Origin of the sequence: Rickettsia endosymbiont of Seladonia tumulorum (genome assembly GCF_964030815.1) — a bacterium.
Classification (GTDB): domain Bacteria; phylum Pseudomonadota; class Alphaproteobacteria; order Rickettsiales; family Rickettsiaceae; genus Rickettsia.
In genome coordinates this window covers 1-57,671 of sequence record NZ_OZ034963.1, presented here as the reverse complement: position 1 = coordinate 57,671, position 57,671 = coordinate 1, and the positions used below count along the sequence as shown (strand labels likewise).

The window sequence follows — 57,671 nt, the reverse complement described above, 5'->3', positions numbered from 1 at the left end:
TATAAAAAAACAAACAGCATGATTAACAATAAATGCCGTTGTTCGTTCTTCAAGGATATAATACTGCTTTTAATAACTTCAAAATATTGTTTCAGATTTATTAAATCTTTCGTTCTATGAGATTGTTGTTTCGGCTTTGGTTCTTTAATGCATAAAACAATCATAGGTCCAAGAAGAGTAATACAAATAGCCAATTTATAAACAGTACTCCAATCAAAAATAACCGATATATATAAAGCACCGACGCTACCGAGTAACATACCAAGTCGGAATCCAATGCTACCGAAGGTAAATGCTAAAGAAAGTTCTTTTTTTGAAGTAGGTCTTTCAATGCGGTATGCGTCAAGTACAATATCCTGAGTAGCTGCACAAAAAGAGATAATAAATAATATAGTGGCTGTAATATATATATTATCACAAGGGCTAAAGCTTAAAAATCCGGTCATCGCTAAAATTAGGCATAGCTGTGATGCTATTGCCCAGCCACGCCTTGCTCCAAATTTAGAACATAAAAAAGGAATAGAATATTTATCAATAAAGGGAGACCATACAACCTTTAAACAATAAGGAAAAGCAGCAAGCGATATTAAACCTATTATATCGGTTGTATATCTTGCTTCGGATAATTGGTACGGAACGGTAAAAAAAATTAAATTAAACGTGAAACCGGAAATTAGACCTAAGAGCAGAATCCCAAGTAAATATATTTTATCTGTACTTATTTTCTTTATCAAAAACATATTATTTATATTGTATTTTTAAAGAATAAGGTGCGACCTTAGAAAATATCTTACCTACTACCGGTATTTTAGTTACAATACTACTAATGAAGAAAAATGATGGGATAACGTTACCTTTAATTTGAATTAATTTTTGGTTGGTATCAATATTACCTTTCATAGTAAAGTCAAAAAATGGTCCGTGTGCTTCTGCACCGGATAATGTAATTACGTTTCCTTGATAACTAAAATTACCGTTCATATCTTCAAATGAAATATTCTTATTATTGGTTATCGAGCTAAGAAGACCAGGTATTGAAACAAAAGAAACTAATCTTGTTAAAAAAGGAGTATCGGTTAAGGCAAAACGTGTTATATAGAATTTACCATCTAATATTGGTATTATATCGCCTTTTTTAACTTTATATCTTCTAGTATTCAGGTTAATTTTAGCATAACCGTCTTGCATAGAACTATACATCCCGAGCCCTTTAAGTAATGCACCGGCATTATCTGACTCAATTAACCATTGTTCATAGCTTTCTTGTGCAGTAAGAGACATCCTCACTTTTCCATTATTAGAAATATTGCTATTTAGAAAACCAGAGAAGCAGCGTACTTTATCACATTTAATTGCTAAATCAAAGTTATCTAAAATTACATTATCCTTTAATAAAATTTTATATATGTTAGTTTTTAATATTACATTACGTGTGGAATCACCATCTTTTTGTAAAAACTCTATCATATTAGAGTTTGAAAGATCTAATACGCTTCCATAAATTTCAGTATTTAGATTATGACTATCTATAGTTATTTTTCCGCTTAATCTTGTATTTTTATGATTGATGGAGAGCAAAGATATATTATAAGTATCTTTCTTAGCTAAGATATTACCACTAATTTTTAAACTATCATCCCCTGATAGATTAAATTCGATATTCTTATCTGAACCCTTATCACTTAATTTAGTATGGATATTTAAATTAGCTTTTTTACGCAACTGTTTGTGGATAGCTACTTTATCTATATAAAACTCTAAATTATCAAGGTTAGAATTAAGATCAATAGTTGCATTGTTATTTTGTTTCTTATATTCAAAATCTAAAACAGCACTACCTGACATTAATTTTAATATGCCAAAACTTTTATTATTTGCTGTAATATTACTTTTTATTTTAAGCAGGCAATTATTATTTTCATCTACCATATCGTGGTCGTAAGTAAAATTACTTACATAATTATTGATTTTACCCTTACCAGTAATATTTAATTGATTGTCTTTAAAAACACCTTTTGCCTCACCATGTTGTAATAATATATTATTACTTAAAGTATTAAAATTTATATCAGTTAATGTTGAGGTAACATTATAGCTATTATCGATTTCAGAATTGATAGGAATTATTATCTCTATTATTGAATTGGCATTTCCTTTAATTCCTTTCAAATCAATATCTTCATTTTTAATATTTTGATATGCGTCATTTGGGATAAAATCAACTAAATCACTAATTTCACCTTTAGCAGTAGCATTAAAAACAAATTGTGACTTAAGAGGTCCTTCCCATTTAAAAGTCATAATACCATTAGATAGAACGCTATTACCACTATAAGCCTCGTTAATCAAAAATTTTACCTCTGCCCCTGAAATAACTACATTAGTATCAACTTTAGTTAAAGCAGGTAAATCCTTATGATATTTATATTCAAAATTTGATATATGCAAATTTGCTTTTAAATTATCGTCTTCTAAAATATTTTCTTTTAAAAATTTTCTATCTAGTTTAATGCTCAATTCGCCGTTTTGAATGTGACCTTGTTTTATATGCTCCCGCAAATACGATATCACAGGATTGTTAGGAATAATTTTTTCTACTGTTTGGTAAATTATCAGAGGAATATTTACTATATTGGCATTTGCATCTATGTTTTTATCAGTTATTTTACTGTTTAAAGATAAAGAAGCTTTGTTCCCAAAATTCAGCTTACAATCAGCTATTTTAGGGTTATTTTTTGTATTGCTAGTTTTATAAACACATACAGCTTTTCCAAGCGGCAGCCCTGCCCCTTTTTCATCTGTTAAAATATCACTTTTTATTGAAGTTAGGTTTATATTAGTTAAAATATTTCTTTGGAATATATTTAAGGAGTAATCACCATTTATTTGAGTATTTATAATTTCTTCCTTATTATTTGATATTACCGAAAATTGAGCTACATTAAAATATGCTTCTATTAATGAATTAGAAAATAGATTTTTGAAATTTAAAGTAATATCAAGGTCATTAATTTCCCCTTCAGCATTATCTATAAGATATAAAGAAATTTTATTAATTATTAAGTGATTTTCTTTAAAATTTAAGTCATCTATTACAGCTTTGATATCATTTTTACTTAAATAAAATTCAATTACTCTTTTTAAAGGCTTATTCATATGTCCATGATTTGCACTATAAAAAATTAAATATGCAATTAGAAACAATGCAGCAAAAGTTGTAAAAATACTAATAAAAGCTTTTTTGAGAAAATTCATTCGAGTTTATAAATCGATTAAAAGATAACGCAAGTTTTAGACTTGTAATATTTGTTAAATATAAAGTATAATCTAGAAAAAATCATCAAAAATTATGAATATTACATTTATTGGTAGCGGCTATGTGGGATTAGTTTCCGGTGTTATGATGAGCTATTTAGGTCATAATGTTACTTGTCTTGATAATGATGAAGCCAAAATCTCTAAGTTAAATAAGAAAATATTACCAATTTATGAAGCTAAACTTGATAAATATTTTACACAAGCTTTGGAACATGAAAGGTTAAAGTTTACTAGCTTTTATAGTGATGAACTTAAAAATACCGAAGCAGTATTTATAACAGTCGGTACACCCTCTAAAGAATCAGGCGAAGCCGATTTAAGTTATGTTTATGAGGCAATAGATAAAGTTTCTCTACATATAAACAAAGATTGTTTAATAGTTATCAAATCAACTGTACCACCAAATAGTTGTAATAATATCATTAATTATTTAAAAGCAAAAGGCTTCTCATTTAATGTTGCATCAAATCCAGAATTTTTACGTGAAGGGAATGCTGTAGAAGATTTTTTATATCCTGATCGTATCGTGATTGGTGTAAATAATAAAGAATCAGAGGATATATTACGAAAGATTTATTTGCCTTTAACGGATAATGGAGCAGAATTAGTAGTAACTGATTTAGTTACATCAGAACTTATTAAATATGGCTCAAATAGTTTTTTGGCTACTAAAATTGCTTTTGTTAATGAGATGGCTAATTTATGCGAGAAAATTGGTGCTGATATTAAAAATTTACCTAAAGGAATAGGGCTTGATAAAAGAATTGGAACAGCCTTTCTAAATGCTGGACCTGGCTTTGGAGGCTCATGTTTTCCAAAAGATATCTTGGCATTAAATAGTATCATTAAGAATAATCACATAGATTCTAAAATTCTTGAAGCAGTGATTAGAAGTAATAAAGAACGTCCGAGTCTTATGGTAGATAAGATAGCTACTTTATTAGATGAAAATTTGAAAAGTAAAAATATAGCAGTTTTAGGCTTAACCTACAAAGCAGGTACCGACGATGTTAGAGCAAGTCCTGCAATTGAGATCATTAAAAATTTATTAGATAAAGGTGCATACGTTAAGGCATTCGATCCTATGGGTCTTGAAAATTCCCAAAAAACTTTTCAAAATGAAAATTTGTTATATCTAGATTCCGCAATCAAAGCTTGTGATTCTGCTGATGCTATAGTTATTACCACTGAGTGGAATGAATTTCAAGCACTTGATTGGCAGAAAATTTATAGTTTGGTAAAAACACCTATAATAATTGATCTACGGAATATCTTAAAAGCTGATAAAATGAAGAGCATCGGCTTTAAATATTATACAGTAGGAAGTAAGATTTAGCCCCAATAACGTCATTGCGAGGAGTCGTAGACGACGCGGCAATCTCAGGAGTTGTTATCCCGTATTATTTCATGAGATTGCCACGCTCATTTCACTCGCTCGCAATGACGATTTATACACTTTAACACTAATTAAAAATGCAAACTGAATTTATACATTTAAGAACTCAAAGTTCCTATTCTTTCTTAGCAAGTGCATTAACTACTGAAAAAATAGTAGAGCTTGCCTCTTCTTATAAAATGCCTGCTATTTGCTTAACAGATAAAGAGAATTTATTTGGATCGCTAGAGTTTGCTTTATATGCAATAAAGAAAGGTTTGCAGCCTATTCACGGGGTTATTTTAAATATACAATATGAAGCAAACGTTTTTGCAGAAATATTATTGATAGCTAAAGATGAAACTGGCTATAAAAATTTGCTTAAACTATCCAGTATCACCTTTACTACAAATGATCGTAAAATATGCAACCATATTACTTTTGAGGATTTAAAAGAATATCAAGAGGGATTAATAGCATTATGTTGTTATACTGAGGGTATTACAGGGAAATGCTTGCTTGCTAATAAAGAAGAACAAGCTGAAATGTTTGTACGAAACTTGCAAGAAATTTTTGGAGATCGTTTTTACTTTGAAATCATGCGACACGATCTACCGAAAGAGCAGCTTATTGAAGATAATTATATTAAAATAGCATCAAAATTAAATATTCCGCTTGTTGCTACCAATAAAGTACTATTCAGCAAAAAAAGCATGCATGATGCACATGATGTATTATTATGTATTTCTGCCGGTGTTACTAAAGAATATCCTGATCGTAAAACAGTTAGTGAGAATTGTTATTTTAAATCAGCAAAAGAAATGATCGAGCTTTTTGCCGATCTACCTAGTGCTATCGAAAATACAGTAAATTTAACCCAGCGTTGTTATTTTGCTGCCCATACAAATCCTCCAATGCTTCCTAATTTTGCTACTAAAGATATTAGTGAAACTGATTTAATTAGAAAAGAAGCAAAAGATGGATTACTTGCAAGACTTGATACAAAATTCAAATCTGAACATATTTCCATAGAAAATCAAGAAAATATTAAAACTGAGTATTTTGCTCGTCTTGACTATGAGCTAAATATTATATGCAGTATGAATTTCGCTGGTTATTTTTTGATCGTATCTGACTTTATAAAATGGAGTAAAAATCAAGGTATTTTAGTAGGACCAGGCAGAGGCTCAGGAGCAGGATCAGTTGTTGCTTGGAGCTTGCTTATTACTGATCTTGACCCTATTAAATTTGGTCTATTATTTGAAAGATTTTTGAATCCAGATCGTATTTCAATGCCTGACTTTGATATTGATTTTTGTCAGGAAAGACGAGAAGAAGTTATTAATTATGTACGTTCTAAATATGGTAATAATAGAGTAGGACAAATTATAACTTTCGGTAAAATGCAGGCAAAGGCTGTAATTAAGGATGTTGCACGAGTACTAAGCCTGCCATATAAATTTGCAGATTATCTAACTGAATTAGTACCGTTTAGTGCAATAAACCCCGTTACGCTTGAACAGGCAATACGAGAAGTGCCAGAGCTTGCCAATGCTGCTAAAGGTAACGGATTATATAATTTAGAGGGTGAGCTAGAATTAATTAAGCTAGTACTTGATACATCATTAATTCTTGAAGGGCTGCATCGCCACTCCTCAACACATGCAGCAGGAATCATAATAGCTGGTACTGATTTAGTTGATATAGTACCTGTCTATAAAGATGCTAACTCCGATATGTTGGTAGTCGGCTACTCCATGAAATATTGCGAGCTTGCTGGTTTAATTAAGTTCGACTTTCTTGGGCTGCAAACTTTAACTGTTATTACCGATTGTAAGAAATTGTTAAAAGAGCAAAATATAGAAATAGATTTTAACGATATGACATTTGATGATGAAAAAACTTATCAAATGTTATGTAAAGGTAAAGGAGTCGGCGTATTCCAGTTTGAAAGTGTTGGGATGAAAGATGCCCTTAGACGCCTTAAACCTGATTCCATACATGACTTAATAGCTCTTGGTGCGTTATATCGCCCTGGACCTATGGAAAATATTCCAACCTATATAGCTTGTAAGCATAAATTACAGCAGCCTGATTATTTGCATGAGTTGTTAAAGCCTATCTTAGAGGAAACTTATGGAGTAGTGATATATCAAGAACAAGTCCAAAGAATTGCTCAAGTTTTAGCTGGTTATACGCTAGGAGCTGCTGATTTGCTTCGTAGAGCCATGGGTAAGAAAATTAAAGCTGAGATGGAACAACAAGAAGAAATTTTTGTTAAAGGTGCAATAGCTAATAATATTTCTGAGGCTCAAGCTAAATCGATTTTCGCAACTGTTGCTAAATTTGCTGGTTATGGTTTTAACAAGGCACATGCCGCAGCTTACGGGGTTATCTCATATCAAACAGCATATCTTAAAGCTAATTATCCAGCAGAATTCGTAGTTGCGTGCTTAAATCTTGAACTAAATAATCACGATAAAATTAATTTATTCCTGCAAGAAGCAAAAGATAATAATATAAAAATCATTGCACCGAATATTAATATTTCAGGTGGGTATTTTAGTGTAAAGTATGTCATACCGCGGCTTGACCGCGGTATCCATGGAGACCAATTAAAAGATACCGCGGTCAAGCCGCGGTATGACATTGATAGTTCTATAATCTTCGCACTTGGAGCTATAAAAGGAGTCACGCCGAATTTTGGTAAGCTAGTAACAGATGAAAGAAATGCAAGAGGTGCTTTTAAATCGATCGTTGATTTTATTGAGAGATTACCACCAAAAGCTATCAACAGTAAATTACTTGAAAATCTAATTAAAGCTGGCTGTTTTGATGAATTACATGATAATAGATTGCAATTATTTTCAAGCATTTCTAAGCTTCTTGCATATTCGGTTTCTTACCATGAAGAGCAGGCATCTAATCAATTTAGTTTAATTAAAGTTTCCAGCTTAAGTAAAGAAATCCTAGTCTCAAGTGATTACGCTGATAAGAATACTTTAACTTTTTATGAATTTGAGGCTATGGGGTTATTTATTTCAAATCACCCGCTAACAGAATACAAAGAAATATTCAATCGCTTAAATATCTTAAGCTCGGCTGACTTACATAATAATTTGCCTGATGGCCGTAATAGAGTAATGATTGCTGGTGTAATACAAAAGAAAGATTCTCGTATGTCAGCAAGAGGTAGATTTGTTACCCTAGTGCTTTCTGATCCTGAAAATATATTTGAGTTAAGTATTTTTAGCGAAGAAGTTTTAAAAGATTACGTACATCTACTTGACGTCAAAAGTCTAGTAGTTGTTAATTGCGATATCATTAAAGATGAGGGCGGTATTAAAATCACTGCTAAAAGCTTTTCATCAATTGAAAATGCAACTGGCAATCAGCAATTTGATTTACAGCTCTACCCTAAAAATGACGAAGAATTAGAACAAATAATTACTCTACTATCAGCACGTATAAATAACGACGAGCAGAGTAATACCACAGCTACAATATATTTATCAAGCAAATCAGTAAAAAATTTTGTAGCAAAAATTACGTTGCCAGAAAAGTTCTTTTTAAGAGGGCAAGATTTTGAGATTCTTAGTATTTATCAAAATACTTAAATATATAGTGATTTTATCTTTCTAAATCTGCTTTAGATAATTCTGTAATTTTTATAACAGCACCTAATGGTATGCCTTCTTTTAGCATTTTCTTTGCCATAGTAATTTTTTCTTCTTGCATTTTAATATTAACTAGCTTTACTGCTTCCGCTTTTGCTTCTTCTCTTGCTTCTTCCTTTCCTTGTTGCATCCAATGGTGAGCTATACTTTTCATAACGTTTTCTCTTTTTTTAGGATTTAATTTTGATTTAAGTAGTTTTTCTACTTCTATTATATCACCTTGTTTAATTCTGGTCAAAGTGTAGCATAAAATTAGTTCTATATGATCAATACCGATATCAACTTTAGCGAATTTAGGCAAAAGATCAGCTACTTCTTCCCACCTTTTCAATAAATCACGTTCATGAATATGCTTCATAAAAAATTGCAAAATCCCAGACCATGCTTTTTCTTTCAATTTTTCGTCCGGAATATCATGTACATTGATTAATTGATAGTCATTAGTCCATGTAGCCTTTACAAGTTCACTATTTTCAAATAATTCCCATAGATTTCGTGGAGCATTATATTTCTTTTGACCATTGTAAAATATCAAAGGATATATGAAAGGGAACTTTTTACTTTTTGTTGATTTCTTATGGTATTCAGCAATTTTAAACATATACCGAAATAACCTCAAAGCCATTTTATACTCAGGTGTGCTTTGGTGTTCTAAAAGTAGATATAAATAGCCCTTTTTCTCTCCAAACTTAGCAGAAAATAGAATATCTACTATAGATTTTTTGAGTCTTTTATCTACAAAGCTATCTTTTTCCATTTTTAGGTTTTCAAGAGAAATTAGATTCTGTATATAAGGGGGTAAATGCATTTGAAAAAACTCTTTAGAAACTAAAGGGTTTTCAAACGCACTTCTTATAATTTCGTCGTGTTTAGGTTTCTGGGACATAAGTAATAATGATATATTACACTATAAATATAGCATTATTACTGTCATTTCAATTAAAGATTGAATTTTTTATTACAACGAATTATAGTTCTCTGACTGGTTTTAGTACTAATTTTTTCTTGTTAAAAATATTTATTTTAGCTAATAAGCTAATTTTAGCTTTTTTCAAACTACGTTTATAGTTTTCACCTGTTACTGCATCATAGCTAGTGATTAACGATGGGATGACCTCATTATAATATATCTTATAAAGCTCATGCATAGTTTCCTTTGTTGTTAGATATCCCCATTTTATTGCTTGCTGAGGTACTCGTGCTAGTGCTTCAATGCAGGCTACTGCTTCTTCAATTTCAGGATTTTTATTTTTATATACATCAGCTGATGGTGATAAATTAGCTTGCATATCTTTAAACATAGCATCAATCATTAATGCCATATATTTATCTGATTTAAATTTCCTGACAAAAACCAAACCATGTTTATTGCTATATCTTAAAAGCTTAAATTTATATATAAAAATCATGAAGTTTATTGCTAGAATTTTTAAACCTCTTACTTTATTAGTATGATAAAATTTAAGCTTTGTCTCATAATCTAGCTGCTTTTTCATGCCTGCTATAAGCAGTTTATGCAGTAAATTACGGCAATGTTCTATATCTTTTTTACGAGCAATACGTGCATTATCCGTTGCTTTAGTGCCAGAAAAATTAGCCGAATGGCGGGTGATTTGCCTACCTCTATTATCCCTTTTTATATCAGCAAAATGCCCAAGTTCTTGAGCTGCTATAATCTGCAATCTTGCAACAGCAGCAAAGCCACCACCATACATAGGGTGATCCTTACTATTTTCAGCAAAAGGGTTACCACCACATGAGACAAAAATAGCCACATCTTTGCCGTTAGTGCTTTGCATTCCACTATTACCGCCTACTTTCTGCCAGTTAACCATATCCATCATATCACCAATATTATGAGAGTAGGTGATAAATATTTCTGTTTTATCAAGAAGTAGCCATCTTATGACAATCGGGTGAGCAGATTGTACAAAAATACGGGCTAACATTTCCATTACTTCTTTTTTGATTGGCTGTAGTTTATAGATTTGTTTTTTTAGATTATCAAAGACAGATTTTATTTTTTGATCGGTAGCAGAATTTCTATATAGATTTTGGAAAAGTTTTGTAGTTTCAGGGATTAAATGTGGATCTGTTAGCTCTTCTTTGCTAACCATCATACTAATATTAAAAGCAGGGTCACTAAATCTTGCAAAATTGCAACAATCATCGGTATCTATTCTTAGCTTCCCCGACTTAATTATCTGCATTGCTAAATTCTTATACTCTATTTCCATATCCTCTTTATAAATAGCAGGAACATGATCAAGAATATGGTATATAGTACTCATCCTTTCGCAACACCTAAATTTGAGACCTCATTATGCTCATCAGTATGCTTAAGTATCTCAAAAGTCATCAAATCCGCACCTATCGGTTCATATTTTATATTCAGTTTAGCTTTTTCAGCTTGAGCCTTTCTATACTCATCTAACTTAGGACATACTCTTTTTAAGCAACTTTCAACAAATTGGTCTGAAGATCTTAATTGTAATATCTCTTTTGCATCCTTTTTATGCTTTTCATCTTCAACACATAAATCAATATTACGCTCTGTAACAAATAATTGAGGAGCCTGAGTTCTTGCTAGTTCAATTATATCTTTATTCTTTTTTGCAAAATTACGAATATTTTTTTCATAAGGTCCCTGAACTCCAATCAATTCATCTATGACTATTTCCATACTTCCATGTTTCTCGTTATTATCATTAATTTCATCTTTTAAAGTACGGATATTTTCATCATTAAGCTTACACATTTTATATAATAGCAATAACATAAAATGATTAATTCCTCTTTGTTCACCTGACCAAGAAAGCTTTAAAAAATATAGAGACCAAGGGTTAATTGAAATATAAGATAATGGAATACTAGCCCATTGCCCTAGCTTCATTTTTTGAATTATAGTATTAAATTCAGATAAATTATTTTCTATTTGTGAAAATTTATATTCTACAATATTGGTAGGATTACTTTTTACTACTTCTTCCCATGTTTTTCCTAATTCGGTTTTTGCTCTGCTGCCAATTTGAGCTAAAAATGGTGCAGGTTCCTTTATCATCGTATCAGCATTATATTCTATATAATTTATCAAAGACACGATATCATTAAAGGCTAATTTTACTATATGGTCATCTCCTTTATCCTTATTTTTTTTTGCATGGGTAAGATTTTTTGTTTACAAAAATTCCAAAAATTATCCTTATTATTTTCTGATCCTATATTTAAAACCTCATCTTTTTTTAACTCAGTATAAAACAATGCTATTTGTTTCAAATGCCATTCAAAATCCATACTTTCATCATATTGCTTACTAACTATCATATAGAACTTTTTAAGCACCTCTGATACCTTACTTTCCACACGTGAGTTATAAATATTATCAGCAATATCATGAAAAACCGAAAGTCCTCCAGTTACAAAAGGTTTAAACCATCCCGCCGTAACCATATCTAACACAATACATATTCCTTTTTCAATAGAAGTTGTACGCTCCATATGCCCAACATTTACTACTACTGCATCACTACTAGTAATACAAGAAGCCAAATATATAGACCGCAACCCTGAAAGAAAATGCTTATAATACTTATATAAATCGGAATCTTTCTTCTCTAGCTCTTTTATTTGTGTATTAATGCCATCTATAGTATCAATATTTGCATTAGATAACATTTTCTTTATCTTATCAATTTCTTGTTCTAATGCACCAATTCTTTGTCCTTGTTCTTGTTGTACTATATTTTGTCTTTGCTGTTCTAAAAATAAATGACGAATTGCTTCTTGTATAATTTGAGGCGATATATTATCATTATCTTGGATTGGATTAGCTATAACTAATTCTTGTGAATTCTTTTGCCCTAATTCTTGTGCAAGTTTATATAATCTAGTCTTTTGTAAAAATTGTAATGCTTTTTCTTCATTACCAGCGTTATTATATGCTGTTGCTATAAGCTGGTTTAGATCTTGCCCCCTAAATATGTCGTTCCGAGAATTTGTCCGTGCTTCTTCAAAGCAATATGCTGCCATTTCATGATATCGCTTTTGTTGAATTGGCTCCACTTCTTTCTGAGCCAACTTATTATAGACTAAACCCGACTTATAGTCACAATGATGGACAAGTTTTTTCCGTTCAAATATATTTTCATGATTTGCGTCTAATTTTTTAGCATATTCAAATTGTTCAAGTGCTTCTTCATATTCCCCCCTTCTGTAAGATTCAACCCCTTTTGAAAGAAAAAAATTTATACCTTTTGTTGTATCAAAATCATGATACACCTCGTCATTATTATTCGGATCTACTCTTTCTTTGCTCATATTAAAATCCATTAAATTATTTATAACATATTATGACCACCATTGATTGAGATAGTTTCACCCGTGATAAATCCAGCATTTTCATCAACTAGAAATGCTACTGCTCTTGCGATTTCTTCAGGTTGCCCTAATCTTTTTTTCGGAATACTATTAACGATTTTTGCAAGCACGTCTTCAGGTACTGCCCCTACCATTTCCGTTGCAATATATCCAGGAGCTATACAATTAACCGTGATATTTTTAGAAGCAGTTTCACGTGCTAAAGCTTTAGTAAAACCTATAATTCCAGCTTTAGCAGCAGAGTAATTAGTCTGACCAATCTGCCCTGCCTGAGCATTGATTGAGCTGATATTTACTATACGACCGTAATTTTGATTTCGCATCGGCTCGATTACGTTACTTGACATATTAAAGCAAGAATTGAGATTAACGTTAATTACATCGTTCCAATCTTGATGACTCATTTTATGCAGCATTTTATCTTTGGTAATTCCGGCATTATTAACCAAAATGCTTACTGGCTGTTTATATTCCTCTTCAATTTCTTTTATCGCTCTTCTGCAATCTTCAAAATCTGCAACATTCCAACGTTTGGTTTTGATACCATATTGCTCTTCCATAGCTTTTGCAGCTTCATGATTACTAAAAAAATTAGCAATAACAGTAAAACCTTTATTTTTTAATTCTTTGGCAATAGACTCTCCTATTCCTCTAGTACCGCCTGTTACAACTGCTAAATGCGACATTATTACCTCCCTATATTATTATCTTTATTACGTTGATTTACTTTTTGTGCAGGTGTAACATTAGGAGTAATTCTTCCTCCATTATCTAATTCTACTGTAGGTTTATATATTATTTGTTGTTGGGCTTTATTTAAATCCGGTATTAGTTCAGTTAGTTCATTTTTTGGAGTAGTTACCACAACAGAAGGTGTTTGTATATTTGCAGCTATTTCATAATTTGTCGTTTGATACGGATTAGGCGTTTCTTTAGCTTTTTTATGCTCTGCTGGTTCATTAACTACCTGACCTTTTTCAAGTTTCTTAATCTTATTATTGGCTCCCGATGGCTCAATCATACTTTTTAATGATTCTTGTCTAGATTCAGGAAAACCTTGTGCCGTTACTTTTAATGTACCGTAACATCCGATTGTAGCACCGCCTGCATAAACTCCGCCAGCTTGACCGGCAGTATGACCTGCTTTTAAAAGCTGTTCATCAGCAGCTTTTACTTCTATTCTTAATCTATTAGCTATAGCAGTACTAGTTTGGTCATGTTCGGCAAGACCTGTACGATCCTTACCACTTGCACACATAGTAAGCGTTTCGTGCTTTGGAACATCTTTAAAAATAGAGTCATTAGAATTTGAGATTTGGTTGCTTAAATAATTTAATTTTCGTGAAATGCTACTACTTATATTTTCTTTATCTGCACCTCTATAAAAAATTGCGTCAGCTTTTTCTATATCTTGTTTTAAACTAGCTGCATTGGTTAATATTTCATGAGCTTGCTTAGATAACCTACCTGCATTAAATTCTGTATTCAGCATTGTTTTTAGATCACCTTTCGGTTTATTAATACCAAATAATCTTTCTAATTTACCACGTGGTTTTAAATGGGTCGCAATATCTTTGAAGTTAGTTTCTTTTGGTAAATTATTAGCCAAATCGTTAAGTTGTTCTTTTGTACCATCAAAATGATTAAAACCTGCGATTCTTCTAAATTTATTAAACGCTGTATTAGTATAACGACCTCCTACATGATCTATAGCTCTTTTAGTAAGAGTTACCAGTTTTGCATCAGGGTGCGGCACTACAAAATTTGCAGCTCCACTATTTAAAGTATTAGCATGCAATTTATGATCGCCCATCCATTCTTGAGCTTGCTTAGTATTTAAATCTGTGATTCTTTATCACGAGAAATAGAAGCAAGAGTTCCTGCATGTTTAGAGGCACGTATTATTTCAATAGGTTTATTTTCTTCAGCTATTGCTGTAATTTTCTCAAAAGTGTTTTTCATTCCTACTATTTGACGCAATTGAGTAGGGATAACATGCTCACCCTCTTTAATTGTTTCAGCATATTTATTAACTAACTGTCTTTCCCAACTAGGCATTTTCTTGAACCAATCTTTATCGGCTCTATTCTGATATTCTGCCTTTTGCTCATCGGTTATTCCCTTGAGTGCTACTTCTGCCTCAATAACAGTATGATCTTTACCATTTTTATCTTTAATATTTGAGAGCGTTACTATATTACAATGTTCATCATTAAAATTCTGAAAATCTTTTGCTACATTTAGCTTCTTATGCACTTCTTTAATGCCATTATTTTCTAGCAGTATGGCTATGTCATTAATCTTATCCTTTACATTAGGAGAGATTTGCATTTGAGAATTTTTTTCATTATCTTTATGAAAGTTATCAATAAAATCTACTGCTTGTTTTCTTAATTCTGTCTTAAGTGCTTCTGGTTTTCCTTCGATTTCAGCTATATCTATTGCTGCTCTTATGACATTTAAATATTGCATCTCAAAGCTTTCCGTTCCAAGCTCTCGAGGATCTTTAGCATTTCGTGCATCACGAATTATTATCGGTGTTGTACCTTCTATCAACGGATCAATTTTAGTAAGTGTTATACCGGTTCTTTCTTCACGTAAAATTTCAAGTTTTTGTAATGCTTCAGTAAAATTACCGTTTTTAACTGCTTCTCTAACTTCATCTCTGTTTGTATGTAGAGGATCTTGTTTGTTATTTGCTAAAAATTCATTTGTTTGTGTTGTAAGAAAATATTTATCTGCGTCGAATTGTTCTTTTAATGAGGACATAGTGAAAGCTTTATATATTAATATTTAGTTTAGTTAGATAGTAGACGAAGTTTTATTTGGAAAAGAGCAAGAAGTTTATAAGCACGAGGAACGGAGCATAGATAAACTACGTGAGTACCTCAGCACCTGTAGGACGTCGCCGCCAATTTTTCAAATAAAACGAGTATACCCTTGTATTATAATTTTAAAGTAATTATATAAACAATATCTATTAAAAAATTTTAATCTTATTAATTAAAATATATTATTTATATGAATATTGATAAATTTACTGCACATGCTAAATCAGTAATAACAAACTGTCAACCCATTGCGGCTAAAAATGATCATCAGCAAATATTACCTTTGCACTTATTATCTAGTCTTTTTAATGAAGATACAGGGATCGTTAAAACACTTATTAGTAATAGCGGAGGTAACTTAAATATTTTAGCTGATCAAGTACAGGTAGAATTAAATAAAATTCCAAAAGTGCAAGTTGATGGCGGAGGAACAATTTATTCTTCTGCTGAATTTCTTAAAGTTTTAGAAAAAGCTAATAGTCTTGCTAAAGATAATGGGGATAGCTTTGTTACAATCGAGCGTATTTTGGAAGCTTTAAGTTTTGATAATACTATAGCTGGTAAAATTTTAACCAATAATGGGGTTAATAGCAAAAAACTAGCAGCTAGTATTTTGCAGCTTCGCAAGGGTAAAAAAGCCGATACTGAATCAGCAGAAAATAGCTATGATGCTCTAAAAAAATATGGCAGAGATGTAACTGAACTTGCTGAAAGTGGTAAGCTTGACCCGATAATCGGACGTGATGAAGAAATCAGAAGAACAGTGCAAGTATTATCTCGTCGTATGAAAAATAATCCGGTATTGATCGGCGAACCTGGCGTTGGTAAAACTGCGATAATCGAAGGGTTAGCACAACGAATATTTAGCAAAGATGTGCCAGAAACTCTTATTAATTGCCGAATTATCGAGCTTGATATGGGAGCGTTGATTGCAGGAGCAAAATATCGTGGTGAGTTTGAAGAGAGGCTTAAAGCTGTTCTTGGTGAAATAAAAGAATCAAGTGGTGAGATTATTTTATTTATCGATGAATTACATTTATTAGTCGGTACTGGTAAGACTGATGGAGCTATGGATGCATCAAATTTACTAAAGCCGATGCTTGCACGCGGTGAACTACATTGTATCGGAGCTACCACTTTAGACGAGTACCGCAAATATATCGAGAAAGACGCTGCACTTGCTCGCCGCTTCCAGCCTGTTTATGTTAGCGAGCCGACAGTAGAGGATACGATATCCATACTTAGAGGTATTAAGGAAAAGTATGAACTGCACCATGCGGTACGGATTTCCGATAGTGCGATAGTTGCGGCAGCAACTCTATCAAACCGCTATATTACGGATCGTTTTCTACCTGATAAAGCGATTGATTTAATTGATGAAGCTTGTAGCCGTATGAAAATCGAGCTATCAAGTAAACCTGAAGAACTGGACGAACTAGATCGCCGTATTATTCAGATAAAGATAGAGCTTGCAGCTTTAAAGAAAGAGAATGATGAGCATTCTAAAAAGAAAATTGAGCATTTAACCGCAGAGTTAGAAAAGTTGGAATCTAAATCTTACGATATGAGTTCTAAATGGCAAGCCGAAAAATCCAAAATTCAAGGACAGCAGAAACTTAAAGAAGAGTTAGACCGTGCTAGGATTGATTTAGAGCGAGCAGAACGTGATGCTAATTTAGCCAAAGCTAGTGAGTTAAAATACGGAATCATTCCTGAGATTATGAAGAAAATTCAGGAATCCGAAAATGCTGACAGTAAAGGATTGTTAAAGGAAATTGTTTCAGAAAGTGATATAGCAAGTATTATCTCTCGTATCACCGGTATTCCGATCGATACAATGCTATCAAGTGAGCGTGAACGTTTGCTTGTGATGGAGCAGAAATTACGTGAGTCGGTAATAGGGCAGGATGAGGCGATAAAAAGCGTTAGTGATGCTGTTAGAAGATCACGTGCCGGTATTCAGGATGTTAACCGCCCGCTTGGTTCTTTCTTGTTTCTCGGTCCGACTGGAGTTGGTAAAACTGAACTGACTAAGGCTTTAGCGGGTTTTCTTTTTGATGATCGTAACGCCATCTTACGTATTGATATGTCCGAATATATGGAGAAGCATGCTATTTCTCGTTTGATAGGAGCACCTCCCGGGTATGTTGGATATGATCAGGGTGGAGTGCTTACCGAAGCGGTAAGACGCCGCCCGTATCAAGTCATATTATTTGATGAAGTGGAAAAAGCCCATCCCGATATTTTTAATATTATGCTGCAAATATTAGATGAGGGAAGACTTACCGATAGTCAGGGTATCACAGTTGATTTTAAGAATACTATTATTGTGCTAACATCTAATTTAGGTGCTGAAATACTCGTTAACCAAAAAGAGGGCGAAGATACTTATAAGGTAAAAGACCAAGTTATGGAATATGTGAAGATGGTATTTAAGCCTGAATTCTTGAATAGGTTAGATGAGATTATATTATTCCATAGATTAAACCAAAATAATATTCACGATATAGTAAAGATTCAGCTAGAGGGTTTAAAGAAAATCTTATCAGCACAAAATATCACTCTTGAATTTGATGAACCAGCTTTAAACTATTTAGCCTTAAAAGGTTATGATCCGAGCTTTGGAGCAAGACCATTGAAGCGACTTATCCAGCGTGAAATACAAAATAACTTAGCTAAGATGATTTTAGCAGGCGAGGTAAGTAGCGGAAAAATAGTAAAAATAACTGCAAAGAAAGAAGAGCTACAGATACAAATAATTGATTAGTTTTCCTGTCATTTAGAAGAGGCGTTGCCTACGTGGATCAGCTTCCCGTCATTGCGAGCGACTGCAAGGAGCGTGGCAATCCAAAAAAAATAATAAAAATGCTATGCATTTTACTAGATTGCTTCGTCAAAACTTATAGTTTTTCCTCGCAATGACGATATCTATACTTAGTTAGGAATGCTAGCCACCCTCAATTCACTTACCGATTGACTTTTTTAGGAAATAGAATATAAAATTGTGTTTGAAATAGTTAAAGCTATTTTGGGGCTTCGAAACCTCTTGTAGCATGGTTATACATTAACCATTATATAATGCAATCCTCAATACTTATGGTTGGGGGTGATAATAGACATGTCCAGAGCTTAGAATATTATTTTAAGCTTAAAATCTATTGTGAACTGTTGCTACGGTTTTTCGAACTCCCCAACCACCAAAGATTTTCTTCGGTGGTTAAAACTTGAGCAATTTAAGTTTATATTCAGCGGGGACACATGCTTGATACCAAAAAAATAATAATCTTCCTTACACCTATCTCAAATTCTAAAAATCGTAAACACCGCAAAGAACTTATAAATAATTACTGTCAGCAAAATAATTTCCAAACATCAAAGATTATAGAGCAAAATTCATTCCATCATACTAATATACGTAAATTAATTGATGAAATAAGAAATGAGCCTAAAGGGACTTTTACTATTTTAATTGAGGATATAATACTAAACGATCCAAATAGTATAATTTTTACCTCAAGCCTTGGAACTTTATATTTGCTTGGGTTTATTCATACAGAAATATATAAAAAATCTTTCCAAGAGATAAAATTATATGATGGAATAAACATAAAAAATGATTTTTTAAGTATAGCAGATTTTTGCCTATACTATAATTTGGCATGTTATGGAAATAACTCGTTGGAGGATAAATATACAAATGAGTAATAAGCTTATAAACTTTAAGGAACGTCATATTACCGATGAGGAATTATATCTTGAGGGAATTGCTAAAAATGAGGAATATTTCCCTGAAGAACTAGTTCAGAAAATTCTAAGTGGTGAAAATCCTATTAAGGTTTATCGTGAACATAGAGGACTTTCCCAAGAACAGCTAGCTACTAAGATTGGTAAAACTAAACAATATATTTCTGCTATCGAGAAAGGATCACGTACCGGTACAATAGATACACTAAAAAAACTAAGCAACGTTTTAAATATAGATTTGGACATGCTGTAATTAGACCTAGTATATAATTATCTATATAAAGTATTTATTATTTACTTCCCCTCTTCTCTTTCTTCAATTTAAAAATTTTTTTTAATGTTATTTGTAACAATTTTATTTTTTAAGTTAAACTGGAATTCACGCCGTTGTTTTGTAATCTCATATAGTATAATACCAGATGAAGTACCTAAATTAAGGTTCTCAATAATGCCATACATTGGAATGTTAATACAAATATTGCTCCTTTCAACTGCAGTCTTACTAATGCCTATTCCTTCATTTCCAAACCAAATTGCAAGCTTTTTATACTTAGTATAATCGTGTTCATGAAGTACTACATTTTTGTATCCTTTCAAATGAGGAGAAGTAACAAGCGAAACAAAGCCTTGCTTATCTAAGTGATCCATACAACTATTTGTATCCTTAAAAATCTTTACAAAGCTCCATTTTATAGCCGAGACGGATATAGCATTAAGTTTTTGCTCCGCACGCATTTCTTCCCATGTATCAGGAAGCAATTTTTGATTAGTAACAATGTTTTTTATATTATCAGGATTCTCAATTACAGCAATTAAGTTTTTGCATTTAAAATCTTTAATTTTATTAGCTCTGGCACGAAGCGTTGGTTTAGACTTTTGCTTTTCTTCCATATATTTAGACTATTTTGCTAAGATTATTATGGGATATGTGTGGCACGACCTAGTGTACGATTTGCTAACCTTAGGCACAAAAAGACAGTATATAAATGATGCTTTTTTTATGCAACAAAATTCACAAGCAGCATAAAAATTTTATGGTAGGGTGGCAAGAGATAGTATTTTACTTCCTTTCAAACTTCATTGGAATTTTGAAGAAGCTTATGAGTTTGAAGTGAAAAACATTATTGCTAAATTGTCATGAAGCAGGCTATATAATGAGTTAATTTCTAGCTTTTATATAGTCAGTAATAAATGATGTTGATTAATTTTTAAGTTCATCTTTATTAATTCCTCACTATTAAAAAAAACTTGCAGCTTCTCTCGAAGTTGTAGAGATTCTTCTTTAGTTATTAAGCGAGCTAAAACAACTCTGTCTTTAAATTCGTCATATCTAGCCAAGAGCAAGTCTTTATATTCATTAAAATCATAACTAGAAATATAATGTTCTACTTTTGAAAAAATATTTAAACTTTGACATATATTAGCTAACTTATTGCCTATGTCATAATGAACTCCGTTAATTTGCCCATAAGTCGTGACAAGCTTATAATAACGTTTGAAACTTTCATTAGTTTCCTGATTGTTTAGTTTTTGAAGAGTTGAATTTAGATCAGATTCTTGTAATGAAATTATCCCTTCTTTTTTTAATAAAGAACTCATCAGCTTTATAGCTTCAATAGGATTTTTCAGATGCATTAATAGTAATCTAGAATAGACAATATCGGCTTTGGGATAATCATTATTTGATAGTGAGTAAAGATCACTAACTATAAATGTAACATTTTTGAGTCCTGCATTCTTAATTCTTTGCTGGGCTATTTGGATTTGTTGCTCGCTAATATCAACTGCATATACTTGCCCATTATCACCTACTCTAGATGCCATGATCTCAGTCATTGTACCATTTCCACAACCAATATCCCAGATAATGGCGCTTTCTTTTAGACCAGCTTTTTCAAGTTGCTCTATAGAATGCCGCTTTAACATCTGGTGCTGAAAATCTAAATTTTTAGCTCCTGCTTTTCCTACACCTAATATGTAAGAATTCTTTTGTTTTAAATTGTTATCATGATTCATAGTTCAAGACGTTCGTACAAATAGCAAAAACTGAAGAGTGGCGCGCCCTAAAGGATTCGAACCTCTGACCTACGGATTAGAAATCCGTTGCTCTATCCAGCTGAGCTAAGGGCGCTGAAATGGGTGGATATGGTTTATGTGTTTCAAGCACAGTGTTTTTATGGCTCTGAAACCGTTATTATTAGTATCATCCCGTGGGGTCAAGCCGGCATTGCCCGCATAAATATCAAAAAACGTCCTATATGTCATTCCCGCTTAAAGCTTGCCCCGCGTGGATCAATTTTCTCGTCATTGCGAGGAAATTACGAAGTAATTGACGAAGCAAGGAAGTATAAAAAATGCTAATTTATAGCATTTTTTATTATTTTTCTAGATTGCCGCACTCACTTCGTTCGTTCGCAATGACGACTTAGCATCCACACAGGCAAGCCTCCACAATAATAACATCGGAGTCATGCAACAATGCCGGAAATTCTCAACTCGGCAATCTAATATTTTTACAATTTTTCACCTATAAAGGTGGTGCCGGATATCGGATTTGAACTGATGACCTACCGCTTACAAGGCGGTTGCTCTACCACTGAGCTAATCCGGCTTATTTTTTTAGATATTCAGCTAAGTAAATTTAAAGCTTTTAATTTTATACTGTAGCCTGACTAGTGTTGTTATATAGCTTAGTTTTACCCTCTGTCATCCCGTGGCTCGTCCACGGGATCCAGTAAAATCCAAGCATAGTAACTTAAAATTAAAAGCTCGATTTCTCTCGCTTTATGCTGGATTCCAGCCGTTGCTAAGAATGACATCGGAGGCGTTTCTAGAGCTATGCAACAACACAGGTACAAGCGACAATGCTAGATTTGACAACACTCTAAACTTTTTTACTGGATCCCGTGGATGAGCCACGGGATGACAGTGGTATAACTATGCTTCTTTAGCTTCTTTTTTGCTTGGTTTAGCTTTACGGTTTTTTAGCTTAACTTCCATCTCTTTTTTGACTTTTTCAGGAAGAGCTATACCAGCTTGCTCGATAAATTTTGCAACTCTATCTGTTGGTTTAGCACCAGATTTAAGCCAATATTCTACACGATCCGCCTTTAGAACTACACGCTCATTACTATCTTTAGCAAGCATTGGATTATAAGTTCCAACTTTTTCTAAAAAATCACCATCACGTGGTGCGGTTGCGTTAGCTACTACTACACGGTAAAAAGGACGCTTTTTAGCACCGCCTCTAGCTAAACGAATTTTTACTGCCATATATTACTTCGATTATTTTATTTTTTCTTCTTTAAAAAGAACATGTTTTCTTACTTTTGGATCGTATTTACGAAAAGAAAGCTTTTCGGTTTGCGTTTTTGGATTACGCTTTTTCACTAAAAAAAAGCCTGTACCTGCTGTACTTACTAACCTTACCAAAATGTTTTTATTTTTCTTTGCCATTAGCTTATCGCCTAATCAAGATATTATAATATTCTAAATAGAGCAGAATAAAACGAAATTAAAAAATAGTCAAGGAAAAAACCAGCCAAGGTGGTTTTTTGTTACGACCATTTTACTTCGGGTGGTAGAGACATCAATATTGCCTCAACATTGCCGTCAGTCATTAAGCCAAACTTTGTGCCTCTATCATATAGCAAATTAAATTCTACGTACCTACCTCGTCTTATGAGCTGATATTCTTTCTGCTCATCCGTCCACGGTAAAAATAGCTTATTTCTAACGATTTCAGGATATACTGATAATAACGCTTTGCCTACATCTTGCGTAAAAGAAAAATCTTGCTCAAAATTACCACTATTTAGATAATCGTAAAATATTCCGCCGACTCCTCTCGGTTCTTTTCTATGCTTCAAATAAAAATATTCGTCACATTGCTTTTTAAATTTAGGATAATAGCCAGAATCATATTTGTCGCATGCTTCTTTGAAAGCTACATGAAATTTTGCTGTCTCGTCTTCTTCTGGATAAAAAGGCGTTAAATCACCACCGCCACCAAACCAGTTTTTTGAGGTTTCAATATAACGAGTATTGAAGTGCATTGCAGGGATTAACGGAGATTTAAGGTGAGCAACTAATGAAATACCAGTAGCAAAAAACTTGCCGTCTAGCTCTGCTCCCGGGATTTCGGCACGAAACGCCTTTGAGAATTCACCGAATACAGTCGATATATTAACGCCAACTTTTTCAAACACTTCCCCTTTCATGACAGACATAACACCGCCATCACCGCCATCACGTTCCCAGGTTGAGCGGACAAACTTACCTGGCTTTAAACCTTTTGCCTTTGCGTATTCTTCTTCGATTTTCTCAAATTCCGTGCATAATAAATCACGTAAATTAGTAAACCAGCTACTTGTTACTTCTCTATTTTTTTTGTTCATAACTATTTAACAACTGTTTGATTACTCTTCTCATCATATACATAATAATTAAAAATATAGCTGCAATAATCATGATATAGAAAGCTGGAGCGTAAAATAATTTAGTATGCTCAACAAGCCAACGTGAAATAATCGGGGACGTACCGCCAAATATTGCTATCGCAAAGTTGTAGCTGAAAGCAACGCCGGTAAATTTTTGCTCTGCAGTAAATAGAGAAATAACGAATATATATGCCGTACCTGCTATACTTCCTGCAAGCATGCCAAGAATAGTAAGTGCTAGAATTTGCTGCCAAGTTTCTTCTGCCGACATAAGTAACATAGTCGGTAAGATCAATAACAAAATTGCAGTACCGACTAACATACTCATCTTAAACTTTCCGATAATATCGGCAGCACCGCCAGCAAGCGGCATCGCAACCATTGCAATAAACAAGCTATAAGCTGAATAGGATAAAGCAATAGCATTATCAAAATGCATAACATTGTAATAAAACACATTTATATATGTTTTTACTAAATACATAATACTGCTAGCTATGGCACCTATACATATGGTCAAAAACATAGATTTCCAAGCTGTTTTTATTACGTTGGAAAAAGGAGCTTTAAGAACTTTTTTCTTTTTCTCAAGCATTTTAAAAATCGGCGTTTCTGAAACACGCAGTCGCAAGTAAAATCCGGCAAGCCCTATAAATCCGCCGAGAAGAAAAGCAAACCGCCATGCAAAATCAATATGGGAAAAATAACGCTCGATTATAATACCAATAAAAATTGCTACTAATGTGCCAACAATATTGGAACCATGTACTAAACCTGCTGTAAAACCAGGTCTTAAATTTTGACGATGTTCTAAAATGAAAATAGCAGCTCCTGTTCCCTCACCGCTAATACAAAGTCCCTGAATAAGCCGCATTATGATTAGAGTTATAGGTGCATAAACCCCAATATCTGCATATGAGGGGATCAAACCCATGATAAAGGTCGGGATAGTCATACCAAGCATAGATATTATCAAGGCAATACGCCTACCATATCTATCACCGATATAACCAAATAATATACCACCGATAGGTCTTGTCAAAAACCCAACCGCAAATACGGCTAAGCTTAAAAGAATCTGGATAAATTCTGACTCCCCAGGAAAGAAAATTCGCCCTATAATCGGCGAGAAAACTGAATATACAGTAAAGTCATAATATTCAAGTATATTCCCTGAAATGGCAGATAGAAAAATGAATTTAGATTTATTCATCGAACTCTAAATAACTTAATTACTAATTAGTTATTATAAACAAGTTCTATCATTTATAAAGTATAAATTTTTATCCAATAAAATTTGCCCTTTTTGCACGTCGTGCATTTGTAGCTAAATCTCCAGTAGCCTTTTCATTATCTTGCTTTCTTTTTAATAATGTATCTTTTAAATCTTTACCTATTGTTGCTGCTTGTGTTACTGCAGTTTTCTTAGAAACATTTTTTAACTTAGCTTGATATTCTTTAATTTTTGATATTCGGTTTTCACGCAATTGTTCATAATGAGTTTTGCCACCCGTTCCTTGAACCTTTTCTTCCATTTTTGCTACAAAATTCTTAAGAGGCTCAGGGTCTTTGTTCTGAATAAGAATTAAACAATTTTTGTCTAAAGCTCCTGGCATTTTTTCTTGTATCTTTTTTATCCCACGGTACATATCTAAAGGTTCTGGAGCATAATGCCCACTATTATCAGATATTAATTTTATTTTTCCAGCATCGATAGATATCATTCCAGCCATTTCAGCTGGTATCCCACCTAAAAATGAAGCATGAGACAAGCTGGGATTTTCTGGATCAACAGGTTGTCCTTCATGACTTCCAATATATAAATTACCTTTCTTATCCATAATAAAAGCTTGTTGATCTTCTACTCCTTTACTTGTCTTACCAACAGTGCTAGCGTGTTTTCCCTCATGATCTAATAATGCTTCTAAAGATTTACTGTATGTGATCTGGTGATTGCGTAGTATCTCTTCCGACATTACTAGCATAGGAAATTCAAATGTATAACGACCTATACTTTTCACTAACTTACCAGTAGCTATCTCTTCCAGATAATCTGAATGATCTGATTTTTCAGATATTCTTACCCTTACTGAATCAACTGGATCTCCTAACGCATGTCTAAATTTATCAACAGCTTTTTTCCAACGATTTTCATTGCCACTACCATTATTTTTCATAATACATTCTCTATTTATTGACTATTATTAAAGATATTCATGTTTTTATTATTGTCAAATTATATCGTGACTAGTAAAACCTGAGTCGTCTGAATCATAATCTGGAAGCGGTTCATTTAGTTTTAAAATATCTTTAATAGATAGATTTTTAATCCCTTTGCTAGTATCAACATGCATATCTCTATGAATTTTTGTTTCCTTTCTTCAGTATTATGATACTTCTTAATATGATCAGCAGCATTAGTTTTTAGTTTAGGGCTCTTTTTAAATAATTCAGCCCTAAAATTACCTTTAAATCTTAATTTGTTTGTATAAAAATCAAAATTATCTAGTAGGAACTTTTGGGGTTTCTACTTTTTTAAGTGCGGCAGCTTTCGGTTTTTTATTAATTCCTGCAAAATTCTTTTCTTGCTCTTTACGTAATTCTTCACCTATTTTTTTTGCAACTTCTCTACTACCTTTTAAAGCACTTCTAGCTGGTTTTTTATCAAGACTTTTCTTGCCTTTTGAAGTATCAACCTTTTCATTTTTATGAAAAGTTTTAGTTGCTGCTTTTTCTGATATTTTTACAGTTCGTTTATCGCTTTTTAAAGTATTTTTAGTAGCTTGCCTTTCATTTCTAACACTTCCTAAATAATAAATTTTATTACTTTCTTGTTTAAACTGATTTTGATTTGGTATCGGTTTGCCTTTTAAATCTAAAAACTGATTATCTTTTTCTGCAGAAGCAGAAAATGATTTTAAAAACTCATTATTTTTCTTAATGGCAAATACTTTTCCATTTTTTTCAAGGATAGTTTCATCAAACTTAACACCCTCATCTAATATTATTTTTGCAAAATCACCTACCTCTCCAACTTTTTTACCATTAAGATCATAAGCATAAAGTTTTGTTTCATGAAAATCTAAATCGTCCAAAAAATTTTCTATTGATTTTTTATCTTTAGTAAAAGCACCTATAATTTGTTCTTCTTTTCGGACTGATTCTACTGGAAATATTTCATTCACAGTAATTTTTTCTGTACGTTTAATTATACCTAAAAAGGCTAGAATCTTTTTAAATTTACCTAAATCACGCTTTACTTCAATTTCTCGTTTTCTTTCTAGGTTTATTTTTTCTTTATGTTCTACTTCTCCTACGATTAAATGCCCATCTACAACTTTGCCGTGTTCATCTTTAAAATGTAGTATTTTAGCGTTTTTTATTTGATTTAGTTCGGTTGTTTGTGGATGCTCTTTTTGTGTCATAACTCCCTCTTAAAAATAAAAATTAATTTATTTTAGTGTAATAAGTTAAATAAGCACTTTTCAAGAAATTTCTAGCATTAGTTATTTCTTAATAGTTAATGTTTATTAAGAAATTTGGGTTATTGTGCTGTCCAGCCCCCATCTATCAAGAGTCCAGCTCCTGTTATAGATGATGCTTTTTCGTCACATAGAAATATTACTAAATCAGCTATTTCGCTTGCCTCCACGAATTTCTTTGTGGCTTGTGACTTTAATATTACGTCTTTTAAGGCTGATTCTTCGCTAATATGGCGAGCTTTTGCAGTATCTGCTATTTGGTTTTTTACAAGAGGAGTATTTACATAACCAGGACAAACAGCATTAACAGTGATATTATTCTCAGCTACTTCTAAAGCAACAGTTTTAGTTAATCCAAGGATTCCGTGCTTTGCTGCCACATATGCCGATTTAAAAGGGGATGCAACGTATGCGTGAGCTGAAGCGATATTGACGATACGCCCAAAGCCGTTCTTTTTCATTATAGGAATAGCGTATTTTGTAGTATAAAAAGAGGCTATTAAATCTATACGCAAAATCTGTTCCCATTTATCTTCTGGAAACTCATCGATAGGGGCAACATGTTGAATGCCTGCGTTATTCACTAATATATCTATTTTTCCGAATTCTTTTACTATATTTTCAAACATAGATTTTATTTCACTCGGCTTTTCAAGATTTACTCCTTGATAAAATATGTCAGCTGCACCAAGATTTTTTAATTCCGTAGAAATTTTTTGCACTTCATCATCTTTTGCAAAACCATTAATAACTACTACTTTATCTTTCATTTTTACCTCCTGTTATGTTACTTCTAAAAAGACTTGTATGCAGTGTTCGATGTCATTCCCGTGCGGCATTGCCCGCGTGGATCGAAAAGCACTTTCAATGTCATCTAGTTGCTTGACCACGGCATCCAAAAAATAATAAAAAATACTAATTTTATTAGTATTTTTAACTGGATCCCGCTACAAGCTCGCGGGATGACAACTGGAAAACTGATCCACGCAACAATGCCTTTAGCTAGGAATGACATAGGAATCATACAATAATGCCGCTGCGGAATGACACCAGAAATTAATTTGTCTTTTATTTAAAAGTAACTTATGTTAGATGTTACTAAAAGAAAAATGTGTAAATCTATGGAAATTGTTAATAGTGTTGATGCATCTGTATCTTGCTGCGGTAAAGAGCCGCCTTATGATCATCCGAAAGTTTATTTAGAAATTGATAAAGAAAAAAAGGAAGTTAGCTGCCCTTATTGTAGTAAAAAATTTAGATTAATAGAAACAAAATGACTATAAAGCTTCTTTCAGAAAGTACTATCAACCGCATTGCTGCTGGCGAAGTTATAGAGCGTCCCGCATCGGTTGTAAAGGAATTGGTTGAAAATGCCGTTGATGCAGGTAGTACCAAAATTGACATTATCTTAGAGCGTGCCGGCAAAAATCTAATCATCATTTCCGATGATGGCGTCGGTATGACGGATAAGGAGCTAGAGATTGCCGTTGAGCGTCATACTACTTCTAAACTTGATGAGACCGATTTCCTAAATATACATACTTTCGGTTTTAGGGGCGAGGCATTACCATCTATTGCCGCCATTAGTAAAATGCTGATTACTTCTAAAAAACGTGATAATCAAAAAGCTTTTCAAATTAAATTAATTGGTGGTGACGAAAAACAAATTGCTCCAGCTATTCATAATGAAGGTACTAAAATTGAGATAAGAGATTTATTTTTTGCTACGCCCGCACGTCTGAAATTTTTAAGAACTGATAAAACCGAGCTTGCAGCTACTGTAGATGTAGTTAAAAAGATTGCACTCGCACATCCTGAAATATCATTTAGCCTAACACATGATGGTAAAACCTTACTAAAGCTTAAAGGACAAAATAAGGACGCCGAAAACAACTTGAAACAAAGAATAATTGACGTAATAGGTGAGGATTTTATAAAAAATGCCTCTTATATAGATTTTAAATCTCCTGATTTTTCTATTTATGGCTATACGAACATCCCAACATATAATAGAGCCTCCAGCGAAGATCAGTTTTTATTCATCAATAACAGACCGGTAAAAGATAAATTATTGCAAGTAGCTCTAAGGGTAGCATATCAAGATTATATGCCGCGTGATCGCTACCCTTTATGTGCCATATTCCTGCAAATCGATCCTCAACTTGTTGACGTAAATGTGCATCCGGCAAAAGCTGAAGTTAGGTTTCATGATCCGAATTATGTACGGAATTTACTTATAGATTCAATCAAAAATGCCTTGTCAAATAAAAGTCATATCGCATCCACCACCATTGCATCTAGTGCTATTGAATTATTTAAAAACCCATTCGTTAATAAAGAACCAGCTATAAGTAAATCCTTAAACGTGAATAGTAAACCTAGCGAATATCGACCTGCTATATCACCTACTGTGCCTAAATATAAGCCAAATAATAGCTGCCAAAAATTGATAGATACACTACCACATGCTAGGATCGAGCAGGAAGTAGAGCAGCGTATACAGAACGAGCCGCAAAAATCTTCACAATATAGGCTTGGAGCAGCTAAAGCCCAGCTTCACACTACTTATGTTATTTCACAGACGGAAGATAGTATAGTAATCACTGACCAGCATGCGGCACATGAACGCCTTGGATATGAAAAAATCAAAAATTATATTAAGAATGAAGAGTTAATAAAACAGCGTTTACTCATTCCTGAAATAGTCGAATTACCGGACGAGAAAAGAGCCGATATTTTATATGAGAACAAAGATAAATTATCTAAATTAGGCTTAAGCTTAGAAAAATTCGGCGAAAAATCTATTATAGTAACCGAAATTCCTAATATTCTTGGTGATATAAACGTACAAAAGCTAATTCAAGATTTGGCTGATCATTTAGCAGAATGCGGGGAAAATATAGCCTTAACCGAATTAATTGAGCATGTTACCGAGACTTACGCTTGTCACTATTCTATCAGAGCAGGACGAAAATTATCAGGAGAGGAAATGAACGCACTACTCCGCCAAATGGAAAATACACCATTTTCAGGACAGTGCAACCACGGCAGACCTACCTACATTGAACTTAAGCTTAAAGATATCGAACGTTTATTTGGTAGAAAATAGATAGCCTTATTGCGTGGACTGAAAACGCTTTCAAGGTAAAACCGGCGTCGTTGCATGACTCGGAAAGTGTATTCATTGTCATACCGTGGCTTGACCACGGTATCCAGTACTTAAAAAGCCTAAATACAGCAAATTTTAAAATTAAAAGCTCGATCTTTCTCGCTTTTTTCTGGATCCCGTGGTCAAGCCACGGTATGACATTCTTACTATAAGCTAATTCGTAGTTTATTCAAATCGCCATGCAATAAAATTATACTTATAATTGATAAGCAACTTTTAAAATCTTTCTTAGGTTTATTCCGCTCTATTATCTTTGGTACTTTATCATATCTCAAGTTAATTAAAATTTTCATCTATGATGAGAATGACTTTGCTCTAGATATAAAAGCCTTAAAAAGCAATGAAAATTACTTCTGGTCTTATAAAATTAATTACTTTAAAAAGCTGATTAATGGAGAGTGATTAGTTTTGCCTGCATGGATCGAGAGGCGTCATAAGCTATGCGACTGTAAGGAGCGTGGCAATCCAGAAAAAATAATAAAAAATGCTATAAATTAGCATTTTTTATACTTCCTTACTTCGTAATTTCCTCGCAATGACGTTCCAAACGAAAATCACACTCCGTGCCGTTCAGCAATTAGACCTTTTATCTCAGAAATAGCCTTAGCAGGATTTAGACCTTTCGGACAGGTTTTAGTACAGTTCATAATTGTATGACATCTATAGAGCTTGAACGGATCTTCTAAAGCCTCTAGACGCTCGCCTGTATGATCATCCCGTGAGTCGGCAATCCATCTATATGCCTGAAGTAAAATTGCAGGACCTAAATATTTATCCCCATTCCACCAATAGCTAGGACAAGAAGTAGAACAGCATGCACATAATATACATTCATATAATCCGTCAAGCTTCTCTCGATCTTTAATCGACTGTAATCTTTCAGCATTGGATGGAGCTGAACTATCGGTTTTAAGCCATGGTTCTATAGATTCATATTGTGCGTAAAAATGAGACATATCCAGCACTAAATCTTTTACCACTTTCATATGAGGAAGTGGATAGATTTTAATATCGCCTGAAATTTCTTCTATAGGCTTAATACATGCTAAAGTATTTGTGCCATCAATATTCATTGCACAACTACCACAAATTCCCTCACGACAAGAACGTCTAAAAGTTACAGTAGAATCAATTTCGTTTTTGATTTTAATTAAAGCGTCTAAAACCATCGGACCGGTTTTGCTTAAATCTATCTCGAAACTATCAATAGTAGGATTCTCATCAAGGTCAGGATCATATCTATAAATTTTTATTTTTCTAAGATTAGATACATCTCCTTTTGCTTTATGTTCCTTACCTTTTTTTACAACTGAATTTGGCGGTAACCTTAACTCTGCCATACTATATACTCTTTAATATTATGATTTAGCTTTTATCTTCCTTTTTAGCTTTAATTGGTTTTGCTTTCTTAAGGTCTTTTTCTTCGGCTATTTTTATGGTAGATGATGCCGCACCAAAAGGAAAGTTATTTTCTTCTTCAGAGTCTAGCTGTCTGCTGCTAAGTAAATTTTTAATTTGCTGACCTGATAATGTTTCATATTCTATTAAGGCTTTAGCAAGTATATGAAGTTGATCTAAGTGCTTAGTTAAAATGTCTTTTGCTAAATCATAGCCGGTAGTAACAATTTTCTTTACTTCTTCATCTATTAACTCTGAAGTACTTTCCGATCTATCACTAGAACTATTTCTATTAGTATACATATCTTCACTAGCACTTCCGTGATATACAGGACCGACCTTATCGCTAAGCCCCCAATCGGTAACCATTGCCTTTGCCATTCTGGTTGCCATCTTTATATCTGATGATGCTCCTGAGGTTACCTTTTCTTTACCAAATATAATTTCTTCAGCTACTCTACCAGCCATGGCTACCGCAATATCTGCTTCCATCTTATCACGTGGCATTGAAAAACGATCATTTTCCGGTAATCTCATAACCATACCAAGAGCTCTACCACGTGGAATAATCGTAGCTTTATGAATAGGATCAGAAGCGGGACAATATAAACCAACTAAAGCATGACCACCCTCATGATATGCTGTTAGTTTTTTCTGCTCATCGGACATAATCATTGAGCGACGCTCAACCCCCATCATGACCTTATCTTTGGCCTCTTCCAAATCATGCATTTCTACTTCTTTCTTATTGCGTCTTGCTGCAATAAGAGCAGCTTCATTAACTAAATTAGCGAGTTCAGCACCAGAAAATCCAGGTGTTCCTCTGGCAATAATTCTTGGTACGATTTTAGTGCTATATTTTACTTTCTTTAAATGCACTTGTAGTATTTTTTCTCGTCCATCAATATCAGGATTTGAGACAGTAATTTGCCTATCGAACCTACCTGGTCTTAATAAAGCGTTATCAAGAACGTCGGGACGGTTGGTAGCTGCAATAATCACAACTCCCTCATTTGCTTCAAATCCGTCCATCTCGACTAACATTTGATTTAATGTTTGCTCACGCTCATCATTGCCGCCGCCCATACCAATACCTCTATGGCGACCTACCGCATCAATCTCATCAATAAAGATAATACAAGGAGCGTTACGCTTGCCCTGCTCAAACATATCACGCACACGGCTAGCACCCACGCCTACAAACATCTCAACGAAATCAGAACCAGAGATGCTAAAAAATGGTACGTTAGCCTCACCTGCAATTGCTTTAGCAAGCAGCGTCTTACCAGTTCCTGGAGGACCTATGAGCAAACAACCTTTAGGTATTTTACCGCCAAGCTTTTGGAACTTGCTTGGATCTCTTAAAAAGTCCACTATTTCGGTTAATTCGTCTTTTGCTTCATCAATACCAGCTACATCTTTGAAAGTTATTTTTGGACCCTTATCCGACAAAAGTTTGGCTTTAGATTTACCAAACCCCATAGCTTTACCGCCGCCATGCATTTGTCGCATAAAGAAAACCCAAACACCGATTAATAAAAGCATCGGAAACCAAGAAATTAAGAAGCTTAAAAATGTGTTCATTCTTGTTTCAGGCGGCACGACTTCTATATTAACGTCATTATTATTTAGACGATTTACTAAATCAGGATAATCAGGAGCGTAAGTACTAAAACTAGAACCATCATTTGAAGTTCCTTCTATTATTCTTCCTTGAATTTTAACCGAGTTAACAGTTTTCTCATCGACTTTTGTTAAAAATTCTGAGAAAGATATATTATTTTTACTGCTGAGTAACCCATCAGACTGAAAAACATTAAAAAGCAGTATTACAAAAACAAAAATTACTGCCCAAACTATAATATTTTTACCTTGATTATTCATTGATACAAAACCTAACAAAAATCATTAATTATAAACAAAAACATTTTTACCAGTTTAATTAACTGACTCAGTAAAAATGTGTAAAACGAGATGTAAAATCCGGAGCAAAAGAGACGTTAAAACTCTTTATGTCGTTATCATAGTATGATATATGTGGTATTGCTACAACTTTTTCAAGTATTTTAATAATAGGTAAGGTAAATAAAATCGCATTGTGGTTTCCACAAGATAGGTTTTTTAAAACTTCTAGATCTAGTTCTTTCTTGATTATTTTATAATCTTCTAGCGATAAATATGTTGCTACACAATTTTCTATGTCATGGTTTTTTGTAATACGAAAACGATTATCCCAAACAACCTGCTTATCTAATAATAACTTACTTTCTGGTAGCTTTTTACCAAATTCCCGATATATTAATAATTTATTTTGCATACGCTTAATTACGCAACCATGCAGAGTATTTTTAAAATCCAAACTTTGCATAATTAATTTTAAAATAGGCTCTACCGAATAGAAACGAGCCGAGCGTTGCTGTCCGCTAATTATTATCAGTAAAAAGTTAATTAGCTGCACTCGTACTTCTTGTGAAAATCCGCTAAATTTAATTAAATCAAGAAAAGCAAAGCCATATTCAGATATCTTTACCGATTCGGCTATTGCGGATATTAATTCCGGTTTAAACTTATTTTCTACTAATTCATTAACTTTAATTTGCTGAGTAATTATATCATCTTTAATATAAACTTCCTCTTTAGCTAATTTCTGCCTAACTGCATTACGTCTATATTTAGTCGATAAATTTGATTGATCTTCAAACCATTTAATATTATTTGTAACTAAATAATTTACTAATTCGCTTTTAGGAATATTAAACAGAGGTCTAATTACTTGTGTATTATTATGCCAGTTTATGCTGCTGCTGCTAAGTCCGAATACGCCGCTTTTACGCTCTAATCTAAGGCAAAAATTTTCTATATAATCATCTTCATGGTGAGCGGTTAATAGAACTAATACATCAAGCTTTTGGCACAATGAAGTCATTAAATCATAACGCCCTTTTCTTGCTCGCTCCTGTAAATTAGAAAAATTATTTTGATGATCGAAAGAAAGGCTATAAAACTTAAGCCCTAAATCGTTGGCAGTATTTTGGATATACTCAATTTCCTGCTTTGATTGCTCTCTTAAATTATGGTCAACCGATAAAACAAATAACTCTATATTATTTTTTTTAGCCCAGATACTTGCAAGGTAAAGTAATGTTACTGAATCACTACCGCCAGAAACCGCAATAGCTATTTTAGATAAGCCAAAACCACCTATTAAATTATTGATGTTGTGTTCAAATTTTTCGTATAGCATAAAATCACTTATTATATGGGATTGTTAACATGAGTATACTGCTAATAAATGAAGAGTTGGGTATACGAAGTTTTATTTGGAAAAGAGCAAGGCGGCTTGAAGCTGATAACCGCAGCGTACAAAAAGTACGTGAGGATTATCAGCAAAAGACTTTGTCGCCAATTTTTCAAATAAAACGAGTATATACTTTTTGAACACCAAGAAAGGCTAACAGAAGTAACAAAAGAAAACAAGGCATTTATTGGAATAGATTTGATGTAAATGTTTTTCAATTAAATTGTATTATTTGGCACTTTATAGCTTTTATGTTATAATAATTATTATTTCAGACAGATTACGTTTATGTCAATTACACGCTTCCTTGACCCAAAGAATAATTTTGCATTCATACAAATATTTGGAAGAGAAAAGAATAAGGATATACTCATCCATTTTTTAAATGATATTTTAGGTTATACAGGGGAAGAAAAAATTAAAGAAGTTACTTTTTTAAAAACCAATCAAGACCCTGATATTGCAGTTTATAGACAATCTATTGTTGACGTATTGTGCAAAGATGAAAACGGCACGCAATTTATTGTAGAGATGCAGATAAGTAAACATCCAGGTTTTGAAAAAAGAGCCCAACTTTATGCTGCAAAAGTCTATTCAAGGCAAATAATCAAAGAGGATGAACATCACAAAAAAATGGCAGTATATGCCAAGCTAAAAGGCGTCATATTCCTAGCCATTGCCGATTTTATCCTATTCCCAAATAAAGAGGACTGGAGATCAAACCATAGGCTACTTGATACTAAAACCTATGAGAATGATTTACAGGATTTTTATTTTATTTTTTTAGAATTAGAGAAATTTAACAAAGAACTAAATCAATTAGAGAATCTTCAAGAAAAATGGGCATATTTCTTTAAACATGCACATGAAAGTACATTAGAAGAAATGGAGCATTTAATAGGTCAGGATCTTATTATGAAGAAAGCTTTTTACGCTTTAGATCAAGCTAGTTGGTCTGAAGAAGATCTCAACACCTATGAAAAAATGGTTAAAACTGAAATGGATAATTTAGCTGTAGAAGAGCAGAAAATTGAAGATGCTAAAAATAAAGTAAAAATGTCTATGGCAAAAAAAATGTTAGCTAATAATGAACCTACTGAAAGAATTACAGAGTATACAGGTTTAACTAGCGAAGAGATAGAGAAATTAAAATAATAGATTTTTTAATTTCATCATTTTAAAGTAACTTATTATTTTGATCAAATAAGAAAAAATTACCCACTTTCGGGATGATAAATTTATCGTCTTGGATGTTATGCTTTTTAATTGCTTGCTGTAACTCTAAAGGAGCTGCGTTAAAGGCTTCGTCAGCTAATTGAAAGACATCGAAATGACTTGCTATAGAAAATTTAGATCGTAAATCTAGATGAGCAAGTACTGCTTCCTCAGGGTTCATATGTACCGGTTGCATGAACCATCTTGGTTCATAAGCTCCTATTGGAATAAGGCTAAGTAAAATATTATATTTTTCGCCGATCTCTTTAAAAATATTTGCATTATAACCTGAATCGCCTATAAAACAAATATCACCTTTCTTGGTTTTAATAATAAAAGTTCCCCATAACGCTTCGTTCTTATCAAATATTCCTCTAGCTGACCAATGTTGTGCTGACTCTAAGCAATATTCTATATTTTTATCTTTGTAAGATTCACTCCACCCTAAAGTAATAATTTCAGCATCTTTAATATGTTTTTTTATTATTATATCATTCTTAAGAGGAGTAATAATTTTAGGCTTATCCCGCAGCCATAAATCGTTAATCGTTTTAATATCTAGATGATCATAATGATTATGGCTTATTAATATAAAATCGATTTTAGGTAAATCAGCAAAATCGATACCGGGCTTTACTATTCTTTTCGGTCCTGCAAAGGTAAAAGGACTTGCTCTCTCCGACCATACCGGATCAGTTAAAATATTTAGACCTTGCACCTGAATTAAGAAAGTAACGTGACCTACATAGCTTACTCTTATATTCTTATCATGAGTTATTGGAGGAATATCGGTTGTGATAGATGCCGATAATGGTAACCTTTCTGACTTTTTTGAAGTCATTTTCCACTTTAAGATATCAAGCAAATTTTTAGGCTTAATATTAGGATCAAGGTTATAAAACATATTTTTATTTTAACGTGATCTTTCTGTTTGCTTATTAGATCGTTTAACTTGCTCTTTTTCTATAAAAGATTTTTTTGGCTCATTTGGCTTTTGTACTGATTTATGTGCAAACCCTGCTGCTTTTCCTCTTACTTCCATGACAGATTGCAGAGCTTCTTTTGGTAGTTGAGTTAAAAATGCTGGTATATTTGATTCTACTTCTTTCTTATTAATATTTATTTCTTTTGATTTCTTTAACTCTATTTCTTTAGCAAGATCTCTGCCAATAACATCATCTAATGCAGCTCCTATATAATCGGCAAACCGAACAATTGCTTCTGAGCTAGGTAATATTGTTTGTTCCTTTGTTATAAAATTTTTCCATAAAGTTTCATTGGTATTTGTTTCTGCAGCAAGTTTATATGCTGAAATATCTCTTTCTTTTAATTCTTCTTTTACCTTTTCTTTTAAATGATAACTTATATTATCTCTTAAATTTTCTTTATCGCTCATTATTTTTTCCCGTAAATATTCACTCCTAAAAGGCTTAAGAGTTATAACAATTTATTTCTAAATGATAAGAATTTATAGTTTATATAGATTATTTATTAATATATAACTAATAAATGACAAATAGAAGATATTTCACGATATAAGTAATAAGTTTTAAGATATTTTAATTAATTATACCGAAAATACTTCAAAATTTGGAAAGTTAAATAAGTGTTAATCCAAGATACATGTATTTAAGTGTTAACAGTGTTCTGTTTCAGATATTTTAAGAAGATCATATAAATCGAGAACTGTTTTCTCTACTTGTTTATCATTTATTAATATAATAATCTTAATTTCCGATATTTGTACCATTTGAACATTGATATTATCTTTTGCTAATTTTGATAATATCACTTCAAGCAATTTCAAATCATTTTTAATCCCATGACCAATAATTGAAACTGTAGCAATTTCAGTATCAAAGGTAAAATTACTTATTTGATTATTATTTTTCAAATTAGTAAGTAGTATATGTAAACTATTTTTATCTGTTAAATCAGTAATAAAACTATATCTTTTGTTATGCTCTATTTCTTGCATCAACTCAATATGATTATTATTTTGTGCAATAACACTCGCAACTTGAATAAAGTTTAACGAACAGCTTTCTATAGTTATATATAATAAATTTTTATTAGAAGTAATGCCGCTAATTATTCTTTTTTCCATAATTTTATCTTTTGAAGTGATTAACGTGCAACCTGCTTCAGGTGCAAAAGTTGAAAGAATACGCATATCTATTTGATATCGCATTACTATTTCTGCTGCCCTTGTATGTAATACTTTTGCTCCACTTAATGCTAACTCTAACATTTCTGAAAAGTCTATCTCGTCTATCTTTTTTGCTTTTGGAATAATTCTTGGATCAGCAGCAAATACACCCTCTACATCCGTATAAATATCGCACCTATCTGCTTTCATGGCTGCAGCAATTAAAGCAGCGGTAGTATCAGACCCACCTCTACCTAATGTAGCTAATCTATTATGTTTATTGATTCCTTGAAAACCAGCAATTATAGGAATAATATTTTGTTGTAAACATTCGTTCAATAAGTTTGTATCAACTGATTCTACTAAAGCTTTACTGTGATTATCATCAGTCAAAATTGGTAATTGCCACGCCAAAAATGATCTGGCATTTATATTTTCTTCTTGAAGAGCAAGTGCAAGCAATGAAGCCGTAACTATCTCACCGCTAGAAAGTGCTACATCATATTCTGCAAGTTGAGATGATTTATTAAGACTTGATACTTCATTACATAATGTAACAAGTTGATTAGTGACCCCTGCCATAGCAGAAACTACTATAATTACTTGATTATTTTTAGCTATTTCAGCTTTTATAATAGGGATGATTTTTTTTATTCTGTCAATAGTTGCAACGGAAGTGCCACCGAATTTTTGAATTATTAAGGCCATATATAGAAGCCTATTACTGCTGTTTTTGTGGGGTATTAATATCGTTTAGTTTTTCGTCATTGCGAGGAGATGCATAGCTAAAGGTACGGTAGTCTAGTTAACTATAATGTCATTCTCGCTTAAGATTTACTTGCATGGATCAAAAGCACCCTAAGGGTAGTCATCCCCCCTCGTGGCTTGTCCACGGAATCCAGCTTAAAATACTAAAATTGTTGGTATTTTTTACTGTTTCCTGGATCTAGTTCCCAAGCCACAGGAGGCATTATTGCACGGATCGAAAAGCACTTTCGATGTCATGCCGTGGCTTGACCACGGCATCCAAAAAATAATAATTTTATTAGTATTTTTAACTGGATCCCGCGATCAAGTCGCGGGATGACAACTGGAAAACTGATTCACTCAACAAAGCCGCCACAGCATGACGAGAGAAAAAACGATTCACGCAGGCTATTATAAAATCTTAATTATGCACTAGCGATTTCTGTAACGTTTACTATTTTATGATCACGCTTAGTTAAAAACTCTACTCTTCCTGATGTTAAAGCAAAAATAGTATGATCCTTACCAATCCCAACATTTACTCCAGGGTGGATTTTTGTACCACGTTGTCTAACTATAATATTGCCAGGTATTACATATTGCCCATCAGCTTTTTTAACGCCAAGTCTTCGACCGGCTGAATCTCTTCCGTTCCTAGAACTACCACCAGCTTTTTTGGTTGCCATCTTATGATTCCTTTATTATTAACTTTTACAAAAAGTCTATTATTGTTTTGTAATATCTAATATTTTTAGCTCTGTCAATTCTTGACGATGACCGGCTTTACGACGATAATTTTTTCTACGTTTTTTCTTAAAAACTATAATTTTATTATCTCTAAGCTGGTTAGTAATTTCAGCTGTAACAACAGCTCCTTTTACTAATGGAGTACCGATAAAAGAAGGCTTTGAATATTCACCCATCATTAAAACCTGATTAAGCTGAATTTTAGAGCCAAGCTCACCTTCAATTTTTTCGACTTTAATAACGCTGTTTTGGTCTACTTTATATTGTTTTCCACCTGCTTTTATAACTGCGAACATGAAAAATATCTCTTTAAAAATTTATAAATATTTGTCGTATCATATTATTATATTGGCAATTAGTCAATGATAATTTGAAAGAGATCATCAGTATTTTTAACTTGAAAGGCATTGTGGTGCGGAATGAAAAATTGTCATTGCGAGGAGATGCGAAGCATCGACGCGGCAATCTCAGGAATCCTATTTCTTGAGATTGCCACGCTCCTTTCAGTCGCGTAGCTCATGACTACTGCCACCAATTTTTCAAATTAAACGAGTATACCCTCTATCTTTGCAGCTAAAATAAAATCGCTTTCAGTAAGACCATCAATTTTATGAGTCCATATTTCTACACTGCATGCTCCCCAAGATATAGTTAAATCTGGGTGATGTACTTCCTGCTCAGCAATTTCAGCTATTTTATTAGCAAATTCTATAGGTTGCATAAAATTAGGAAACTTATACTTTTTGTATAGATGTCCTGACTTATTCACTATCCATCCATTTTGTAATTCAGATAGTAATTTATCGATTTCTTTTTTCTCAAGAGGTGGAACACCTCCCTCGCATGGAATACATTTTTTATCACTTAGTGAACATGTTATTGTCATAATAAACCTCTTTTTTAATTATTATTGTTTTATCTTTTTCCAGTCTAGATTATTTAGCATATCAAATAGCTGTTGAAAACTTTTAATTACAAAATATGTTTTCTGGAAAGAATCTGTTTCATACTCTGTTTTTATCACCTTATTTAAATCAAACTCCAAACGCATAGGAATTTCTGATTCTAAAGAGTAAATAGATTCACCTTTAGAGGAAATAATACCAGCTCCGTATATTCGCAAGTTATCATTTGACTGGATGAGTCCGAATTCAACCGTAAACCAGTATAGAGCTGAGGCGAATTTAAGCATACCCGCTTCAATGGCTTCTAAACCTTTTAGCCCAAATTGCTGCATAAAGTCAGCAAATACGGGATTTACAAGTAACGGCACATGACCGAAAACGTCATGGAATATATCGGGTTCTTCCAAATAATCAAGCTGATGAGGCTGACGAATAAAGCAGGTAGAAGGAAATTTACGCTGTGCTAGAAATTTAAAAAATAAATCTTCAGGTATAAAGCCTTTTACCGGTATTATAGAAAAATTGGTTTCTTTCATTAATATTCTATTAAGCTCCGAAAATTTAGGAATTCGATCATTACAAATTTTTAGTTTTTCTATTCCTTCTACTATTTCGTTTGTAGCTCTGTTTTTTAATAATTCGGTATGTCTGTTAAATAATGTTTTCCAAATTTCATGATCTATTTCAGTAAATTTTTCCCATTGCTCAGAACACACCATTGGGTGGTCTAATAAAGATGACATAGTTTCCTCGTAAGAATAATATTGTTTGATTTAATTTATTCTCTTTTGTAAGTATTAAAACGTCATAATTGTCATCCCGTGGCAGTATTGCCCGCGTGGATGTCAAGTCGTCATTGCGAGCGGTCATAGACCGCGTGGCAATCTCATTAAGCATCCTGAGATTGCTTCGTCGCTATGTTCCTCGCAATGACGTTTTTTAGTACTTAAAAGAGAATTTAGTTAATTGGTAATAATTTAGAATTCGATATTAATATCGATAATAAGAAACTTTAGTGTAGTAATATGAGAATGGGGTGGTGAAAGATATTAAATTAGCCGCAACACAACTAAATGTGAGGGATGGAATTTTTATAAGCTGGCTAATTGGTGAGATAGACATTGTTTAAACCTGTTTGTTAAATTACATAATCGAGATATTTTTAAATTTTGATAATAGTAATACATGATTTACTCCTTAATTAATCATAAATTAATTATAACATACTTAACATAAAGCTTCAATAGGTTTTATCAATTAACACAAATACAATCGCATATTGTGTTACTGCGGCGAAGATTGCAGCAGCTAGATCATCAACCATAACCCCAAGGCTACCTTTAATATTTTTATCAAGCCAATTAATAGGCCAAGGCTTTAATATATCAAAAAGACGAAATAGAGAGAAAGGTAATATAAAAAGTAATATTATACTAACTTTTAAAGTACTTAAATGTTTTATCACGTTTGATTCGTTAACAAAAACTGCTGAGAAAAATACTAAAATAACAGTTAATAACTGCCCTACTACCTCGTCGATTACTACCTCTTTTGGGTCTTTGGAATCCGTATAGTTTAAGTATATTTTAGTAAAATATGTACCAAGTATTAGGAGTAATAGACATATAACAGAGGCTATAATGACCACGCTGACAAGCTGAGCTTCATTAAGCGTAAGATTTGCAAAAGGAATAATTATTTTATTATCAACAACAAAATACATTATAGCGTAACATAAAGGAAAAGCAGCAAGAGAGCCGAAAGTACCAGGGCAATATTTTATTTTTCCGATATAAAAGAAAGTAACAAAGAATTCTGAGAATTGTTTTTTGGTAAACATTTTTGCTCTGGATTAGATTTATAATATATAATATAATAAAATTTTAACTTATATAGCAAGAAATACTATGGGAATGAGCTTCAGCCATTTATTAATAGTTCTATTAATTATTTTTGTATTATTTGGTGCTGGTAAATTACCACAAGTTATGTCCGACCTTGCCAAAGGTTTAAAAGCTTTCAAAGACGGCATGAAAGAGGATGACAGCACTAAAAAAGATTAGATGTTGCAATTAAATATAGAATTTGATATGACAAATTTATCTATTACTATACCTGATGATATAGCTAAAGCAAGTAATGAAGTTGCTAAAAAACTAGGGCTATCTAGAACAGCTTTTATCCGTCAAGCAATTATACATGAACTTGATAATCTTCAATCTAAATTTGAGCAGGAAGGTATTATAAAGAGTTTTAATGCAATGAAAAAATCCCCTCAATATTTAGAAGAAGCGGAAGAAATAATGAATGGCTTAAACTCTGAATTATTAGAGGAAGAAAGTTAAATCGAAAAACGTTTTCGGTGTTATTTAGTTGCTTGACCTAGGTTGCTGTATGACTTCGGTGTCATTCCCGCGTATGTGCAGTAGTGTCTGGAAAAAAATAAACGTTATTATTAGTTTTTTCGTCATTGCGAGAAGAATTACAAAGTAATTCGACGAAGCAATCCAGTAAAAAATGCCAAAATTAGTTATTTTTTACTATTTTTCTGGATTGCCACGCGGTCTACGACCGCTCGCAATGACGGTTTTAATAATACTCCAATTTTCTCTGGACACTACTGCACCTACGCGGGAATGACACCGAGAACACTTTTCGATCCATGCGGGCAGAACTAATCACTCCCAATTAATCAGTTTTTTTACATAATTGATTTTATAGGACCAAAAGTAATTCTCATTGCTTTTTAAGGCTTTTATATCTAGAACAAAATCTTTCTCATCATAGATGAAAATTTTAATTAACTTGAGATATGATAAAGTACCAAAGATAATAGAACGAAATAAACCCAAATAGGATTTTGGCAATTGCTTATCAATTATAAGTATAATTTTATTGCATGGCGATTTGAATAAACTACGAATTAGAGTATAATAAGCATAGGATTTATAGGGTTTCTTAGCTAAAATAAACTCTATCATTAAATCCCTATCTATGCCATTTGGATAGATTTCCCGCAATAATTCTTCGTTTTTAATAATAAAATCTAAATATGGCTCGATAAGGGCTATTCTTTTTTCTACAATATTGTTCATAACGGTTTAATCTCTTTTGAATTAATTTTGATCACCAAGAAGCAAAGCTTTTTTGGTGACCGGGGAGTTAGAAACACCGTAAGAACAACAGCTATAATAGGCTTTAGGCTTAAAGCAAATGCTATAAGCCCTGAACATACCCTATTATCCCCCCGATCAAAAAAATCGAGGATTACATTTTTACGATAAAATGATAAATCGGTTCTTAAGAGGTTTCTACACTCCAGAACAGCATTTAGCTGCCCCAAAAAGATTCTAAGCAAAACTTTAAATAAGTCAATCTGATTTTGTAAGTCTTATTTAATGTATTAGTATAATAAACTCGGTTGAATTTTGTGGATTCCGTGGTGGGGTCACAGAATGACAGGGAAAAATGACCCATGCAACAAAGTCGACTTGTCCATGGGATGACAGAAGCCAATTTCATGAGGTAGTATAAAATTCCTGAGATTGCCTCCGCCCTATGCTATGCATTTCCTCGCAATGACGAAAAAATAAGCCATGCAACAAGGCTATACCATCAATGGAATATTATCTATTTAACTTCCAGAAACAGTAGAGTAATCCCCGTTCTCTTTCCTGATAATATCATATTGTCTTTGGGCTATTGAATCGATAAAATGGATATTACCAGATAGTCCTATATAATTTTGTCTACTATTTATTCTATTTAAAAATCTACTTAAATCGAATTCATTTCCTATGAAACTGGCAGTCATACGTCCTAAATCATAGGAAAGTAGATGCATAAAACCCATATGATTGATTCCGAGAGCTTTTGCTCGCTCAGGAACATTACTGTTAAGAGTATTCAACGAGCCAGTAAAGCTAATATCAATATTTTCTGGATAATCTACATCAATGCGGTTATCACCAATTAATATAGCTTTTTTATCTAAATTATATTTATTAATACTACCAGCAAGTAGGCTTAAATTTTTTGGATCATCCGATATATAAATAATAGGCTTTGTTGTATCGCTGCGTTCATTTATAATATCGGTATTATCCGAAACATTTTTTACAGCCTTTGCAATAGATTCAGGATTATCTTCATAAAATTCAGTAAGTGCTAAGGTGGCATTTTTCTGAATCAAAATATTTTGCATAACTTGGCTAACAGTTTGAGAGTGTTTGCCTGTAGGCAGTAATGCCATAAAATCCTTATGACTACTTCCATAATAATTAACGATCCGGATTAGCTGCTTTAAAGGTGCATGACCAAATACGAATAATTTATCATCTGCAAGAGCAGGGTTATTTGACATAGTTATTATAACAATATTATTGGCTTTGGCTTTTTCGGCTATTAAAGAAGTAAAGTTAGAATATAAAGGACCTAGAATAATTTTAGTTTTGCGTGCTACTATTTTATCCATAGCAGCTAATACATTTTTCTCATCTGAACCATCATATGACGTAACATGGATATAAGATTTTACTCCATCATTAAGACCCATTTTAATCAAATCTTTATATTGCTTACCAACAATACCATCAGGACCTTGGTTAGGCATTAAAATTGCAATCTCAATTTCTTTTTGTGCTTTTTTTATAGGTACAATAGTTTCTTCTTTGGAAGTTTGACAGGATGATAGATATAAGGAACAAAAAAACATTAAAATGATTTTTGCAAAGTTTCGTGTTATACTAGCCATAATATTACTACAAAATTAAAAAATTATGTTTTTAAAAGCGGGATTATATATTGTTTCGACACCGATTGGCAATTTTGAAGATATCACACTTCGTGCTATATCAACCCTAAAAAACTCGGATATTATCTTATGCGAGGATACTAGAATATCACAAAAATTGCTAGCAAAACATGACATTCGTACTAAATTACAAGTTTATAATGATCATAGTGACGAGAAAGACAGAGAAAATATTATAAATCTAATAAAAGCAAATAAGATAGTAAGTTTAATTTCTGATGCCGGCACTCCTTTAATTTCTGACCCTGGATATAAATTAGTACGAGATTTAAGATCCCTAAATTTCCACATAGATATAGTGCCTGGTGTCTCTTCACCAATCACAGCATTAACATTATCTGCCTTACCTACTGATCGCTTTCTATTTTGCGGATTCTTACCTAAAACTATCGAAAGCAAGAAAAAGCTCTTTACTGAATTTGCAAACATTCGTGCTACGCTAATTTTCTTTGAGGCTGCACCCCGCTTAATAAATACTTTATTAATAGCTAAGGAAATACTCGGAAATCGTGAAATATGTGTAGCACGTGAGCTTACTAAGCTTTATCAAGAAATTAAAACTGCAAATATTGATGAAGTAATAGCATTTTATCAAAATAATACTCTAAAAGGCGAGATAGTATTACTAATTTCAGGGATTTTACAAGAACAAGAAGAAAAGCTGGAGCTTGATTTAATAGGATTTATAGAATCATGTTTAAGTAAAGATTTAAGTGCTAAAACTACTACTGACCTTGCTTATGAAAAATTTAAAAATACATATAGCAAAAAAGAAATATACAGATTGGTAAATAAGCAAAAGATCTAACATAAATTTACTAATGCTAAAGAACAGCTAACAGATATAGTAAAAAAGGTAGAGCTGAAAAAAGCTGCTGAAATCGCAAAGAAAATGCTAATTGAGGGTATAGATCTAAGCATAATTTTAAAAGTAACGGATTTATCTACAAAAGAAATTGAAGAGCTAAAAGAAGAAGTCGAAAAGCTGAAATTAGAGATAAGAAAATGAATGGTCGTTATGTTAAATGTAACGACCATTTAGTAACTATTATTAACTACAGCTACAACTTTTTTTAGGTTTGTTGTTTTCTGCTGATTGTTCAAGTTTTTTACCCGCAGCTTGCATATCCTGCCCTGCTCCCTGCATTGTGTTACAAGCACTAGTTAAGAAAGCTACAGAGACTAATATAGAAGTTAGAATTATTGAACGCATATTTTACCTTTATCAAATTGAATCTAGATTTTATGAAGCAAATAAAAACTTGTCAATTTAAAATATAGGAAAAAGCATTATATTATTTACTTTTTGTACAATATCTCATTACTAATATACCGAACAACGCAGAAAGTAGTGAGCCGATAATTACCGCTACTCTCATAGAGTTTGAAGGGCAACCGCTTTCAAACGTAATACCGCCTATAAATAAGCTTAAAGTAAAACCGATTCCTCCAAGAATTGCTATAGAATAAAATTTTAACCATGAAGTATTACTTGGTAGGCTACAAAAATTAAACTTTACGCATGGATAGGAAAATAGCATAACCCCAAGTTGTTTACCTATAAATAAACCTAATATTACTCCAAAAGTTAAACTAGAGCAAACACTTCCAAAAGAGAAATCTTTTAGAAGAACTCCAGATACAAATAAAGGTAAAATAAAATAATTTACAAAAGGCTGTATTAACTTTTCAAGCTTATGAAAAGAACTATTAATTTCCCCTTTAATATTAACTGGTATAAAAAGTGCTATTATAGCTCCACATAAAGTTCCGTGAATACCTGCCTCAACCATACTTATCCATAAAAACATACCAATAATTGTATAATATAATAGATGCTTTACTTGCTTGTAGTTTAAGATAAATAAGATGATTATGATTACAAAAGAAATAAATAAAGCCAGTATATTTATTGCTTTAGTATAAAATAAAGCGATAATAATTAAGGCAACAGCATCATCAATTAATGAGAAACCAATAATAAAAGCACGTAATTCTAAAGAAATATATCGTCTAAAAAAAGATAAAATACCAAGAACAAAAGCAGTATCTGTTGCTATTGGAATTGCCCATCCTTTTATCAATTCAGGTTTATTATAATTGAAAAACACATATATTAACGTAGGAACTACTACACCTCCAAGTGCTGCCGCCATAGGTAATACTAATTTTCTTTTATTTTTGTATTCACCTTCTACTAAATGAAATTTCATTTCTAAACCTATTAATAGGAAGAAGAAAGTCATAAGAACATCATTAACTAACTCTATAAAAGTCGTTTCTAAACTTATATTTCCTATTGTTAAGGCGATTTTGCTGTAAATAAGAAAAATATAATGACCTCTTAGACTAGTATTACTGACGGTAATTGCTGAAGCGAATGCAATAATTAATATTATGCCAACGAAAGTTCCTGATTTAATTAATTCTTTTAGTTTATTATCTATACTCATGCTATTTAATATTATATCGAGATTATTAATATAAATTATTGAAACTTTTTAATAGTAATTTATTCTTATAAATAGGATAAAAGTTGTTTTTATGCTTAAGTAACATTATAGTCTTGTACGAATATATATAGGAATATATAATTATTAATTAAGATATTTTAGTATTAAATTTTATGCTAGCAGAACAACAAACTGAGTGGATTATCAGTAACAACCTAGTAAATAAAGGTTGGCATATAGATAATGATGTTAAAAAAAATGTTTATTTTCAAAAGCCTAAATTAAAAACAGAACAAACTAAGTTAAAAGGAAAGCGACCAGATTATATTTTATATGAAAGTAACACTGATAGACCTATCGCAATAATAGAAGCAAAGAAAGCAGGTAAGGGTTTAACTCAAGCTTTAGAGCAAGCAGCAGAATATGCAAAATTGCTTGATATCCCTATAGTATTCGCAATGAACGGAGCTTATTGTGAAGCTCGTTTTGTCGCTAACAATAAAGAGCTTATATTAAACGGCGATGAAGTAAAAGAATTACTGCGTGAAAAAGAATTATTAGCTTTTATAGACGTAAATAGCCACGAAGCTTGGACTATACCTAAAGAGGTCAAAGTCTCACGTGAGGAGTTAATATCCGTATTTAAAAACTTAAATAACCTTTTAAGAAGCGAGGGGCTTCGAGCAGGGATAGAAAGATTTAGCGAATTTGCAAATATATTATTCTTGAAATTACTAAGTGAGAATAATGAAAAATCTTGGTGGAATAGCATCAAGGCTCAATCAGATGACGATATTATCGGTTACATTAACGGACATGTTATAGAACAAATTAAGAATAAATATGGTGGCGATGTTTTTACCCCTATTTCTCTAAGTAATTCTAGTACTCTACGCCATATTATCAACATAATTGATCCTCTTATTTTATCTTCAACAAATATAAAAGATAATGCGTTTGAGTATTTTTTAGAAAAAACTAGATCAACCTGTGATTATTTGGGTGAATATTTCACTCCTAAAAATATAATAAAGCTTACGATCAATTATGTAGACCCTAAATTTGGTGAAACAGTATATGATCCTTTTTGTGGCAGTGGAGGGTTTTTAACAGAAGCTTTTAAATATATCAAAGAAAATAATATATTGTCAAAAGCAAGATTACAAGCCGTTATTCTACTACCATATTTTTTACCTTATACAAGAGTAAAACCTTCCATACTTTATTTCACTGACGCACATAAACCTAATTACCAAAGATACTATTGGTTTTATGAAAAAAAAATACTAGTACCACCTCAAACAACAAAAAAAAGAAAAAATAATTCTTCCAATTTCAAAAAAGTCGTTGAAAATTCAAAAATTGATATGTTTGAATTTAGTTTTGAGAGGATAGACTTAAAAGAAGTAAAGAATAATAATTATAATTTAGTTGGCTCTGCATATAGAGATACTAAAAATATTATTCCTACTAACCAAAAAGATTGTTATAGAAAAAATCACACTACTTGGTAAAAAGATTTTAGCAACAACTAGATAGTCAAAAATAACTCTAATGCACACTACCTACCTAAAAAACTTAATTAGTTTTGAATCTCTAACTCCCCAAAGTAACGGAGCTATTGAATATATTGACAATTTGCTTAAAGAACATGGCTTTAAGACCGAGGTGAAAATTTTTGGTGAGACCGAGCAAGTTACTAATCTTTATGCTGTTTATGGCAATAGTAAACCTAATATTTGCTTTGTTGGGCATGTTGATGTAGTTCCTGCTGGTGATCCTAACCTTTGGTATAATTCTAATCCTTTCAAAGCTCATAAGCAGGACGGAAAAATATACGGCAGAGGGGCAGTTGATATGAAAGGGTCAATTGCATGTTTTCTAGCAGCTAGCTTAGACTTCATAAAAAATAATACCGATTTTGTAGGTTCGATTAGCTTTTTACTTACTAGCGATGAGGAAGGGAAAGCAAAGCACGGCACTAAGGAGATGCTACAATATATATATAATCAAGGACACGAAATTGATTTTGCTATTGTCGGCGAACCTACTTGTGAAAAAGAGATAGGGGATACGATTAAAATTGGCAGAAGAGGAAGTATTAATTTTAAGTTGGCTGTAAAAGGCTTAGGTGGGCATGTAGCTTATCCGCAAAAAGCAAATAATCCATTACCTTGCTTAATAAAAGTATTAAACGAGCTAACAAATATTAAGCTTGATAAAGGTACTGAATTTTTTCAAAGTTCAAACCTCGAAGTAACAAATATTGACGTTGGTAATAATACTACAAATGTGATTCCCGAAACAGCAATTGCACATTTTAATATACGTTTTAATAACTTGCATAGTGCAGAAACTCTAGCAAAACAGGTAGAAGAAATTATTAAACAACACTGCCAAAAGTATAAATTAGATTATACGCTAGAATATAATAGCTCTGCCGATAGTTTTATTCAAAATCCTAATGATAAGATAAAAGAATTTGCTACAATAGTAGAAAAAACTCTTAATATAAAACCAAATTTTTCTACAAGCGGCGGTACATCCGATGCAAGATTTGTTAAAAATTATTGCCCCTTAGTAGAATTCGGTTTATTATCAGACGCTGCACATAAAATAAACGAATATACCAAAATTAGCGATTTACAAAAATTATACGATGTGTATTATAATTTTTTAATGGAAACATTAAATGTTACTGGATCCCCGCCTATGCGGGAATGACATTAAAGTAAAATTGAACGATACAGCCAATTTTTCAAATAAAACAAGTATATGCGGATGTGATGGAACTGGTAGACATGCAAGATTTAGGTTCTTGTGCCGCAAGGCGTGGGGGTTCAAGTCCCTTCATCCGTACCACTTAAATTTTTTCTCATAAGAATAGTATTAAGGTTTTTATGCAGCAATTTAGTATTTATCAAACAAGTGATGAATTACTGCTGAAAGCAATTTTTCTTTTGATAGAGAAGTGTTATTATTCTGATCTTAAGAGCGTTGTACTTACTGTTGATACAGAGCAGCAAGAAATGCTAAATAAAAATCTTTGGACTTATTCCCGCAAACAATTTATCCCTCACGGCAGTAAAGTTGACCCGCAACCTGAAAAACAGCCTATTTACATTACTGATACACTACAAAATCCCAATAACGCTAGTGTGCTTATTATTATCTCACCGACTAACATAGAGAAAATTTTACAAGCTAAAGAGTATGTCAGCGATTTTAAAAGAATAATTATAATAACTGATTTACCGGAAGATTTAAAAAAGCTGAATTTAAAAATAAGCCAAATTACTAAACAGGAAAACACTATAGACTGTTTTACTCAAGATCAACGTGGTTCGTGGAATAAAATATGACATATTTAATTACTGATGAAGATATACAAGAAACAATATTTGTAGCTTCTAACAAAGAATTAAGCGATTCGATCATTGAGGGATTAAACACTCCTATAGAAAAATGCATCCCTATTAAGTTAACATAAAAAATATACTATCCAGCATATGATAGACTAATGCTTATGATCGTGGTGGTGAGTATAAAAGCCTAGAGATGAAAGGGCATTTGAGAAATCAGAGTTTGGAGCTATAGCATTTGGAGTTCCGGTGCAACATATATGACCATTCAAGCATATTACTTGGTCAGAATTTTTAATTACTGTAAATAAATCATGTGAAATCATGAAAACAGTAATATCTAGCTTCTTACGGATTAAACTAATAAGCTGATAAAATTCTTGCTGGCTTGTGACATCTAAAGATTGTAGTGGCTCATCTAAAATAATTAGATCTGGTTTGCTAAGCAAAGAAGATGCGAGAACTATCTTTTGAAACTGTCCGCCTGAAAGCGTAGAAATTTCTTGATCTTTTAAACGCTCCAAATCGATGAATGTGTGAATTTCTTTAATATCATTAGCAAGATTATTTGGTGCTAGTAAATCTAAGAACTTCTTTACTGTAATTGGCAAATCAGAACTTAAGTTAAATTTTTGCGGCACATAACCGATCTTTAATCTAGGATCAATTATAATCTCGCCACTTGTTGGTTTTTCAAGCCCAAGCATTAGCCTAACTATAGTAGTTTTACCTGCCCCGTTTGGTCCTATTAAAGTGGTAATATTATTTTTTTTAACAGTGAAACTAACGTTATTTATCGGTAACTTATTACCGAATTTTTTAGATACGTTATGAAATTCTATTATGGACTGCATGGACTAGTTTACTTCTGTTATCCCGTGGCTTCGATGTCATTCCCAGCAACGGCGGGAATCTAGTCAATTATCATTGTCATCCCGTGACTTGATCACGGGATCTTGTGCCATAGAATATGTCCTGAGATACCGCGGTCAAGCCGCGGTATGACAGACTTTTTTCTGGATTCCCGCCTTCGCGGGAATGACATAGAGAATTATTTACGTCGAGTAAATACCTATCAGCTCCGCCTGACCTAATAAATGCTTTTGCAAAGCTAGTACTAAATCCTGCTTGCTAGCATTTTCTTCAAGTTCAAGATAATCATTTAAAGCATATAGCTTGAAAAAATACCGATGAGGCTTACCTGCTGGTGTGCATGGACCACCATATTTCTTTTCTTTCCAACCATTATTTAAAACTTTAATATCGTCATTTACTTCTCCTTCTTGGAGCTGCGTTATAGAAGCCGGAATATTGTAGATTATCCAATGATCCCATATGCCGTGCGGCGGTGCTAATTCTACCGGAGCATCTGGGTCATCCATAATTAAAACAAAAGATTTAGTATTTGAAGGGAAGCCGCTCCACTCTAAATGCAGAGAAATATTCTGACCTTTACAAGTAATATGCTTAAACGCCGTACTTGTTATTTCAAAAGTCATTGAAACCTCTTTTTGTTTATAACGTCATTGCGAGGAGAGGCAAAGCCTCGACGCGGCAATCTCGTAAAGTCTCCTGAGATTGCCACGCTCCTTGCAGTCGCTCGCAATGACGCTTCAATAATCAATTAACAACTTGCCATTGTCCATCAGGTTGACGGCAGGCAGTGCCATAAGCTTTTTGTTGTTTTCCGCCTACTACAACTGTTTGGGTATATTCACGGCAATATTGACCGGTATTGTTTTTATAAGCTTTGCTTGGTGTTACAGTACCATAATTACCATTATCAGGATTACGCCATTGTACACTGCTACCACTTGGTGCAGCTTCTAAAGCTCTTTGGGAGGTAAGCTCTGCAAGTTTTCTATCTTGTTCATCCATACCTGCACCAATTTGGTTACCAAGGATTGCACCAAGTAATGCACCTGCTCCTACTGCAGCAAGTCGTCCTGTACCACCGCCAAATTGAGAACCTAGTAATGCACCGGCTGTTCCACCGATTAGCGTACCACTACCTTGCTTATTCATGCCGCCCGGACCTTGGCATGCTTGCAACATTGAAGCTGCAAGTAATATAACAATAATTTTAGATATTATTTTCATATGATTTCTCATTTTAAAGTACTATATACGGTTTTTGGAATTTTGTAAAGTATAAACCTAATTCTAATTGAATTTTATATTTTCTTTGTTAAACTACTAAAAGGAATTGGAAATATTATTTATGGATATTAATAGTCGTAATTTATTAATAAAATCGGCATCTTACTTATCAGTTACTACGGCATTAATTATTCTAAGCGTAAAAATATATGCTTGGTTTGTGACTGATTCGCAATCAATACTTGCTTCTTTGATTGACTCAATGCTTGATATAACTTCTTCTTTTATAAATTTAATAGCTTTAAGATTTGCATTGCAACCACCAGATTATCATCACAGATTTGGGCATGAAAAAATGCAAGATTTAACACTTTTCTCTCAATCAATATTTTTCTTTGCATCAGCTTTTTTTGTCGGTTTTTCCTCTATCAAATCCTTGTTTGAAAAAACTAAACCAGAAAATATTAGCGATGGTACGATGATAATGTACATATGTATATTTTTAACAATTATCTTAGTGCTTTATCAAACCTATGTAATAAAAAAAACTAAATCAGATATAATTAAAGCTGATAAGCTACATTATTTTACCGATTTACTTACTAATGTTATAGTAATTATCTCTTTAAATTTAAGTGATCGTTTTTGGTTTGTTGATCCTTTATTTGGAGTGGTTATTGCATTATATATATTTCATACTTCTTATTCCTTATTTAAAAAAGCTTTTAAAAATTTAGTTGATCATGAATTACCAGAACAAGACAGACAAAAAATTATTGCAATAATTAATAAGCATCGTGGCGTGAAAGGTGTGCATGAAATGAAAACTAGATATGCCGCCCAAAAAGCTTTTATACAATGCCACTTGGAAATGGATGGCAATATGTCGCTTTATAATGCTCATGAAATTAGCGATGAAATTGCTTTTGATATATTACAAGAATTCCCTGACTCTGAAATAATAATCCATCAAGACCCTTATGGGGTGGAAGAGCATGTCAATTATCGTGAATATATTGTCAGATGAATGATGAATTTTGATAATTTTTTTATGCGAGAAGCTTTAAAACAAGCAGAACTTGCTTTTAGTAAAAACGAAGTGCCGGTTGGAGCAGTTATTGTTGATAGAGAAAATCAGAAAATTATAGCTAAAAGTTATAACAACACAGAAGAAAAAAATAATGCTCTTTATCATGCTGAAATTATTGCAATTAATGAAGCATATAAAATTATATCTTCTAAAAATTTAAGCAATTACGATATATACGTTACTTTAGAGCCTTGTGCTATGTGTGCTACAGCTATCGCTCATAGCAGATTGAAACGTTTATTTTATGGTGCTTCTGATTCAAAACACGGAGCAGTTGAGAGCAATTTGAGATATTTTAACAGCAAAGCCTGCTTTCACCGACCGGAGATATATAGTGGAATTTTTGCTGAAGATTCTGCCTTATTAATGAAAGAATTTTTTAAAAAGATAAGAGACTAAGAAAACAACGTGCTACATGCGTTCAAATCAGTTTACTATTACTATATCAGTCAAAAGGTTTTACTATAACCATAATAACCGCAACAATCATGCAAATGGCAGGAATTTCATTTACTATGCGGTAAAATTTTTCTGAATGAACATTCTTGCCAATGGCAAAATCTTTTCGCCATCTTGCAAGTAAGCCATGAAATATTACTAAAATTAATACTGCAAACATCTTAACATGAAACCAAGCATCAAGGGCAGCAAATCCATAAATATAAGCATTTATTAAACCAAATATAAAGGTGCTAATCATTGCGGGATTCATGATGAATCTAAGGAGCTTTAATTCCATTATTTGGAAAGTTTTATCTGTTTCACTACCTACTTTGACCTTAGTATGATAAACATATATCCGTGGTAAATATAACAATCCTGCCATCCAGCATATCGCAGAAATTAAATGAATTGATTTAAACCATAGGTAGTAATTTGCCATTTTCTATCCTTGTTTTTATAATTTTTTATTTACTGGATTCCCGCATAGGCGGGAATGAGGTAAAGCACAAACATTTACTAAATTTATCAGGACATATTCTTTCACTATTACTACTAGCTACTAAAAAATCACCCTCTTTTTTATTAATAAATTTTAATAAAGTACTTGTCAAACTTTTAATAAAAATTTTATTTGTGCTAAGCGTCGCGATTCTATTATATTTTATTTTATACTTATCTGCAATTAACTTATATTCAATATCGAGCTCAACTAGTGTTTCTACGTGTTCAGAAACGAAAGCTATAGGCACAATTATTATATTTTTATTTTGCTTCCCTGCTATTTCTATTTCATCTTCTGTATTTGGCTTTAACCATTCTACAGGTCCTACTCTACTTTGATAAGTTACTTTATAATCTAGATCTTTTATATTTAACTCTTTAACTACTGCTTTTACTGTTTCTTCTACTTGAAAACTATATGGATCTCCTGCATCTATTATTTTTTGAGGCAAACCATGAGCTGAAAATAATATTCGAAAATTTTTATCAAATATTTTTTCTTTTATTAAAGCAGTATGAGCTTTTACAAAATTTTCTTCTACTGGATAACAACAAACAACTTTAACCGGAATATTAAAATCAAAGTTACTTAAAAAATTCTTTACCGATGAACCTGTAGTTGTTGTTGAGAATTGTGGATATAGGGGTAATAATATCACCTCTGTAGGATTATATTCTTTTATTTGCTTTATGGTTTCTTCTATTTTTGGTGAGGCATAACGCATATTTATAAAGATATTAAAATCTTCATTGGTAGCTTGTTTTAAATTTTCTGCCAATGCTAGTTTTTGTTTCTCTGTTTCTTCAAGTAAAGGCGATTTACCCCCTATTAGAGAATATATTTTTTGAGATTTCCTTTCTCTCGTTGTAGATATTAATTTAGCAATAATATAACGTAACGGGTTAGGTAGATTAATAATAGCTTTATCATAAAACAAATTAAATAAGAATGGCTTCACTGATTTAAGACTATCTGGACCACCTAGATTAAAAAGCACTATTGCTATTTTTTTTTTTATTTATATTCATATTCCCTAATGCATTTTACTAAAAATTCTACATTTTCTGGCGGTGTTTCCGGTAAAATACCATGTCCTAAATTAAAAATAAAATTCTTATTTTCCATTATTGATAAAATTTTATGGATTTTTTCTTTTATTATTTTTTTATTAGTAAGCAATATTACCGGATCTAAATTACCCTGCACTATTACTTTATTACTCCACAATTTCATTTTCTCAAGCGGTATTAATGGATCAATAGCTAAAATATCTGTTGGTACTTCTTCTAAAAATTTTTCATATAAAAGCCCTGCACCTTTAGGAAAAGTAATAATAGGAATATTTGGAAAAGCTTCTTTTATATTCTTTATTATTTTCTTCGTTGGTCTTATCACAAAATCATCAAATTCTTCTTCCGGTAAAATACCAGCCCATGAATCAAAGATTTTTACTATATTTGCACCTGATTTTATTTGATTTATAAGATGATGAATTGTTTTTTCTGTAATAAACTCAAGTAATTCTTTTGCTAATTCTTCATTTTCATAAATAAATTTTTTGCTAACTCTAAAGTCTTGTTTACCTTTTCCTTCTAACATATAAGTCATTACTGTCCAAGGACTACCAGCAAAACCTATTAGAGAAGTAGATTTAGGTAATTCTTTCCTTACTTTTTTTACTATTTCATATACTTTTTCTAATTTATCACTTGAATTACTTTGTAAATATTTAAAATCTTCTTTTGATTTAAATTGCTTTAGTACTGGACCTATGTTTTCTTTAAAATCTACTTCCCAACCGAGAGCGTGCGGCAGTACAAGTATATCAGAGAAAATTATTGCTGCATCAAAACCAAAACGCTTTATTGGTTGTAGTGTTACTTTTGTTGCTTTATCTACATCATAACAAAATTCTAAAAAATTTTTTACCTCTTTTCTTACTGCCATATATTCAGGCAAATATCTACCAGCTTGTCGCATTAGCCAAATTGGTGGTTTATTATCTAATATTTTAATAGGATTGGAAATCAATGTCA

General features: G+C 32.4%; 56 protein-coding genes, 3 tRNA genes and 2 pseudogenes (1 of these 61 running past the window's edge). 19 read left to right on the top strand and 42 right to left on the bottom strand.

Features of this window, described 5'->3' with window-relative positions; translation table 11 throughout:
* A protein-coding gene (locus AAHF54_RS00305) for an AmpG family muropeptide MFS transporter (RefSeq protein WP_341788652.1) crosses the window boundary here: on the bottom strand, positions 1 to 740 show its 5' portion. The gene continues 520 nt to the left of window position 1, outside the view; 740 of the gene's 1,260 nt are visible here — the first part of the coding sequence; it begins with the start codon at positions 738 to 740; its stop codon lies beyond the left edge, outside the window.
* A gap of 1 nt (position 741) precedes the next feature.
* Entirely contained in the window at positions 742 to 3,255 is a 2,514-nt protein-coding gene (locus AAHF54_RS00300) for an AsmA-like C-terminal region-containing protein (RefSeq protein ID WP_342170026.1), read from the bottom strand.
* A 94-nt stretch (positions 3,256 to 3,349) separates the two neighbouring features.
* Here AAHF54_RS00300 and AAHF54_RS00295 point away from each other — a divergent pair, with 94 nt between their 5' ends.
* Positions 3,350 to 4,654 carry a UDP-glucose/GDP-mannose dehydrogenase family protein gene (locus tag AAHF54_RS00295; protein WP_341788650.1) on the top strand — a complete coding sequence of 435 codons (1,305 nt, stop codon included), beginning with the start codon at positions 3,350 to 3,352 and terminating at the stop codon, positions 4,652 to 4,654.
* Positions 4,655 to 4,791: 137 nt separating this feature from the next.
* Positions 4,792 to 8,310, top strand: coding sequence for a DNA polymerase III subunit alpha (dnaE, locus tag AAHF54_RS00290; protein ID WP_342170025.1), 3,519 nt, complete (start codon positions 4,792 to 4,794; stop codon positions 8,308 to 8,310).
* Positions 8,311 to 8,323: 13 nt separating this feature from the next.
* Here the strand turns inward: dnaE and AAHF54_RS00285 are convergent, their stop codons facing one another.
* The 7 genes from AAHF54_RS00285 to AAHF54_RS00255 form a co-directional block, all read right to left on the bottom strand.
* Positions 8,324 to 9,256: an Rpn family recombination-promoting nuclease/putative transposase gene (locus tag AAHF54_RS00285; protein WP_341788648.1), complete on the bottom strand. Its 933-nt coding sequence runs from the start codon at positions 9,254 to 9,256 to the stop codon at positions 8,324 to 8,326.
* A gap of 82 nt (positions 9,257 to 9,338) precedes the next feature.
* A complete protein-coding gene (locus AAHF54_RS00280; protein ID WP_341788647.1) occupies positions 9,339 to 10,661 on the bottom strand; it encodes a DUF2748 family protein in 1,323 nt (440 codons plus the stop codon).
* Positions 10,658 to 11,470 (bottom strand): hypothetical protein, encoded by an 813-nt coding sequence (locus tag AAHF54_RS00275; RefSeq protein WP_342170024.1) that lies wholly within the window; start codon positions 11,468 to 11,470, stop codon positions 10,658 to 10,660. The genes AAHF54_RS00280 and AAHF54_RS00275 overlap by 4 nt, the downstream gene beginning before the upstream one ends.
* Before the next feature lie 23 nt (positions 11,471 to 11,493).
* Entirely contained in the window at positions 11,494 to 12,687 is a 1,194-nt protein-coding gene (locus tag AAHF54_RS00270; protein ID WP_342170023.1) for a hypothetical protein, read from the bottom strand.
* A 20-nt stretch (positions 12,688 to 12,707) separates the two neighbouring features.
* Positions 12,708 to 13,433 carry an SDR family oxidoreductase gene (locus AAHF54_RS00265; RefSeq protein WP_341788644.1) on the bottom strand — a complete coding sequence of 242 codons (726 nt, stop codon included), beginning with the start codon at positions 13,431 to 13,433 and terminating at the stop codon, positions 12,708 to 12,710.
* 2 nt (positions 13,434 to 13,435) lie between these two features.
* Positions 13,436 to 14,560, bottom strand: coding sequence for a hypothetical protein (locus tag AAHF54_RS00260; RefSeq protein ID WP_341788643.1), 1,125 nt, complete (start codon positions 14,558 to 14,560; stop codon positions 13,436 to 13,438).
* A gap of 23 nt (positions 14,561 to 14,583) precedes the next feature.
* Positions 14,584 to 15,516 (bottom strand): hypothetical protein, encoded by a 933-nt coding sequence (locus AAHF54_RS00255; RefSeq protein WP_341788642.1) that lies wholly within the window; start codon positions 15,514 to 15,516, stop codon positions 14,584 to 14,586.
* Between the two features lie 252 nt (positions 15,517 to 15,768).
* Here AAHF54_RS00255 and clpB point away from each other — a divergent pair, with 252 nt between their 5' ends.
* From clpB to AAHF54_RS00240, 3 genes are all read left to right on the top strand, one after another.
* Positions 15,769 to 18,345 carry an ATP-dependent chaperone ClpB gene (gene clpB / locus AAHF54_RS00250; RefSeq protein ID WP_341794543.1) on the top strand — a complete coding sequence of 859 codons (2,577 nt, stop codon included), beginning with the start codon at positions 15,769 to 15,771 and terminating at the stop codon, positions 18,343 to 18,345.
* Positions 18,346 to 18,836: 491 nt separating this feature from the next.
* A complete protein-coding gene (locus AAHF54_RS00245) occupies positions 18,837 to 19,283 on the top strand; it encodes a hypothetical protein (RefSeq protein ID WP_342170022.1) in 447 nt (148 codons plus the stop codon).
* Positions 19,276 to 19,575 (top strand): helix-turn-helix transcriptional regulator, encoded by a 300-nt coding sequence (locus AAHF54_RS00240; protein ID WP_341788639.1) that lies wholly within the window; start codon positions 19,276 to 19,278, stop codon positions 19,573 to 19,575. The genes AAHF54_RS00245 and AAHF54_RS00240 overlap by 8 nt, the downstream gene beginning before the upstream one ends.
* Before the next feature lie 68 nt (positions 19,576 to 19,643).
* Here the strand turns inward: AAHF54_RS00240 and AAHF54_RS00235 are convergent, their stop codons facing one another.
* The 12 genes from AAHF54_RS00235 to AAHF54_RS00180 form a co-directional block, all read right to left on the bottom strand.
* The gene (locus tag AAHF54_RS00235) at positions 19,644 to 20,213 is read right to left on the bottom strand and encodes a TrmH family RNA methyltransferase (protein WP_342170021.1); all 570 of its coding nucleotides are present in this window, start codon (positions 20,211 to 20,213) and stop codon (positions 19,644 to 19,646) included.
* 282 nt (positions 20,214 to 20,495) lie between these two features.
* Entirely contained in the window at positions 20,496 to 21,338 is an 843-nt protein-coding gene (locus tag AAHF54_RS00230; protein ID WP_342170020.1) for a methyltransferase domain-containing protein, read from the bottom strand.
* A 38-nt stretch (positions 21,339 to 21,376) separates the two neighbouring features.
* Positions 21,377 to 21,453 (bottom strand) — tRNA-Arg (locus AAHF54_RS00225).
* A 405-nt stretch (positions 21,454 to 21,858) separates the two neighbouring features.
* Positions 21,859 to 21,933 (bottom strand) — tRNA-Thr (locus AAHF54_RS00220).
* Between the two features lie 326 nt (positions 21,934 to 22,259).
* Positions 22,260 to 22,595 (bottom strand): 30S ribosomal protein S16, encoded by a 336-nt coding sequence (rpsP, locus tag AAHF54_RS00215; protein WP_341788635.1) that lies wholly within the window; start codon positions 22,593 to 22,595, stop codon positions 22,260 to 22,262.
* Positions 22,596 to 22,607: 12 nt separating this feature from the next.
* On the bottom strand, positions 22,608 to 22,778 hold the full coding sequence (gene rpmG / locus AAHF54_RS00210; RefSeq protein WP_011478029.1) for a 50S ribosomal protein L33: 171 nt from the start codon (positions 22,776 to 22,778) through the stop codon (positions 22,608 to 22,610).
* Between the two features lie 101 nt (positions 22,779 to 22,879).
* Complete coding sequence (hemF, locus tag AAHF54_RS00205; protein ID WP_341788634.1) at positions 22,880 to 23,719, bottom strand: oxygen-dependent coproporphyrinogen oxidase; 840 nt, start codon at positions 23,717 to 23,719, stop codon at positions 22,880 to 22,882.
* Positions 23,703 to 24,974 (bottom strand): MFS transporter, encoded by a 1,272-nt coding sequence (locus tag AAHF54_RS00200; protein WP_341794538.1) that lies wholly within the window; start codon positions 24,972 to 24,974, stop codon positions 23,703 to 23,705. The genes hemF and AAHF54_RS00200 overlap by 17 nt, the downstream gene beginning before the upstream one ends.
* Before the next feature lie 70 nt (positions 24,975 to 25,044).
* A complete protein-coding gene (locus AAHF54_RS00195; RefSeq protein WP_341788632.1) occupies positions 25,045 to 25,938 on the bottom strand; it encodes a hypothetical protein in 894 nt (297 codons plus the stop codon).
* 54 nt (positions 25,939 to 25,992) lie between these two features.
* Positions 25,993 to 26,115 carry a hypothetical protein gene (locus AAHF54_RS00190; RefSeq protein ID WP_341788631.1) on the bottom strand — a complete coding sequence of 41 codons (123 nt, stop codon included), beginning with the start codon at positions 26,113 to 26,115 and terminating at the stop codon, positions 25,993 to 25,995.
* A 147-nt stretch (positions 26,116 to 26,262) separates the two neighbouring features.
* A complete protein-coding gene (locus tag AAHF54_RS00185) occupies positions 26,263 to 27,186 on the bottom strand; it encodes a hypothetical protein (protein WP_342170019.1) in 924 nt (307 codons plus the stop codon).
* 119 nt (positions 27,187 to 27,305) lie between these two features.
* Entirely contained in the window at positions 27,306 to 28,013 is a 708-nt protein-coding gene (locus tag AAHF54_RS00180; protein ID WP_342170018.1) for a 3-hydroxybutyrate dehydrogenase, read from the bottom strand.
* A 339-nt stretch (positions 28,014 to 28,352) separates the two neighbouring features.
* Between AAHF54_RS00180 and AAHF54_RS00175 the strand changes: the two genes are divergently transcribed.
* Together AAHF54_RS00175 and mutL are read left to right on the top strand one after the other, a co-directional pair.
* Positions 28,353 to 28,520, top strand: coding sequence for a zinc-finger domain-containing protein (locus AAHF54_RS00175; RefSeq protein WP_341789249.1), 168 nt, complete (start codon positions 28,353 to 28,355; stop codon positions 28,518 to 28,520).
* A complete protein-coding gene (gene mutL / locus AAHF54_RS00170) occupies positions 28,517 to 30,352 on the top strand; it encodes a DNA mismatch repair endonuclease MutL (protein ID WP_341788628.1) in 1,836 nt (611 codons plus the stop codon). The genes AAHF54_RS00175 and mutL overlap by 4 nt, the downstream gene beginning before the upstream one ends.
* Before the next feature lie 614 nt (positions 30,353 to 30,966).
* Here mutL and AAHF54_RS00165 read toward each other — a convergent pair.
* From AAHF54_RS00165 to tilS, 3 genes are all read right to left on the bottom strand, one after another.
* The gene (locus tag AAHF54_RS00165) at positions 30,967 to 31,752 is read right to left on the bottom strand and encodes a succinate dehydrogenase iron-sulfur subunit (protein ID WP_341788627.1); all 786 of its coding nucleotides are present in this window, start codon (positions 31,750 to 31,752) and stop codon (positions 30,967 to 30,969) included.
* Positions 31,753 to 31,777: 25 nt separating this feature from the next.
* A complete protein-coding gene (gene ftsH / locus AAHF54_RS00160) occupies positions 31,778 to 33,694 on the bottom strand; it encodes an ATP-dependent zinc metalloprotease FtsH (RefSeq protein ID WP_341794531.1) in 1,917 nt (638 codons plus the stop codon).
* Positions 33,695 to 33,761: 67 nt separating this feature from the next.
* Complete coding sequence (gene tilS / locus AAHF54_RS00155; protein WP_341788625.1) at positions 33,762 to 35,054, bottom strand: tRNA lysidine(34) synthetase TilS; 1,293 nt, start codon at positions 35,052 to 35,054, stop codon at positions 33,762 to 33,764.
* A 29-nt stretch (positions 35,055 to 35,083) separates the two neighbouring features.
* On the opposite strand from tilS, the gene AAHF54_RS00150 reads away from it, so the two are divergent.
* Both AAHF54_RS00150 and AAHF54_RS00145 read left to right on the top strand, forming a co-directional pair.
* On the top strand, positions 35,084 to 35,248 hold the full coding sequence (locus tag AAHF54_RS00150) for a hypothetical protein (protein WP_341794529.1): 165 nt from the start codon (positions 35,084 to 35,086) through the stop codon (positions 35,246 to 35,248).
* A 148-nt stretch (positions 35,249 to 35,396) separates the two neighbouring features.
* Positions 35,397 to 36,263, top strand: a complete 867-nt coding sequence (locus AAHF54_RS00145; RefSeq protein ID WP_341788624.1) for an Rpn family recombination-promoting nuclease/putative transposase — start codon at positions 35,397 to 35,399, stop codon at positions 36,261 to 36,263.
* Positions 36,264 to 36,285: 22 nt separating this feature from the next.
* On the opposite strand, the gene AAHF54_RS00140 is transcribed toward AAHF54_RS00145, so the two are convergent.
* The 8 genes from AAHF54_RS00140 to AAHF54_RS00105 all read right to left on the bottom strand — a co-directional run bounded on the left by AAHF54_RS00140 (position 36,286) and on the right by AAHF54_RS00105 (position 42,711).
* Positions 36,286 to 37,164 carry an MBL fold metallo-hydrolase gene (locus AAHF54_RS00140; RefSeq protein WP_341789248.1) on the bottom strand — a complete coding sequence of 293 codons (879 nt, stop codon included), beginning with the start codon at positions 37,162 to 37,164 and terminating at the stop codon, positions 36,286 to 36,288.
* 72 nt (positions 37,165 to 37,236) lie between these two features.
* Entirely contained in the window at positions 37,237 to 37,719 is a 483-nt protein-coding gene (locus AAHF54_RS00135; RefSeq protein ID WP_342170017.1) for a hypothetical protein, read from the bottom strand.
* A gap of 240 nt (positions 37,720 to 37,959) precedes the next feature.
* Positions 37,960 to 39,180, bottom strand: coding sequence for an aspartate kinase (locus tag AAHF54_RS00130; RefSeq protein ID WP_342170016.1), 1,221 nt, complete (start codon positions 39,178 to 39,180; stop codon positions 37,960 to 37,962).
* 464 nt (positions 39,181 to 39,644) lie between these two features.
* Positions 39,645 to 39,905 carry a 50S ribosomal protein L27 gene (rpmA, locus tag AAHF54_RS00125; protein WP_011478055.1) on the bottom strand — a complete coding sequence of 87 codons (261 nt, stop codon included), beginning with the start codon at positions 39,903 to 39,905 and terminating at the stop codon, positions 39,645 to 39,647.
* 39 nt (positions 39,906 to 39,944) lie between these two features.
* Entirely contained in the window at positions 39,945 to 40,262 is a 318-nt protein-coding gene (gene rplU, locus AAHF54_RS00120; RefSeq protein ID WP_011478056.1) for a 50S ribosomal protein L21, read from the bottom strand.
* A gap of 248 nt (positions 40,263 to 40,510) precedes the next feature.
* Positions 40,511 to 40,852 carry a 4a-hydroxytetrahydrobiopterin dehydratase gene (locus tag AAHF54_RS00115; RefSeq protein WP_342170015.1) on the bottom strand — a complete coding sequence of 114 codons (342 nt, stop codon included), beginning with the start codon at positions 40,850 to 40,852 and terminating at the stop codon, positions 40,511 to 40,513.
* A gap of 21 nt (positions 40,853 to 40,873) precedes the next feature.
* The gene (locus AAHF54_RS00110) at positions 40,874 to 41,614 is read right to left on the bottom strand and encodes a phenylalanine 4-monooxygenase (RefSeq protein ID WP_342170014.1); all 741 of its coding nucleotides are present in this window, start codon (positions 41,612 to 41,614) and stop codon (positions 40,874 to 40,876) included.
* A 497-nt stretch (positions 41,615 to 42,111) separates the two neighbouring features.
* Entirely contained in the window at positions 42,112 to 42,711 is a 600-nt protein-coding gene (locus AAHF54_RS00105) for a phosphatidylglycerophosphatase A (protein ID WP_341788619.1), read from the bottom strand.
* 67 nt (positions 42,712 to 42,778) lie between these two features.
* Here AAHF54_RS00105 and AAHF54_RS00100 point away from each other — a divergent pair, with 67 nt between their 5' ends.
* A complete protein-coding gene (locus tag AAHF54_RS00100; protein ID WP_016947907.1) occupies positions 42,779 to 42,934 on the top strand; it encodes a Sec-independent protein translocase subunit TatA in 156 nt (51 codons plus the stop codon).
* 27 nt (positions 42,935 to 42,961) lie between these two features.
* A complete protein-coding gene (locus AAHF54_RS00095; RefSeq protein WP_342170013.1) occupies positions 42,962 to 43,216 on the top strand; it encodes a ribbon-helix-helix domain-containing protein in 255 nt (84 codons plus the stop codon).
* A gap of 333 nt (positions 43,217 to 43,549) precedes the next feature.
* On the opposite strand, the gene AAHF54_RS00090 is transcribed toward AAHF54_RS00095, so the two are convergent.
* Positions 43,550 to 43,966 (bottom strand): hypothetical protein, encoded by a 417-nt coding sequence (locus tag AAHF54_RS00090; RefSeq protein ID WP_341788617.1) that lies wholly within the window; start codon positions 43,964 to 43,966, stop codon positions 43,550 to 43,552.
* A 539-nt stretch (positions 43,967 to 44,505) separates the two neighbouring features.
* Positions 44,506 to 45,624, bottom strand: coding sequence for a penicillin-binding protein activator (locus AAHF54_RS00085; protein ID WP_341788616.1), 1,119 nt, complete (start codon positions 45,622 to 45,624; stop codon positions 44,506 to 44,508).
* A 25-nt stretch (positions 45,625 to 45,649) separates the two neighbouring features.
* Here AAHF54_RS00085 and rsmI point away from each other — a divergent pair, with 25 nt between their 5' ends.
* Complete coding sequence (gene rsmI / locus AAHF54_RS00080) at positions 45,650 to 46,492, top strand: 16S rRNA (cytidine(1402)-2'-O)-methyltransferase (protein ID WP_341788615.1); 843 nt, start codon at positions 45,650 to 45,652, stop codon at positions 46,490 to 46,492.
* Positions 46,493 to 46,735: 243 nt separating this feature from the next.
* Here the strand turns inward: rsmI and AAHF54_RS00075 are convergent, their stop codons facing one another.
* Positions 46,736 to 46,897, bottom strand: a complete 162-nt coding sequence (locus AAHF54_RS00075; protein WP_011478066.1) for an entericidin A/B family lipoprotein — start codon at positions 46,895 to 46,897, stop codon at positions 46,736 to 46,738.
* An 82-nt stretch (positions 46,898 to 46,979) separates the two neighbouring features.
* Positions 46,980 to 48,137 (bottom strand): Na+/H+ antiporter NhaA, encoded by a 1,158-nt coding sequence (gene nhaA, locus AAHF54_RS00070; RefSeq protein ID WP_342170012.1) that lies wholly within the window; start codon positions 48,135 to 48,137, stop codon positions 46,980 to 46,982.
* Between the two features lie 173 nt (positions 48,138 to 48,310).
* On the opposite strand from nhaA, the gene AAHF54_RS00065 reads away from it, so the two are divergent.
* The 5 genes from AAHF54_RS00065 (at position 48,311) to AAHF54_RS00045 (ending at position 51,627) form a co-directional block, all read left to right on the top strand.
* A complete protein-coding gene (locus AAHF54_RS00065) occupies positions 48,311 to 49,651 on the top strand; it encodes an N-6 DNA methylase (protein WP_342170011.1) in 1,341 nt (446 codons plus the stop codon).
* Between the two features lie 40 nt (positions 49,652 to 49,691).
* Positions 49,692 to 50,861: a succinyl-diaminopimelate desuccinylase gene (gene dapE, locus AAHF54_RS00060; protein ID WP_341794685.1), complete on the top strand. Its 1,170-nt coding sequence runs from the start codon at positions 49,692 to 49,694 to the stop codon at positions 50,859 to 50,861.
* A gap of 53 nt (positions 50,862 to 50,914) precedes the next feature.
* Positions 50,915 to 50,999: transfer RNA gene (locus AAHF54_RS00055), tRNA-Leu, on the top strand.
* A 38-nt stretch (positions 51,000 to 51,037) separates the two neighbouring features.
* Positions 51,038 to 51,499, top strand: coding sequence for a DNA polymerase III subunit chi (locus tag AAHF54_RS00050; protein ID WP_341788610.1), 462 nt, complete (start codon positions 51,038 to 51,040; stop codon positions 51,497 to 51,499).
* Entirely contained in the window at positions 51,496 to 51,627 is a 132-nt protein-coding gene (locus AAHF54_RS00045) for a hypothetical protein (protein ID WP_012152315.1), read from the top strand. Before AAHF54_RS00050 ends, AAHF54_RS00045 begins: the two co-directional genes overlap by 4 nt.
* 27 nt (positions 51,628 to 51,654) lie before the next feature.
* On the opposite strand, the gene AAHF54_RS00040 is transcribed toward AAHF54_RS00045, so the two are convergent.
* From AAHF54_RS00040 to AAHF54_RS00030, 3 genes are all read right to left on the bottom strand, one after another.
* Complete coding sequence (locus AAHF54_RS00040) at positions 51,655 to 52,353, bottom strand: metal ABC transporter ATP-binding protein (protein ID WP_341794684.1); 699 nt, start codon at positions 52,351 to 52,353, stop codon at positions 51,655 to 51,657.
* 201 nt (positions 52,354 to 52,554) lie between these two features.
* On the bottom strand, positions 52,555 to 52,998 hold the full coding sequence (locus AAHF54_RS00035; protein ID WP_342170010.1) for a YbhB/YbcL family Raf kinase inhibitor-like protein: 444 nt from the start codon (positions 52,996 to 52,998) through the stop codon (positions 52,555 to 52,557).
* A gap of 121 nt (positions 52,999 to 53,119) precedes the next feature.
* The gene (locus AAHF54_RS00030) at positions 53,120 to 53,599 is read right to left on the bottom strand and encodes an RT0821/Lpp0805 family surface protein (protein WP_011478074.1); all 480 of its coding nucleotides are present in this window, start codon (positions 53,597 to 53,599) and stop codon (positions 53,120 to 53,122) included.
* A gap of 121 nt (positions 53,600 to 53,720) precedes the next feature.
* On the opposite strand from AAHF54_RS00030, the gene AAHF54_RS00025 reads away from it, so the two are divergent.
* Both AAHF54_RS00025 and AAHF54_RS00020 read left to right on the top strand, forming a co-directional pair.
* Entirely contained in the window at positions 53,721 to 54,626 is a 906-nt protein-coding gene (locus AAHF54_RS00025; protein WP_341788607.1) for a cation diffusion facilitator family transporter, read from the top strand.
* Positions 54,607 to 55,088, top strand: a pseudogene (locus AAHF54_RS00020) (nucleoside deaminase). The gene AAHF54_RS00025 and the pseudogene AAHF54_RS00020 overlap by 20 nt, the downstream one beginning before the upstream one ends.
* Positions 55,089 to 55,134: 46 nt before the next feature.
* On the opposite strand, the gene hemJ reads toward AAHF54_RS00020, so the two are convergent.
* From hemJ to hemE, 3 genes and pseudogenes are all read right to left on the bottom strand, one after another.
* Positions 55,135 to 55,572: a protoporphyrinogen oxidase HemJ gene (gene hemJ / locus AAHF54_RS00015; protein WP_341788605.1), complete on the bottom strand. Its 438-nt coding sequence runs from the start codon at positions 55,570 to 55,572 to the stop codon at positions 55,135 to 55,137.
* A 25-nt stretch (positions 55,573 to 55,597) separates the two neighbouring features.
* Positions 55,598 to 56,653, bottom strand: coding sequence for a ferrochelatase (gene hemH / locus AAHF54_RS00010; protein WP_342170245.1), 1,056 nt, complete (start codon positions 56,651 to 56,653; stop codon positions 55,598 to 55,600).
* Positions 56,654 to 56,693: 40 nt separating this feature from the next.
* Positions 56,694 to 57,635: pseudogene (hemE, locus tag AAHF54_RS00005) on the bottom strand (uroporphyrinogen decarboxylase); the annotation flags it as partial.
* Positions 57,636 to 57,671 lie beyond the last annotated feature (36 nt).

Coding starts and splice junctions, on each gene's coding strand:
- AAHF54_RS00300 (WP_342170026.1), bottom strand. CDS start 3,255: ATGAATTTTCTCAAAAAAGCTTTTATTAGTATTTTTACAACTTTTGCT.
- AAHF54_RS00295 (WP_341788650.1), top strand. CDS start 3,350: ATGAATATTACATTTATTGGTAGCGGCTATGTGGGATTAGTTTCCGGT.
- dnaE (WP_342170025.1), top strand. CDS start 4,792: ATGCAAACTGAATTTATACATTTAAGAACTCAAAGTTCCTATTCTTTC.
- AAHF54_RS00285 (WP_341788648.1), bottom strand. CDS start 9,256: ATGTCCCAGAAACCTAAACACGACGAAATTATAAGAAGTGCGTTTGAA.
- AAHF54_RS00280 (WP_341788647.1), bottom strand. CDS start 10,661: ATGAGTACTATATACCATATTCTTGATCATGTTCCTGCTATTTATAAA.
- AAHF54_RS00270 (WP_342170023.1), bottom strand. CDS start 12,687: ATGAGCAAAGAAAGAGTAGATCCGAATAATAATGACGAGGTGTATCAT.
- AAHF54_RS00265 (WP_341788644.1), bottom strand. CDS start 13,433: ATGTCGCATTTAGCAGTTGTAACAGGCGGTACTAGAGGAATAGGAGAG.
- AAHF54_RS00260 (WP_341788643.1), bottom strand. CDS start 14,560: ATGGGCGATCATAAATTGCATGCTAATACTTTAAATAGTGGAGCTGCA.
- AAHF54_RS00255 (WP_341788642.1), bottom strand. CDS start 15,516: ATGTCCTCATTAAAAGAACAATTCGACGCAGATAAATATTTTCTTACA.
- clpB (WP_341794543.1), top strand. CDS start 15,769: ATGAATATTGATAAATTTACTGCACATGCTAAATCAGTAATAACAAAC.
- AAHF54_RS00245 (WP_342170022.1), top strand. CDS start 18,837: ATGCTTGATACCAAAAAAATAATAATCTTCCTTACACCTATCTCAAAT.
- AAHF54_RS00240 (WP_341788639.1), top strand. CDS start 19,276: ATGAGTAATAAGCTTATAAACTTTAAGGAACGTCATATTACCGATGAG.
- AAHF54_RS00235 (WP_342170021.1), bottom strand. CDS start 20,213: ATGGAAGAAAAGCAAAAGTCTAAACCAACGCTTCGTGCCAGAGCTAAT.
- AAHF54_RS00230 (WP_342170020.1), bottom strand. CDS start 21,338: ATGAATCATGATAACAATTTAAAACAAAAGAATTCTTACATATTAGGT.
- rpsP (WP_341788635.1), bottom strand. CDS start 22,595: ATGGCAGTAAAAATTCGTTTAGCTAGAGGCGGTGCTAAAAAGCGTCCT.
- rpmG (WP_011478029.1), bottom strand. CDS start 22,778: ATGGCAAAGAAAAATAAAAACATTTTGGTAAGGTTAGTAAGTACAGCA.
- hemF (WP_341788634.1), bottom strand. CDS start 23,719: ATGAACAAAAAAAATAGAGAAGTAACAAGTAGCTGGTTTACTAATTTA.
- AAHF54_RS00200 (WP_341794538.1), bottom strand. CDS start 24,974: ATGAATAAATCTAAATTCATTTTTCTATCTGCCATTTCAGGGAATATA.
- AAHF54_RS00195 (WP_341788632.1), bottom strand. CDS start 25,938: ATGAAAAATAATGGTAGTGGCAATGAAAATCGTTGGAAAAAAGCTGTT.
- AAHF54_RS00190 (WP_341788631.1), bottom strand. CDS start 26,115: ATGCATGTTGATACTAGCAAAGGGATTAAAAATCTATCTATTAAAGAT.
- AAHF54_RS00185 (WP_342170019.1), bottom strand. CDS start 27,186: ATGACACAAAAAGAGCATCCACAAACAACCGAACTAAATCAAATAAAA.
- AAHF54_RS00180 (WP_342170018.1), bottom strand. CDS start 28,013: ATGAAAGATAAAGTAGTAGTTATTAATGGTTTTGCAAAAGATGATGAA.
- AAHF54_RS00175 (WP_341789249.1), top strand. CDS start 28,353: ATGTGTAAATCTATGGAAATTGTTAATAGTGTTGATGCATCTGTATCT.
- mutL (WP_341788628.1), top strand. CDS start 28,517: ATGACTATAAAGCTTCTTTCAGAAAGTACTATCAACCGCATTGCTGCT.
- AAHF54_RS00165 (WP_341788627.1), bottom strand. CDS start 31,752: ATGGCAGAGTTAAGGTTACCGCCAAATTCAGTTGTAAAAAAAGGTAAG.
- ftsH (WP_341794531.1), bottom strand. CDS start 33,694: ATGAATAATCAAGGTAAAAATATTATAGTTTGGGCAGTAATTTTTGTT.
- tilS (WP_341788625.1), bottom strand. CDS start 35,054: ATGCTATACGAAAAATTTGAACACAACATCAATAATTTAATAGGTGGT.
- AAHF54_RS00150 (WP_341794529.1), top strand. CDS start 35,084: ATGAGTATACTGCTAATAAATGAAGAGTTGGGTATACGAAGTTTTATT.
- AAHF54_RS00145 (WP_341788624.1), top strand. CDS start 35,397: ATGTCAATTACACGCTTCCTTGACCCAAAGAATAATTTTGCATTCATA.
- AAHF54_RS00140 (WP_341789248.1), bottom strand. CDS start 37,164: ATGACTTCAAAAAAGTCAGAAAGGTTACCATTATCGGCATCTATCACA.
- AAHF54_RS00135 (WP_342170017.1), bottom strand. CDS start 37,719: ATGAGCGATAAAGAAAATTTAAGAGATAATATAAGTTATCATTTAAAA.
- AAHF54_RS00130 (WP_342170016.1), bottom strand. CDS start 39,180: ATGGCCTTAATAATTCAAAAATTCGGTGGCACTTCCGTTGCAACTATT.
- rpmA (WP_011478055.1), bottom strand. CDS start 39,905: ATGGCAACCAAAAAAGCTGGTGGTAGTTCTAGGAACGGAAGAGATTCA.
- rplU (WP_011478056.1), bottom strand. CDS start 40,262: ATGTTCGCAGTTATAAAAGCAGGTGGAAAACAATATAAAGTAGACCAA.
- AAHF54_RS00115 (WP_342170015.1), bottom strand. CDS start 40,852: ATGACAATAACATGTTCACTAAGTGATAAAAAATGTATTCCATGCGAG.
- AAHF54_RS00110 (WP_342170014.1), bottom strand. CDS start 41,614: ATGTCATCTTTATTAGACCACCCAATGGTGTGTTCTGAGCAATGGGAA.
- AAHF54_RS00105 (WP_341788619.1), bottom strand. CDS start 42,711: ATGTTTACCAAAAAACAATTCTCAGAATTCTTTGTTACTTTCTTTTAT.
- AAHF54_RS00100 (WP_016947907.1), top strand. CDS start 42,779: ATGGGAATGAGCTTCAGCCATTTATTAATAGTTCTATTAATTATTTTT.
- AAHF54_RS00095 (WP_342170013.1), top strand. CDS start 42,962: ATGACAAATTTATCTATTACTATACCTGATGATATAGCTAAAGCAAGT.
- AAHF54_RS00090 (WP_341788617.1), bottom strand. CDS start 43,966: ATGAACAATATTGTAGAAAAAAGAATAGCCCTTATCGAGCCATATTTA.
- AAHF54_RS00085 (WP_341788616.1), bottom strand. CDS start 45,624: ATGGCTAGTATAACACGAAACTTTGCAAAAATCATTTTAATGTTTTTT.
- rsmI (WP_341788615.1), top strand. CDS start 45,650: ATGTTTTTAAAAGCGGGATTATATATTGTTTCGACACCGATTGGCAAT.
- AAHF54_RS00075 (WP_011478066.1), bottom strand. CDS start 46,897: ATGCGTTCAATAATTCTAACTTCTATATTAGTCTCTGTAGCTTTCTTA.
- nhaA (WP_342170012.1), bottom strand. CDS start 48,137: ATGAGTATAGATAATAAACTAAAAGAATTAATTAAATCAGGAACTTTC.
- AAHF54_RS00065 (WP_342170011.1), top strand. CDS start 48,311: ATGCTAGCAGAACAACAAACTGAGTGGATTATCAGTAACAACCTAGTA.
- dapE (WP_341794685.1), top strand. CDS start 49,692: ATGCACACTACCTACCTAAAAAACTTAATTAGTTTTGAATCTCTAACT.
- AAHF54_RS00050 (WP_341788610.1), top strand. CDS start 51,038: ATGCAGCAATTTAGTATTTATCAAACAAGTGATGAATTACTGCTGAAA.
- AAHF54_RS00045 (WP_012152315.1), top strand. CDS start 51,496: ATGACATATTTAATTACTGATGAAGATATACAAGAAACAATATTTGTA.
- AAHF54_RS00040 (WP_341794684.1), bottom strand. CDS start 52,353: ATGCAGTCCATAATAGAATTTCATAACGTATCTAAAAAATTCGGTAAT.
- AAHF54_RS00035 (WP_342170010.1), bottom strand. CDS start 52,998: ATGACTTTTGAAATAACAAGTACGGCGTTTAAGCATATTACTTGTAAA.
- AAHF54_RS00030 (WP_011478074.1), bottom strand. CDS start 53,599: ATGAAAATAATATCTAAAATTATTGTTATATTACTTGCAGCTTCAATG.
- AAHF54_RS00025 (WP_341788607.1), top strand. CDS start 53,721: ATGGATATTAATAGTCGTAATTTATTAATAAAATCGGCATCTTACTTA.
- hemJ (WP_341788605.1), bottom strand. CDS start 55,572: ATGGCAAATTACTACCTATGGTTTAAATCAATTCATTTAATTTCTGCG.